Source organism: Streptomyces sp. NPDC107538 (genome assembly GCF_055657445.1).
In genome coordinates this window covers 344,749-401,569 of record NZ_JBVKAY010000003.1, presented here as the reverse complement: position 1 = coordinate 401,569, position 56,821 = coordinate 344,749, and the positions used below count along the sequence as shown (strand labels likewise).

At 72.0% G+C, this 56,821-nt stretch carries 50 protein-coding genes and 3 pseudogenes (2 of these 53 running past the window's edge); 27 read left to right on the top strand and 26 right to left on the bottom strand.

What is annotated here, in order from left to right:
- From ACZ7MG_RS12280 to ACZ7MG_RS12270, 3 genes are all read left to right on the top strand, one after another.
- On the top strand, nt 1-1,022 hold the 3' portion of the coding sequence (locus ACZ7MG_RS12280; protein WP_471382134.1) for a serine hydrolase domain-containing protein. Its footprint begins 169 nt before the window's first position; the window shows 1,022 of its 1,191 coding nt (coding positions 170-1,191); its start codon lies beyond the left edge, outside the window; the stop codon is at nt 1,020-1,022.
- Between the two features lie 58 nt (nt 1,023-1,080).
- Nucleotides 1,081-1,431 (top strand): hypothetical protein, encoded by a 351-nt coding sequence (locus ACZ7MG_RS12275; RefSeq protein WP_471382137.1) that lies wholly within the window; start codon nt 1,081-1,083, stop codon nt 1,429-1,431.
- A 170-nt stretch (nt 1,432-1,601) separates the two neighbouring features.
- The gene (locus tag ACZ7MG_RS12270; protein WP_471382140.1) at nt 1,602-4,106 is read left to right on the top strand and encodes an endonuclease/exonuclease/phosphatase family protein; all 2,505 of its coding nucleotides are present in this window, start codon (nt 1,602-1,604) and stop codon (nt 4,104-4,106) included.
- A 120-nt stretch (nt 4,107-4,226) separates the two neighbouring features.
- Here ACZ7MG_RS12270 and ACZ7MG_RS12265 read toward each other — a convergent pair whose 3' ends face one another.
- From ACZ7MG_RS12265 to ACZ7MG_RS12240, 6 genes and pseudogenes are all read right to left on the bottom strand, one after another.
- Complete coding sequence (locus ACZ7MG_RS12265; RefSeq protein ID WP_471382142.1) at nt 4,227-4,700, bottom strand: carboxymuconolactone decarboxylase family protein; 474 nt, start codon at nt 4,698-4,700, stop codon at nt 4,227-4,229.
- 161 nt (nt 4,701-4,861) lie between these two features.
- Complete coding sequence (locus ACZ7MG_RS12260; RefSeq protein ID WP_471382144.1) at nt 4,862-5,683, bottom strand: hypothetical protein; 822 nt, start codon at nt 5,681-5,683, stop codon at nt 4,862-4,864.
- Between the two features lie 25 nt (nt 5,684-5,708).
- Nucleotides 5,709-6,242, bottom strand: a complete 534-nt coding sequence (locus ACZ7MG_RS12255) for an RNA polymerase sigma factor (protein WP_471382147.1) — start codon at nt 6,240-6,242, stop codon at nt 5,709-5,711.
- 199 nt (nt 6,243-6,441) lie between these two features.
- Nucleotides 6,442-6,777 (bottom strand): annotated as a pseudogene (locus ACZ7MG_RS12250) (tetratricopeptide repeat protein); the annotation flags it as partial.
- 95 nt (nt 6,778-6,872) lie between these two features.
- Nucleotides 6,873-7,124, bottom strand: a complete 252-nt coding sequence (locus tag ACZ7MG_RS12245) for a hypothetical protein (RefSeq protein ID WP_471382149.1) — start codon at nt 7,122-7,124, stop codon at nt 6,873-6,875.
- Nucleotides 7,121-7,471, bottom strand: a complete 351-nt coding sequence (locus tag ACZ7MG_RS12240; protein WP_471382151.1) for a hypothetical protein — start codon at nt 7,469-7,471, stop codon at nt 7,121-7,123. Before ACZ7MG_RS12240 ends, ACZ7MG_RS12245 begins: the two co-directional genes overlap by 4 nt.
- Nucleotides 7,472-7,526: 55 nt before the next feature.
- Between ACZ7MG_RS12240 and ACZ7MG_RS12235 the strand changes: the two genes are divergently transcribed.
- Nucleotides 7,527-7,778: a hypothetical protein gene (locus tag ACZ7MG_RS12235; RefSeq protein WP_471382153.1), complete on the top strand. Its 252-nt coding sequence runs from the start codon at nt 7,527-7,529 to the stop codon at nt 7,776-7,778.
- On the opposite strand, the gene ACZ7MG_RS12230 is transcribed toward ACZ7MG_RS12235, so the two are convergent.
- On the bottom strand, nt 7,756-8,019 hold the full coding sequence (locus ACZ7MG_RS12230; RefSeq protein ID WP_471382155.1) for a hypothetical protein: 264 nt from the start codon (nt 8,017-8,019) through the stop codon (nt 7,756-7,758). The two genes, ACZ7MG_RS12235 and ACZ7MG_RS12230, sit on opposite strands and share 23 nt — an antisense overlap.
- Nucleotides 8,016-8,213, bottom strand: a complete 198-nt coding sequence (locus ACZ7MG_RS12225; RefSeq protein WP_471382157.1) for a hypothetical protein — start codon at nt 8,211-8,213, stop codon at nt 8,016-8,018. Before ACZ7MG_RS12225 ends, ACZ7MG_RS12230 begins: the two co-directional genes overlap by 4 nt.
- A 268-nt stretch (nt 8,214-8,481) precedes the next feature.
- Here ACZ7MG_RS12225 and ACZ7MG_RS12220 point away from each other — a divergent pair, with 268 nt between their 5' ends.
- A complete protein-coding gene (locus ACZ7MG_RS12220; RefSeq protein WP_471382158.1) occupies nt 8,482-8,745 on the top strand; it encodes a GntR family transcriptional regulator in 264 nt (87 codons plus the stop codon).
- 138 nt (nt 8,746-8,883) lie between these two features.
- Here ACZ7MG_RS12220 and ACZ7MG_RS12215 read toward each other — a convergent pair whose 3' ends face one another.
- From ACZ7MG_RS12215 to ACZ7MG_RS12200, 4 genes and pseudogenes are all read right to left on the bottom strand, one after another.
- Entirely contained in the window at nt 8,884-9,735 is an 852-nt protein-coding gene (locus tag ACZ7MG_RS12215) for a helix-turn-helix domain-containing protein (RefSeq protein ID WP_471382160.1), read from the bottom strand.
- Between the two features lie 16 nt (nt 9,736-9,751).
- Nucleotides 9,752-9,925, bottom strand: a pseudogene (locus ACZ7MG_RS12210) (DUF6879 family protein); the annotation flags it as partial.
- A gap of 4 nt (nt 9,926-9,929) precedes the next feature.
- Nucleotides 9,930-10,772: a helix-turn-helix domain-containing protein gene (locus ACZ7MG_RS12205; protein WP_471382163.1), complete on the bottom strand. Its 843-nt coding sequence runs from the start codon at nt 10,770-10,772 to the stop codon at nt 9,930-9,932.
- A 12-nt stretch (nt 10,773-10,784) separates the two neighbouring features.
- A complete protein-coding gene (locus ACZ7MG_RS12200) occupies nt 10,785-11,537 on the bottom strand; it encodes a DUF6879 family protein (protein WP_471382165.1) in 753 nt (250 codons plus the stop codon).
- Between the two features lie 266 nt (nt 11,538-11,803).
- Between ACZ7MG_RS12200 and ACZ7MG_RS12195 the strand changes: the two genes are divergently transcribed.
- Nucleotides 11,804-12,265 carry a glycine-rich domain-containing protein gene (locus ACZ7MG_RS12195; protein WP_471382166.1) on the top strand — a complete coding sequence of 154 codons (462 nt, stop codon included), beginning with the start codon at nt 11,804-11,806 and terminating at the stop codon, nt 12,263-12,265.
- An 85-nt stretch (nt 12,266-12,350) separates the two neighbouring features.
- On the top strand, nt 12,351-13,154 hold the full coding sequence (locus tag ACZ7MG_RS12190; protein ID WP_471382169.1) for a phosphotransferase: 804 nt from the start codon (nt 12,351-12,353) through the stop codon (nt 13,152-13,154).
- 105 nt (nt 13,155-13,259) lie between these two features.
- On the opposite strand, the gene ACZ7MG_RS12185 is transcribed toward ACZ7MG_RS12190, so the two are convergent.
- Complete coding sequence (locus ACZ7MG_RS12185) at nt 13,260-13,553, bottom strand: hypothetical protein (protein WP_471382172.1); 294 nt, start codon at nt 13,551-13,553, stop codon at nt 13,260-13,262.
- The gene (locus ACZ7MG_RS12180) at nt 13,550-13,867 is read right to left on the bottom strand and encodes a hypothetical protein (RefSeq protein ID WP_471382174.1); all 318 of its coding nucleotides are present in this window, start codon (nt 13,865-13,867) and stop codon (nt 13,550-13,552) included. The genes ACZ7MG_RS12185 and ACZ7MG_RS12180 overlap by 4 nt, the downstream gene beginning before the upstream one ends.
- Before the next feature lie 167 nt (nt 13,868-14,034).
- Between ACZ7MG_RS12180 and ACZ7MG_RS12175 the strand changes: the two genes are divergently transcribed.
- Nucleotides 14,035-14,307, top strand: coding sequence for a GntR family transcriptional regulator (locus ACZ7MG_RS12175; RefSeq protein ID WP_471382177.1), 273 nt, complete (start codon nt 14,035-14,037; stop codon nt 14,305-14,307).
- A gap of 262 nt (nt 14,308-14,569) precedes the next feature.
- On the opposite strand, the gene ACZ7MG_RS12170 is transcribed toward ACZ7MG_RS12175, so the two are convergent.
- Nucleotides 14,570-15,076 carry a signal peptide protein gene (locus tag ACZ7MG_RS12170; protein ID WP_471382180.1) on the bottom strand — a complete coding sequence of 169 codons (507 nt, stop codon included), beginning with the start codon at nt 15,074-15,076 and terminating at the stop codon, nt 14,570-14,572.
- A gap of 254 nt (nt 15,077-15,330) precedes the next feature.
- Here ACZ7MG_RS12170 and ACZ7MG_RS12165 point away from each other — a divergent pair, with 254 nt between their 5' ends.
- Together ACZ7MG_RS12165 and ACZ7MG_RS12160 are read left to right on the top strand one after the other, a co-directional pair.
- The gene (locus tag ACZ7MG_RS12165) at nt 15,331-16,995 is read left to right on the top strand and encodes an alpha/beta hydrolase (protein ID WP_471382184.1); all 1,665 of its coding nucleotides are present in this window, start codon (nt 15,331-15,333) and stop codon (nt 16,993-16,995) included.
- A gap of 174 nt (nt 16,996-17,169) precedes the next feature.
- On the top strand, nt 17,170-18,207 hold the full coding sequence (locus tag ACZ7MG_RS12160; RefSeq protein WP_471382187.1) for an ArsR/SmtB family transcription factor: 1,038 nt from the start codon (nt 17,170-17,172) through the stop codon (nt 18,205-18,207).
- Nucleotides 18,208-18,250: 43 nt separating this feature from the next.
- Here the strand turns inward: ACZ7MG_RS12160 and ACZ7MG_RS12155 are convergent, their stop codons facing one another.
- A complete protein-coding gene (locus tag ACZ7MG_RS12155) occupies nt 18,251-21,358 on the bottom strand; it encodes a SpoIIE family protein phosphatase (RefSeq protein ID WP_471382189.1) in 3,108 nt (1,035 codons plus the stop codon).
- Between the two features lie 256 nt (nt 21,359-21,614).
- Here ACZ7MG_RS12155 and ACZ7MG_RS12150 point away from each other — a divergent pair, with 256 nt between their 5' ends.
- The 7 genes and pseudogenes from ACZ7MG_RS12150 to ACZ7MG_RS12120 all read left to right on the top strand — a co-directional run bounded on the left by ACZ7MG_RS12150 (nt 21,615) and on the right by ACZ7MG_RS12120 (nt 38,812).
- The gene (locus ACZ7MG_RS12150) at nt 21,615-22,388 is read left to right on the top strand and encodes a hypothetical protein (protein ID WP_471382192.1); all 774 of its coding nucleotides are present in this window, start codon (nt 21,615-21,617) and stop codon (nt 22,386-22,388) included.
- Nucleotides 22,389-22,498: 110 nt separating this feature from the next.
- Nucleotides 22,499-23,068, top strand: coding sequence for an AMIN-like domain-containing (lipo)protein (locus tag ACZ7MG_RS12145; RefSeq protein ID WP_471382195.1), 570 nt, complete (start codon nt 22,499-22,501; stop codon nt 23,066-23,068).
- A gap of 277 nt (nt 23,069-23,345) precedes the next feature.
- Complete coding sequence (locus tag ACZ7MG_RS12140) at nt 23,346-36,641, top strand: amino acid adenylation domain-containing protein (protein WP_471382950.1); 13,296 nt, start codon at nt 23,346-23,348, stop codon at nt 36,639-36,641.
- Between the two features lie 38 nt (nt 36,642-36,679).
- Nucleotides 36,680-37,027, top strand: coding sequence for a hypothetical protein (locus tag ACZ7MG_RS12135; protein WP_471382198.1), 348 nt, complete (start codon nt 36,680-36,682; stop codon nt 37,025-37,027).
- A gap of 85 nt (nt 37,028-37,112) precedes the next feature.
- Nucleotides 37,113-37,370: pseudogene (locus tag ACZ7MG_RS12130) on the top strand (YdcF family protein); the annotation flags it as partial.
- 501 nt (nt 37,371-37,871) lie between these two features.
- Nucleotides 37,872-38,372: a DUF433 domain-containing protein gene (locus tag ACZ7MG_RS12125; protein WP_471382201.1), complete on the top strand. Its 501-nt coding sequence runs from the start codon at nt 37,872-37,874 to the stop codon at nt 38,370-38,372.
- Entirely contained in the window at nt 38,372-38,812 is a 441-nt protein-coding gene (locus ACZ7MG_RS12120) for a DUF5615 family PIN-like protein (RefSeq protein WP_471382202.1), read from the top strand. The genes ACZ7MG_RS12125 and ACZ7MG_RS12120 overlap by 1 nt, the downstream gene beginning before the upstream one ends.
- Nucleotides 38,813-38,957: 145 nt before the next feature.
- On the opposite strand, the gene ACZ7MG_RS12115 is transcribed toward ACZ7MG_RS12120, so the two are convergent.
- On the bottom strand, nt 38,958-39,746 hold the full coding sequence (locus ACZ7MG_RS12115) for a YqjF family protein (protein WP_471382205.1): 789 nt from the start codon (nt 39,744-39,746) through the stop codon (nt 38,958-38,960).
- A gap of 222 nt (nt 39,747-39,968) precedes the next feature.
- Between ACZ7MG_RS12115 and ACZ7MG_RS12110 the strand changes: the two genes are divergently transcribed.
- Entirely contained in the window at nt 39,969-40,517 is a 549-nt protein-coding gene (locus tag ACZ7MG_RS12110) for a GtrA family protein (protein ID WP_471382207.1), read from the top strand.
- A 385-nt stretch (nt 40,518-40,902) separates the two neighbouring features.
- Nucleotides 40,903-41,070, top strand: a complete 168-nt coding sequence (locus ACZ7MG_RS12105) for a hypothetical protein (RefSeq protein WP_471382210.1) — start codon at nt 40,903-40,905, stop codon at nt 41,068-41,070.
- Here ACZ7MG_RS12105 and ACZ7MG_RS12100 read toward each other — a convergent pair.
- Nucleotides 41,050-41,802: an AAA family ATPase gene (locus ACZ7MG_RS12100; RefSeq protein ID WP_471382214.1), complete on the bottom strand. Its 753-nt coding sequence runs from the start codon at nt 41,800-41,802 to the stop codon at nt 41,050-41,052. The two genes, ACZ7MG_RS12105 and ACZ7MG_RS12100, sit on opposite strands and share 21 nt — an antisense overlap.
- A gap of 115 nt (nt 41,803-41,917) precedes the next feature.
- Between ACZ7MG_RS12100 and ACZ7MG_RS12095 the strand changes: the two genes are divergently transcribed.
- Entirely contained in the window at nt 41,918-43,441 is a 1,524-nt protein-coding gene (locus tag ACZ7MG_RS12095; protein ID WP_471382217.1) for an MFS transporter, read from the top strand.
- Nucleotides 43,442-43,570: 129 nt separating this feature from the next.
- On the opposite strand, the gene ACZ7MG_RS12090 is transcribed toward ACZ7MG_RS12095, so the two are convergent.
- The gene (locus ACZ7MG_RS12090) at nt 43,571-45,379 is read right to left on the bottom strand and encodes a lysyl oxidase family protein (RefSeq protein WP_471382219.1); all 1,809 of its coding nucleotides are present in this window, start codon (nt 45,377-45,379) and stop codon (nt 43,571-43,573) included.
- A gap of 493 nt (nt 45,380-45,872) precedes the next feature.
- Between ACZ7MG_RS12090 and ACZ7MG_RS12085 the strand changes: the two genes are divergently transcribed.
- A complete protein-coding gene (locus ACZ7MG_RS12085) occupies nt 45,873-47,126 on the top strand; it encodes an SCO2400 family protein (protein WP_471382222.1) in 1,254 nt (417 codons plus the stop codon).
- 98 nt (nt 47,127-47,224) lie between these two features.
- Here ACZ7MG_RS12085 and ACZ7MG_RS12080 read toward each other — a convergent pair whose 3' ends face one another.
- Nucleotides 47,225-47,704, bottom strand: a complete 480-nt coding sequence (locus tag ACZ7MG_RS12080) for a MarR family winged helix-turn-helix transcriptional regulator (protein WP_471382225.1) — start codon at nt 47,702-47,704, stop codon at nt 47,225-47,227.
- A gap of 194 nt (nt 47,705-47,898) precedes the next feature.
- On the opposite strand from ACZ7MG_RS12080, the gene ACZ7MG_RS12075 reads away from it, so the two are divergent.
- Both ACZ7MG_RS12075 and ACZ7MG_RS12070 read left to right on the top strand, forming a co-directional pair.
- Nucleotides 47,899-49,203, top strand: coding sequence for a cytochrome P450 (locus ACZ7MG_RS12075; protein WP_471382228.1), 1,305 nt, complete (start codon nt 47,899-47,901; stop codon nt 49,201-49,203).
- 22 nt (nt 49,204-49,225) lie between these two features.
- Nucleotides 49,226-49,429: a ferredoxin gene (locus ACZ7MG_RS12070; RefSeq protein ID WP_471382231.1), complete on the top strand. Its 204-nt coding sequence runs from the start codon at nt 49,226-49,228 to the stop codon at nt 49,427-49,429.
- Nucleotides 49,430-49,516: 87 nt separating this feature from the next.
- Here the strand turns inward: ACZ7MG_RS12070 and ACZ7MG_RS12065 are convergent, their stop codons facing one another.
- The 3 genes from ACZ7MG_RS12065 to ACZ7MG_RS12055 are packed head-to-tail and all read right to left on the bottom strand — an operon-like array spanning nt 49,517 to nt 50,159.
- Nucleotides 49,517-49,681 (bottom strand): hypothetical protein, encoded by a 165-nt coding sequence (locus ACZ7MG_RS12065; protein WP_471382233.1) that lies wholly within the window; start codon nt 49,679-49,681, stop codon nt 49,517-49,519.
- 32 nt (nt 49,682-49,713) lie between these two features.
- Nucleotides 49,714-49,938 (bottom strand): hypothetical protein, encoded by a 225-nt coding sequence (locus ACZ7MG_RS12060; protein ID WP_471382236.1) that lies wholly within the window; start codon nt 49,936-49,938, stop codon nt 49,714-49,716.
- Nucleotides 49,939-49,940: 2 nt separating this feature from the next.
- Complete coding sequence (locus tag ACZ7MG_RS12055; protein WP_471382239.1) at nt 49,941-50,159, bottom strand: hypothetical protein; 219 nt, start codon at nt 50,157-50,159, stop codon at nt 49,941-49,943.
- A 91-nt stretch (nt 50,160-50,250) separates the two neighbouring features.
- On the opposite strand from ACZ7MG_RS12055, the gene ACZ7MG_RS12050 reads away from it, so the two are divergent.
- Both ACZ7MG_RS12050 and ACZ7MG_RS12045 read left to right on the top strand, forming a co-directional pair.
- Complete coding sequence (locus ACZ7MG_RS12050) at nt 50,251-51,516, top strand: Twin-arginine translocation pathway signal (RefSeq protein ID WP_471382241.1); 1,266 nt, start codon at nt 50,251-50,253, stop codon at nt 51,514-51,516.
- A 2-nt stretch (nt 51,517-51,518) separates the two neighbouring features.
- Complete coding sequence (locus tag ACZ7MG_RS12045) at nt 51,519-51,839, top strand: 4a-hydroxytetrahydrobiopterin dehydratase (RefSeq protein ID WP_471382243.1); 321 nt, start codon at nt 51,519-51,521, stop codon at nt 51,837-51,839.
- Between the two features lie 106 nt (nt 51,840-51,945).
- Here ACZ7MG_RS12045 and ACZ7MG_RS12040 read toward each other — a convergent pair whose 3' ends face one another.
- On the bottom strand, nt 51,946-52,641 hold the full coding sequence (locus tag ACZ7MG_RS12040; protein WP_471382246.1) for a TetR/AcrR family transcriptional regulator: 696 nt from the start codon (nt 52,639-52,641) through the stop codon (nt 51,946-51,948).
- Nucleotides 52,642-52,798: 157 nt separating this feature from the next.
- On the opposite strand from ACZ7MG_RS12040, the gene ACZ7MG_RS12035 reads away from it, so the two are divergent.
- Nucleotides 52,799-54,004, top strand: a complete 1,206-nt coding sequence (locus tag ACZ7MG_RS12035) for a cytochrome P450 family protein (protein WP_471382248.1) — start codon at nt 52,799-52,801, stop codon at nt 54,002-54,004.
- A 359-nt stretch (nt 54,005-54,363) separates the two neighbouring features.
- The gene (locus ACZ7MG_RS12030; protein WP_471382249.1) at nt 54,364-55,629 is read left to right on the top strand and encodes an alpha/beta hydrolase; all 1,266 of its coding nucleotides are present in this window, start codon (nt 54,364-54,366) and stop codon (nt 55,627-55,629) included.
- A gap of 1 nt (nt 55,630) precedes the next feature.
- Here ACZ7MG_RS12030 and ACZ7MG_RS12025 read toward each other — a convergent pair whose 3' ends face one another.
- Nucleotides 55,631-56,392 (bottom strand): dienelactone hydrolase family protein, encoded by a 762-nt coding sequence (locus ACZ7MG_RS12025; RefSeq protein WP_471382250.1) that lies wholly within the window; start codon nt 56,390-56,392, stop codon nt 55,631-55,633.
- A gap of 126 nt (nt 56,393-56,518) precedes the next feature.
- Nucleotides 56,519-56,821, bottom strand: partial view of an NADPH-dependent F420 reductase gene (locus tag ACZ7MG_RS12020; protein ID WP_471382253.1) — the 3' end only. It continues 459 nt past the right edge of the window; only the last 303 of its 762 coding nucleotides appear in the window; its start codon lies beyond the right edge, outside the window; it ends in the stop codon at nt 56,519-56,521.

Sequence of the window (56,821 nt, the reverse complement as noted above, 5' to 3'; positions counted from 1 at the left end):
GCCTGCCCTCCGCCGACACGACCGCCGCGCTCGTCCGGGTCGGCGGGAGCGAGGGGGTGTGGCGGGGCGGTTCGGGTGTGCACGACCTCACCAGCAACCGGGCGGCCGACCCGAAGGCCCGGTTCCGGGCCGGGTCCGTGACCAAGGTGTTCACGGCGGCCGTGGTGCTGCAGCTGGCCGCCGAGGGGAAGGTCGACCTGGACCGGAGCGCCCGTTCGTATCTGCCGGAGCTGATTCCGGCGTCGTACGACGGTGTCACCGTGCGGCAGTTGCTCAACCACACGCACGGCATCCCGGCGCCGGACTTCCCCTGGACGACCGTCGAGGGGGCGTACGCGAACCGTTTCGTGATCCATGACCCGGCCGCGATGGTGCGGTCGGCGACGGCGAAGAAGCCGGAGTTCGCGCCGGGCGAGCGGCAGCACTACCTGAACATCGGGTACACGGTCGCCGCGCTGATCGTCGAGCGGGTCACCGGGGACTCCTACGAGGGCCAGGTCACCCGGCGTGTGCTGAAGCCGCTCGGGCTGCGGGACACGTACCTGCCGGGGACGGACGCGCGGATCGTCGGCCCGCACAACCACGGCTATCAGCGGATGACGCTCGACGACGGGACGACCGGGCTGCGGGACGTCACCGTGTGGGGTGTGACGGACGGGTGGGCGGCCGGGGATCTCATCTCGACCACGGCCGATCTGGAGCGGTTCACGAAGGCACTGTTCCGGGGGCGGGTCGTGCCGCGCGGGCCGGTGCTGGACGAGATGTTCACCGTGCCCGAGGTGGACGACTTCACCAACGGCAAGCCGGCCGAGTACGCCGTCGGCCTCGCCCGGAAGGTGCTCGGCGGGCGGGAGGTGTGGGGGAAGACGGGCGGTCGCTGGGGCTACAACACCGCCATCGCCTCCACCCGCGACGGCGCCCGCACCCTCGTCTACAGCGTCAACTCCACCGACGCCAAGGGGAAGGACATGAACCCGGTGGCCATGAAGGTGATGGTGGCGGCCTACGGGATGCCGTCGTAGCGGGGCCACCACTGCGCTCACTCCGCTCACTCCGCTCTCGAAAGCCTAAGCTCCCCCCATGGAGCGATCCGAGATCATGCAGCGAGTCGTCGGCATTCTCACCGAGGCGGTCGAGGTGCGGCGGCAGGCTCGCGAGAACCCTGGTGTCGAGGTGGCGTTGACGGGCGCGGTCTCCGCGCTGCTCGTGGAGACCCTGCCCAAGATCGAACTGCCCGCCGACGCCTCCGCCCAGGAGACCACACACATCATCACGGAGGCCCTGGCGCCGGCGATCGTGACCTTGGCCCACTGCTTCTCCTACGCCTTCGCCCATCTCGCCGAAGTGCACGACGAGGGGCGGGCCGACACGACGACCGCCGACGTCCTGCGGGCCCTCTCCCTTCAGTTCGCGCAGCGGGACGGGGCGTAGGGCCCGCCCGGGGCCGGCCCCACCCCTTCGTTCCCGGGAATTAACCTGCCGCCTCTTGGCGACTCCCCCTCTACGCGCGTAACTTGAGCCGACTCCACCCCCCACGTTGAGTCCACCATCGCTTCGGCATACCCGATGCCCGATGTACGAGGAGACCCTCAACCGTGGCCATGTCCGACCAATCCGACCGCTCCGACCGCTCCGACAGATCTGACAGAACCGCAGAACGCGGCGCCCGTGCGCGCCGCGTCGCCTCTCCGCTGATATCCGTGGGCGCGGCCGGGGCGCTCGCGTTCGGTGTGCTGCCCGCCGCGTTCGCCGCGCCGTCGGCGAGCGCGGTGGTCGGGGAGGTGTACGGCGGCGGGGGGAACTCGGGGGCGACCCTGGTCCGGGACTTCGTCGAGCTGGAGAACGCCGGTTCGGCCGCGTACGACCTGTCGGGGTACAGCGTGCAGTACCTGCCCGGGTCGCCCTCGGCGTCCTCGCAGTGGCAGGTGACCGCGCTCAGCGGGGCGATCGCGCCCGGCGGCCGGTATCTGATAGCCGAGGCGGCGGGCACCGGCGGGACGACGGCCCTGCCGACCGCCGACGCCACCGGGTCGATCGCGATGAGCGCCACGAGTGGGACCATCGCTCTGGTCGCCGGGACCACCGCGCTGACCTGCAAGACCGCCGCCGACTGCGCGGCTGACACGAACGTCGTGGACCTCGTCGGGTACGGCAGCGCGGTCGTCCGGGAGGGTTCCGGCCCCGCGACCGGCGCCTCCAACACCTCCTCCGTCGCCCGCGCCGCCTCCCTCGCGGACACCGACGACAACGCGGCCGACCTCACCTCCGGTACGCCCTCCCCCGTCAACTCGGCCGGTGAGACGCCGGGTTCGGGTGACGGCGATGGGGACGGGGGCGGGGGCGGCGGTGGGTCCACCGAGCCCGGTTCGCTCCGCGTGCACGACATCCAGGGCACCACCCGGCTGTCGCCGCTCACCGGACAGACGGTCACCCGGGTCCCCGGCATCGTGACCGGCGTACGGAAGTCCGGCTCGAAGGGGTACTGGATCCAGGACCCGCAGGCCGACAGCGACCCGCGGACGAGCGAGGGTGTCTTCGTCTACACCGGGTCGGCGGACCCGGCCGTGGCGGTCGGGGACTCGGTGCTGGTGAGCGGCAAGGTCACCGAGTACTACCCGAGCAGCACCAGCCAGTCCGTCACCGAGATCACCGGGCCGACCGCGACCGTGCTGTCCGGCGGCAACGCGCTGCCGGCGGCCGTCACGCTGGACGCGGCGAGCGTGCCGGACGCGTACGTGCCCACGGCCGGCGGCGGCAGCATCGACGCGCTGCCGCTCGAACCGGCCGTGTACGCCCTCGACTTCTACGAGGCGCTGGAGGGCACCCGGGTGCAGGCCTCCGACACCCGGGTGGTCGGCGCGACCACGGAGTACGACGAGGTGTGGGTGACGGTGAAGCCCAAGGAGAGCCCGACCCCGCGCGGCGGCACGCTCTACTCCTCCTACGACCAGCCGGGCACCGGCCGGATGAAGGTGATGTCGCTCGACACCGCCACGGCCTTCCCGCAGGCGAACGTCGGCGACGAGCTGTCCGGCACGACCGCCGGGCCGCTCGACTACTCCTCCTTCGGCGGCTACAACCTCCAGGCCACCCAGCTCGGCACGCTCGTCGACAACGGGCTGAAGGCCGAGAGGACCCGGCGGCAGAAGGGCGACGAGCTGGCGGTCGCCACGTACAACGTGGAGAACCTGGACGCGCTCGACGGGCAGGAGAAGTTCGACCGGCTCGCCGAGGGCGTCGCGGTCAGCCTCGCCTCGCCCGACATCGTCGCCCTGGAGGAGATCCAGGACGACAACGGCGCGACGAACGACGGGACGGTGACCTCCGAGGCCACGCTGACCCGGTTCACCGACGCCGTCCGCGCGGCCGGCGGCCCCCGCTACCAGTGGCGTTACGTCGCCCCCGAGAACAACCAGGACGGCGGCGAGCCCGGCGGCAACATCCGCCAGGTGTTCCTGTTCAACCCCAAGCGGGTCTCCTTCACCGACCGGACCGGCGGCGCCTCCACGCCCGCCACGGCCACCACGGCCACCAGCGTGGTGAAGACCCGCAAGGGTGTCCGGCTCAGCCACAGCCCCGGCCGGATCGATCCCACCAGCGACGCGTGGGACAGCAGCCGCAAGCCGCTGGTCGGCGAGTTCGTCTTCCATGGCGAGCAGGTCTTCGTCATCGCCAACCACTTCGGCTCCAAGGGCGGCGACCAGCCCCTGCACGGCCGTTACCAGGAGCCGAGCCGCAGCTCCGAGACCAAGCGCCACGAGCAGGCCGCCGAGGTCAACACCTTCGTCAAGGACCTGCTCAAGGCCGACCGGAACGCCAAGGCCGTCGTCCTCGGCGACCTCAACGACTTCGAGTTCTCCGAGACGATGACCGCGCTCACCGCCGGCAGGGTCCTGAACCCGCTGATCAAGACGCTCCCGGCCGCCCAGCGCTACACCTACGTCTACGAGGGCAACTCGCAGACCCTGGACCACATCCTGACCAGCCCGGCCGTCACCCACTTCGACTACGACGTGGTGCACATCAACGCCGAGTTCGCGGACCAGGCGAGCGACCACGACCCGCAGATCGTGCGGATCGATGTCGGCAGGTGCCGCCGCGGCTGACAGGCGCCGACCGACAGGCGCCGACTGACAGGCGCCGACTGACAGGCGCCGACTGACAGGCGCCGACGACGTACCCCCGGGCCGCCGTCGCGGTCCGGGGGTACGTCGTTCGCGGGCCTGTCAGCCGAGCATGCCCACCTTGTAGTCGCCCGCCGGCTGCTGCACCATCACGTTCAGCCGGTTGAAGGTGTTGATGAGGGCGATGAGGGCCACCAGGGCGAGGAGCTGGTTCTCGTCGTAGTGCTTGGCCGCGTTCTCCCAGACCGCGTCCGGGACGCCGCCGGCCGCGTCGGCGATCCGGGTGCCCTGCTCGGCCAGCTCCAGGGCGGCGCGCTCGGCCTCGGTGAAGACCTTGGCCTCACGCCAGGTGGCGACCAGGTGCAGCCGCTGGGCGGTCTCGCCCGCGTGCTCGGCCTCCTTGGTGTGCATGTCGAGGCAGTATCCGCAGCCGTTGATCTGGCTGGCCCGGATCCGCACCAACTCCTGGGTGCTGAGCGGCAGTCCGGCCTCGTCGACCACCTTGCTCGCGCCGACGAGGTGCTTGACGAGCTTGCCGGTGAGCGGGTTGCCGAGCAGGTTCAGACGGGCTTCCATGACGGGCTCCTTGTGTCGTCGTACGAGGTCGTCGTACGCGGTCCTCGTACGCGGTCCTCGTATGCGGTCGTCGTATGCGGTGACAACACAAGGACGGACGCCGCCTGTTCGGATGTGACACGAGCCGGGCGTGACCCCCGTCACTCTCTCTGAGGGTCCGGTTACGGCAGTTCCGGGCTCTTGATCGTGCGGGTCGTGCCGTCGGTGAGAGTGAGGGTGACCGTGCCGGTGAGCAGGCCGTAGCGGTCGCCCCGGGGCCACCAGGCGGTCCAGCGGCCGTTCTCGACCGTCGCGTGGACGGTGTGGCCGCTGTCGCGGACGGTGACCTTCTCGACGTCCGAACCGACCGACCCCAGCGCGTAGTTGAGCAGGGCGTCGTCCTCGCCTCGGGCACCGTAGGTGTCGAGTTCGATGCCGTCGGCGGGGAGGTCGAGCACCGGGGAGACGGCCATCGTGATCCCGCCGCCGTCCGCGCCGGCCAGGCAGTACACCGCGTCGCCGCCCCGGCTGACGATCATCGAGGCCACGCTGCCCCGGATGTCCGCGTTGCTGATGTCGGCGGGCCCCGAGCCGTAGTCCTCCGTCGCGTCCAGGCACTCCTTCTCGGCGGCCGAGCCCTCGGCGCCGGACGGGTCCAGGCTGCGGGGCGTACCGGTCCAGCTGGCCAACTCGGCGGAGGACAGGGGGCCTTGGTCGCCGAGGCCCGGGATGCCGGACAGGCCGCCGGTGGCGGTCAGCACGGCGAGGCCCGCCGCGAGGGCACCCGCCAGGGTGAAGGTGACCCGGCGGACGAGGGGGGCGCGGCCGACGGGGCGGGCCGAGGCGCGGGCGGGCCCGGTGTCGGCGAGGACCGTCCGCAGCAGGGTCTCCTCACGGTCGATCTCGGCGGCGGTCTGCTCGGTGAGGGGCGCGGCGTCGAGGGGGGCGAGGCGGAACAGCAGGGTGTCCTGCGGGGCGGGGGTGCCGTGCGTGTTCTTGTTCATGGCTCGGGGCTCCTGTCCGGAAGGGTCAGAACGTCGTGGCGAGGGCGGGCGCACCGGCGGCGGCCGTGCCGAGGCGGGCGGCGAGGCGGCGCTTGGCGCGGGTCAGGCGCATGGCGTACGCGGCGCGGGTGCAGCCGAGGACCTTGGCGGCGTCCTTGGCGGAGAGCCGCTCCCACACCTGGAGGGCCAGGACCTCCTGGTCGGCCGGGGCGAGCGCACCCCAGGCGGCGGCGAGGTCCATCCGGCCGTCCACCAGCGTGGCCGGGTCGGCGGCCCGGGTGCGGCCGCCGGTCTCGGCGGCCTGCTGGACGCGGACGGCGAGCGCGGTGTGCCGGCGCATGCCCCGGCTGTCGTTGAGCATCACCTTGCGGGCGGTGCCGAACAGCCAGGGCCGGGGGTCGTCGGGGAGTTCACGGCGCCTGCGCCAGGCCGCGAGGAACGTCTCCCCGACGATGTCGTCGACGTTCATGGGATGGGCGCGACGGCGTACGAACCTCAGCACGTCCGCGTAGTGCGCCCGGTACACGTCCGTGAACTGGGCCTCGGTGTCGATGGGCATGGCTTCCTTCCGTAGCTTCTGCCCCTACGTGTCCATGAGGGCCACAGGTGCAACAGGCGAGTTTCCAGAGGATGTTGTGCCTCGGTCGTCGGACGGTCACCCCGGAGACGCACACGAAGAGCCGGGCCCCGCTGCGGAGTGGAATGGGGATACTTGCCGGGGGTGCCCCGGTCTGACAGCAGGATCTACCTGAAGCGGGTCAGGAAGCCGAACCGTCGAGGTCGAGGCGGATCACGGCGAGCGCCTCGGCGATCTCGACGGTCATCTCGTCCTCCGGGCCGAACACCATACACATGTCCTGGTGGAGCGGTTCGAGGATGTGCCGGGCTTCGGCGGCCCGGCCCTGGGCGAGCAGCAGCATCCCGATGTTGTGCCGCAGCTCCACGGCTTCCTCGCTCACGTCGCTGTCGACGGCCCGCACGACGTTCAGCACACCCTGGAGCGCGGCGAGCGCGTCGGTGACCTGGCCGAGTTCGGCGCGGCACCGGGCCGCCTGGGCGCGGCAGGTGCGGGACTGCTCGCCGGTGGGTCCGGCCCAGTCGCGCGGGCGGCTGGGCCCTCACGTCTTGCACGGTCAGCCGAGACAGCAAAACGCCCCCGCTCCGAAGAGCCGGGGGCCACCTGCTGGGGTCAGATCCAGGTGACCTGGAGGACGTAGCCGCACTCAAACCGGGGGACGATCAGGAAGACGAACATGCCTCCGGGGACATCCACGGTTTCGCTCTTCGGCCCCATGCCTTCGTACCTCGTGCCGTCGAGGTAGAGAGCTTCAGCGGCGCGGATCAACTCGTCGGCTTTCTTCTCGACCTCGGCGATGAAGGCCGGCGGAGCTCCGCCGGTCACGTACTCCTCGCTAGGGTCGTACTCCCATCTCCAGGTCACTCGGACACCGCCTTGTACGCGGCGCGGATGATGTCGCCGGAGATCCTTACGTAGCGGCGGCTTTCTTCAAGAGTCTCGGCGGCGTTGGCCATGTACTCGGCGCGGCGCAGCTCACGCGCCGCCTCGGGAAACCGCTCGATTTCGATGTTGGCGGCCCACGCGATCATGAAGAGCTGGAGGGGCTTGATGCTGCTCTGCTCGATGGCGGCGGCGACGGCCTTGCGCTGATCGGCGTCCATTTCCGGCAGCCGCTCCGGCGCGATGGCTGCAAGGGCGGCCCGGAGGGCCTCGGGGGTCCGCGCGGGGCGCGGGATCAGCTCTGTGTCGTGGTCGCGCTGTGTGCTCACGATGTCCTCCAAGGGATGCCCCGGCCAGCATATCCAGCCGGGGCACACGCATCAGATGTCGTCGTCCAGCCCCTCCTCGCGGCGGATCATCCGCCAGGCCGCCGTAGGGGACGATCTGCGCGAGGAAGCCGTACTTCCTGACGTAGTCGTCGAGGTCGGCGCGGAAGCCCTCCGCCGTCTCCTGGTCGTCCTCGTCCTCGCTGTCGAGCAGCGCGGTGGAGCGGGCGACGGCGGGGGAGAGCAGAAGGCACCACCGGCCCTGCGGCCGACTTGCCGCTACGCCGTCACTCCTTGTCGGTCGCCATGATGCCGACGCATTCTTCGAGCGCGGCATGCAACGGCGTTACGAAGGCAGCGAGTTCGGCGTCCGACGCCTTCCCCATCTCCAGTACGGCGCCGACCACCGTCACCAGGACAGCGGCGGCCTTCAGCGCGTGCATGTCGGCCAGCTCCTCAAGACGGCCGCCGGGGCGCGTGACCGCCAGGGCCTCCTTGCCGGTGGCAGGGTCAAGACCGAGACTGCGCAGACGCGGCGTACTCGTGCTCATACGGCGACCTCCCACGGAACCGGAACGTAGTCCTGCCCCAGCGTCGCCAGGACCGCCGCCCGGCGCCGCTCGCGCTGAAGGCGACGCCGGTGATCCTGTTCGTCCCGCTCGCGTTCCCATTCGACGACATACGGACGGACCAGGGGCATGGCGTCGACGGTGATGACGTCCGCCGGGGACAGGCGTGTGATCACGGGCGGGGGTTCCGGAGCGGGCGGACAGGAGGTCAGGGGCAGTGGCGGCGGCGCTGCGCCGCGATGGGCACCCCGGGCGGGCAGGAACAGGGCCAGAATCGCGGCCAGTAGGCTGCGCATAGGTCGACTTCCAATCAGTCGGCTGAGGCCCCGGTAGGGAAGTAGCCGCTTCCCGTCGGGGCCGCTTTGCGTTGCGTACCCAAGATAGCGTGGATAACCGCAGATAACCACGGATGCGCGGAATGCTGTGGTCACCCACGCTGACGTCATGGAGCTTGACCGCACACGCCCGCTGTGGCGGCAGATCGCAGCGGAGATCATCCGGCGCATCAAGAACGGCACGTATCCGCCGGGAAGCCGCGTGCCCTCCACCCTGGAAATCGCCCAGGAGTTCGGCGTGGTGAACGCGACGGCGGCGAAGGCGATGCGGCATGTGCGGGAGCAGGGATGGACACGGGGCGAGGTCGGGCTGGGGACTTTCGTCGCCGATCCTCTGCCGCCCTCCCCCGAAACCCCCGAGCCCTCGGCCTAGCTCAATCCGCAGCCACCCTCGATTGCCCGGCGGGCCGTTCGTCTCCCGCCGGGTCGGAGGGCTCACCCGCGACGGGGAGCCCCCACGAACACCTCGACAAGGCCCGGCAGGCGCACGAGCGTTCGCTGGACATCGGCTTCAACGTGAGCGCAACGTCCGTCGCACTGCACTGATGAGGTGATGCGCGTCGGCGCCGTACACGGCGGATTCGCGGAGCGTCTTCCAGGTGCGCAGATACGTGTCCACGCTGGCTTCGTCGTCGATCCACAACTCGGCGTGCCAGTTCTCCACGATCACCTGGCGGTCGTCGTAGACCCAGAAGGCGGTGGCCGAGGGGATCTTGAGAGAGGCGGACAGCGGGATGATCCCCAGCTCCACCGTGTCGAGGCCGACGGCTCCTGCGAGTCGGTCGAGCTGGGCTGCGAGTACCGAAGGCGGACAGACCAAGGCGTGAAGGGCGGCCTCCCACAGGAGGAGGTGGAAACGCTTCGAGGAGTCGTACAGAGCCTCTTGACGCTTCATGCGGGATCGAACTGCCTCCTCCGTGTCGCGCGGCGATCGCTGTAGCTCCGCGTACCTCGTGAAGATCGACCGGGCATAGTCCGGCGTCTGGAGAATCCCGAAGATCATGGAGGACTCCCAACCACGGAACACGGAGGCGTCGACATGAGCGCTCAGGTGCGTGTCCTGGACTGCCTTGTGTCCCGAGGCAAGCTGCCGCCGCCATGACCGGATGTGCGACTCGAAGCCCCGGAGGCGGGCCAGCAACTCGTCGTACGCCTCGGGCTGACCGGTCGCCTCGGCCCACTTGCGCAGGTCGTCGGGTGTTGGAGTCTGCCTGCCGTTCTCCAGCCTGCTGACTTTGGACTTGTTCCACCCGTGCTGCTCGGCGAGTTTCGTACCGGTGAGCGCGCATCCAGGGGCGGAGAGCCGGAGTTCACGCAGTCGTATCCCGAGAGCTTCTCGTGCCTGCTGATAGTCAGTGCTCACCGGTACGCACCTGCTTTCAGTCCTCCTTCGCGGTCAGTCGTGCCGCGAACTTCTCGTACGGGATGGCGTGGTGCATCGCCGCGTCACGCGTCATGGCGTACCGCAGGACCGCCACGGGCTCTGTGACCAGTTCGACGTCGACCAGGTTGTCCGCGTCGTCGAAATTGAGCAGTGCGACCAGCCGGGAGTCGCCGTCACAATGCCTGGCGTGCCTTGGTAATTACCTGCTGGGCGTCGGCACCGTACACGGCGGACTCTCGGAGCGTGTTCCAGACCCGCATGTAGAGGGCGATGTTGTCCGCGTCGTCCAGCCATATTTCTGCGTGCCAGTCCTCCGCGACGACGAGGCGGTCGTCGAGGACCCAGAAACCGTTGGCGGGCACGATCTTGACCGTGGCCGCAAAAGGCACGATCCCCAACTCGACCGTGTCCATCCCGATCAGGCCCCCCAGCCGGTCCAGCTGCGCGGCATGTGCGGAAGGAGGGCAGATCAGTGAACGGAGCGCGGCTTCCCACATCAGGACGTGCAGCTTGCGGCCGGGCTCATACAGCCATTCCTGACGCTTCATTCTGGCCAGGACGGCTTCCTCGATATCGCTGGCCGGGGCCAGCAGCTCTGAGTACCGCTTGATGACGTGGCGTGCGTAATCGGGTGTCTGCACCATTCCGGGGATCAACGACTCTTCCCATATCCACAGTTCCCTGGTGCGTTCGATCTCCCTGCTCAGGCTTTCGTGGACGGGCTTGAATCCGTTTGCCAGGGCTCGACGCCACGACCTGATGTGGGACTCGAATCCCGCGAGGCGGGAGGCGAGTTCGGAATAGACATCGGGCCGGCCGACGGCCTCGGCCCATGCCCGCAGGTCCTCAGGAGTGGCCGTCTGCCTACCGTTCTCCAACTTGCTGACCTTGGATCCCGGCCAGCCGAGCCGCTGTGCCAACTGCTGGCCGGTGAGCCGACCATCAGGGCATGCGAAGCGCAGTTCGCGAAGACGCGCGCCCAGGGCTTCCCGTGCTTGCTGATAGTCAGTGCTCACCGGACTCGGACGCTACTCGGCCGTGGCTGCCTGTGTGGCGAACTGCTGGTACGGGACGGCGTGGTGCATGGCCGCGTCACGCATCGCGGAGTACCGCACGATTCGGGCGGGCTCAGTGATCAGTTCGATGCCGAGCAGGGTATCGGCATCGTCGAAGTGGAGCAGGGCGACGATTCGCGAGTCGAAGATCCAGAAGTCCTCTGCGGGCAGGCCGGACCGTTCGGCGTCCTTCCGCCAGAGATAGCGCATGTCCTCGCCGACGGACGCGTTGTGCCTGGCGTAGTCGAGCAGGAACAACTGCTCCTGCGTGGGCGGGTCGTCGGCAACGCGGACCCTGCCGATCCTCTTGCCGGCGGCCGTCTGGTGGCGGACGTTCACGAACCACGGTTCGCTGAAGTCGCACGGCGCACTGCCTGTCTCCAGAAAGGCCCGGTAGTCGGGGTCCTCCCGGTCGGACGCGTATCCACGCCGGGTCTCCAGCCGCCAAGCGGTGTGCTCGAAGGTCTCGAAGAGGCGACGGAAGGTATCCCGGTCGACCAGCTCCGGTTCCCGTTCCATCTCCTTCGGCCCCCAGTTCACCAGCAGTTCGCGCGGTACGACGACAGCGGCCTCCCCCGCACCGAAGTGCCGCAACTGGGCGAGGTCATCGGGGTCGGTGAGCGGCGTGCCCTGCACGACCACTTCGCCGCTCTCGATGTCGGTATGCAGGGCGGGGCAACCGTCGACCTTGCTGTCCGTGCCGGTGAAGCGTAGCTGACGAGCCATGGCGGTCTCCTTCTCCCAGGGGCAATCCCTCTGATCAGCATGGCCCGGCCGTCTGCCACCGAACTACACCGCGCCGCCACCTTCGTGAGAAAACGCCAGCAAGGTACTCGACAACGCGAGAAAAACCGAGAAAACGTCGTGGCGCATCCAAAGCTACTTCCTTAGCGTCCTGTGCACTCCCCTCCCACTCGGATGACCGGACAGCCCAGGTGGGCGGGGTGCACCACGCACGTCCCACGCAACGCCGAACCAAGGAGGCGAAGACCGTGACCGTAGTACAGGAACGATCCGCGACCGACGCACGGACGCTGATCGGCGATGACCTCAGGAAAACCCTCGCGGCCAACATTCGGACCAAGTTTCCCGACATGACCGAGGACCAGGCGCAACGGGGCATCGGGCAAATGCTCGCCTTCCTCGTCGCCGGCGCCCGCAGCGACGCGCCGCTCAGCCCTTCGCCCCTGGTCGATGACTTCTGGCATGCGTTCCTGCTGCACACCAAGGCGTACCAGGAGTTCTGCGCCGGGACGCTCGGGAAGTTCGTCCACCATCAGCCAGGCTTCCTCGACAAGGAGGAACACGGCGGCGGCAGGGCCCTGCGCGTCCGTACCGTCGACGCCATCGCTGCGGCCGGGTACCTCGTCGACATGGAGTTCTGGCCCGAGCTGGACGTCGCCGACTGCTCGCAGTGCCACGCCAACTGCCACAACAGCCCCAGGCACGCCTGACACACCCCTGCGGCCGGTCCCTGTCCTGTGCCACCCTGTGGCCGAGCCGGGGACCGGTCGCCGTGGCGTACGAGGAGGGGCGCGGGTGGATCGCACCACATGGCAGGAACTCCCTTCCGCAGCCCGGGAGGCCGTGGAGAAACACACCGGCCCCGTAGGCCGCGCGGAGACCGCCGATGCCGGTGTGATGTCCCGTCTCGCCTGCACGCTGCACACCGCGTCTGGGCGCGTATTCGTCAAGGGCACCCGTCTCGACGATGACGCGGCATGGATGTACGACTACGAGGCGCGGGTCACACGGTACGCGCCGTGTGCGCCCGGCGTGCTCTGGGAGGTGGAGGCGGGCGGGTGGCTGCTCATCGGGTACGAGTTCATCGTCGGCCACCACCCCGGCCTGGCCCCCGGCTCGACCGATCTCGCTCCACTGGTCGACACACTCACCGCCATATCGGCCACCCCGTGGCCCGAGGTGGTCCGCAAGAAGCCACTCCACGTGCGGTGGAGTGGCTTCTTCCCCGCCGACCGTACGTCCGACCTCGAAGGTACGGCGCTCGTCCACACGGACGTGTCCCCGCTGAACATGCTCGTGACCGCCGACGGCATCCGTCTGTTGGACTGGGCCCTGGCCTGCCCCGGCCCGGACTGGGCCGACACCGCGTTCGCGGTCGTGCGACTCGTCCACGCCGGCCACACCCCCGCGCAGGCGGAAGAGATCACCAGGACGGCCCCGGCCTACCGCGCCGCTCCCACGACAGCCGTCACGACATTCGCCGACGCCCTCTGCGCGGTCTGGGAGAACCGGCAGCAGACGGACCCACTTCCGCACCGTGCGCCCTTGATCGCCGCCGCTCGGTCGTGGGCCGCACATCGCGCTCTCATCCGGGACTGAGGCGCGCGACGGACCTGGCGTAGCGGTGGAGCTGGGTCAGTGGCGCCCAGGGAGAACCTCGGCACCACTGCCCCACCGGCCTAACAGCCGAACGCCTCTACGCCGTCACTCCCTGTCCCTGTCCCTGTCCCTGTCCCTGTCCCTGTCGGCTGCCATGATGCCGACGCATTCTTCGAGCGCGGCATGCAACGGTGTCACGAAGGCGGCGAGTTCGGCGTCCGATGCCTTCCCCACTTCCAGTACGGCGCCGACTACCGTCACCAGGACGGTGGCGGCCTTCAGGGCGTGCGCGTCGGCCAGCTCCTCAAGAAGGCCGCCGGGGCGCGTGACCGCCAGGGCCTCCTTGCCGGTGGCAGGGTCGAGGCCGAGACTGCGCAGACGCGGCGCACTCGTGCTCATACGGCGACCTCCCACGGAACCGGAACGTAGTCCTGCCCCAGCGTCGCCAGGACCGCCGCCCGGCGCCGCTCGCGCTGAAGCCGGCGCCGGTCATGTTCGTCCCGCTCGCGTTCCCATGCGACGACGTACGGACGGACCAGGGGCATGGCGTCGACGGTGATGACGTCCGCCGGGTGCGGACACGTGATCACGGGCGAGGGCACCGGAGCGGGGGGACAGGAGGTGAGGGGCAGTGGTGGTGGGGGTGCTGCGGCGCGGTGGGTACCGCGGGCGGGCAGGAACAGGGCCAGAATCGCGGCCAGTAGGCTGCGCATAGGTCGACTCCTACATAGTCGGCTCAGCCCCGGCGTGGAAGCTCTCACCCTTCCTGCCGGGGCGTCTTTGTCCCTCCGAACCCTACTCTCATGTCAGTAGTGGTGGGTAGTGGTTGGTGGTAGTGCTAGGTAATGCGTAGTGGAGAGTGGCGTTCTACGGTCAAAACGTGGACACGATCAGCCCTGACTCGCCGCAGTACGTGTATGAGCAGCTGGCCGCGATCATTGAGCGGAAGATCCGCTCCGGTGAGTACGCGCCCGGCACCCGGCTGCCGGGAGAACTGACGATGACGCACGACTACAAAGTCGGTCCAGGTACCGTCCGCCGTGCTCTGGACATCCTTCGGGACCGGGGGCTGGTGGTGACCGTGCGCGCCCGGGGTTCGTTCGTGGCCGACCCGCTGCCGCCCTTCCCTGAAACCCCCGCGCCCTCCGCATAGCCGAAGCCACGCTCCCTTTACAGGCTGCCGCCGTGGCGTACGCGGACGAGTACCTCGGCCGCCTGGCCGGAGGGCTCATCCGCGACAGGACGCCCCCACGAACTGAGTCGGCGGGGGCGGATCCGCTTCAGTAGATCAACTCTCCGTTCGCTCACGCAAACGGCCCCGGACGAGGAGTCCGAGGCCGATCAGAAGCTCTACCTGAGGAAGAAACCCCAAGTCACAGGACCCAGCCCTTATCGATGGGCGGTACGGCCCGCGGTCAGTAGAGGGCGATCCTCGGGTGGAGCGTGCCCTCGGTCGCCGGGTCGGTGGTGGTGACGCGGTAGACCTCGGTGAGGGTGGCGCCCGCCGGCAGGGTGCGTTGGGCGGTGGTCAGGTCGGTGAAGAGGGTGCCGGTCTGGCTGCCGAGGCCGACGGGCTCCCAGCAGCCGCCCGCGGTACGGCGCTCGACCCGGACGTCCGCCGGGTCGAGGAACGGGCCGGCGTCCGGGGACTCCACGAGGAGCTGCGGGGCGACGGTCCGGTCGGCGCCGGAGTCGTTGCGGTAGGTGACGGTGACCTTCTGGCTCTCGCCGTCCGCGGTGAGCGGGGTGGTGGCGAGGTCGACGAAGTCGACGGGTATGGACGACGGCTGTGTGGCCGTGGACACGGTGGTGGTGGCCTGCGGTGCGGCAGCGGCGGCGGGTCCCGCGAGGGCGAGACCGGCGGCGGCCACGGCCACGGCGAGGACGGCGACCCGGAGACGACGGCTGTTCTTGGAAGACACGTGCGCGGATCCTTCGTTGATGGTGGGGGGGTTCCGGCCGGACCCCAACACTGGAAACCGGCCAGGGACGTTCCAAGATTACGAAGGGACGGCCGCCAGCGGTAACTACCGCCGGGTAGTGGAGAGATTGCGTGGAATACCGGCCACAGTGGCACCGCTCTGGCCTTTTTCCCCTCTCTTCAGTTAGACATTTCTTGACCCCACCTTGACCAGTGGGTTCTAGGGGATTCGACCGCCCAGGGGGGAACACACCCATGATCACGCATCAGGACACACCGAGACGTATCCCGCGTCTCAGACTCGTCGGTGCCGCGGTGACCGCGCTCGTGCTCGCGGCGACGGGGACCGCGACCGCGACCCAGGCGATGGCCGCGCAGAGCGGCACGCAGAAGCCGCAGTCCGCGAAGACCCCGCCGCCGCCCGTGCCGACGCTCGCCTGGGCCGACTGCCAGGGCGGCTACGAGTGCGCGAACGCCGAGGTGCCGCTGGACTACCGCAAGCCGCAGGGCACCAAGATCACGCTCGCGGTGGTCCGCAAGAAGGCCGCCGACCCTGCCAAGCGCAAGGGCACGCTGTTCATGCAGCCCGGCGGCCCGGGCAACTCCGGCGTGGACTTCGTCCGCAACAACTACGACGACCTCCCGGCCGCCCTGCGCGACTCGTTCGACGTCTTCGGCTACGACGTCCGTGGCGTGGGCCGGAGTTCGGCGCTCACCTGCTTCGACGACGCCCGCTACACCAAGGCCGTCACCGACGCCAAGGGCGTCCCCGGCCCGGACGCCTTCGGCCCGGCGCTGAGCGAGGCCGCCGAGTTCAACCAGGCCTGCCTCGACAACTCGGGCGGTCTGCTGCCGTACGTCGGCACGGAGTACGTCGCCCGGGACATCGACCTGCTGCGCCAGGCGCTCGGCGAGGAGCAACTGACGTACTACGGGCGGTCGTTCGGCTCGTACATCGGCACCGTCTACGCGGCGATGTTCCCGAAGCGGGTGCGTGCGCTGACGCTCGACGGGGCGTACGACCCGTACAAGTACGCCTACCGGCCCTACGAGTACGACCGGGCCCAGTACCTGGCGCTGGACGGTTCGATGGGCCGCTTCCTCGACTGGTGCGCCTCCGACCCGGCGATCTGCGGCTTCGGCGACGGCGACCCGCGCGGGGCGTTCGAGCAGCTGAAGAAGGACCTCGACGCCAACCCGGTGACGACCGCGAACGGCGGGAAGGCCAACGGCTACACCCTCGTCTACCGGCTGATGTTCAACATCAACGAGGGCAAGGTGATCTGGCCCTCGCTCGGCGCGGCGCTGAAGAAGGCGCAGGCGCGGGACAACACCTCGTTCCTGCTGCGTCCGCCGTCCCCGGCGAGCTTCGACTTCCTCGGCCCGAACGTGGTCGTCGAGTGCGTCGACAAGGAGTACCCGAAGAGCCTGCGCAAGCTGGAGCGGAACGTCACGGCCAACGCGAAGGACGCGCCGCTGCTCGGCCCGGCCATGGCGTTCGGCCCGCCGACCTACGACCACCAGCACGCCACCGCGTGCGTCCAGTGGCCCGCCGAGAAGACCAGCCGCTACGACGGCTCCTTCCGGGCCAGGGGATCGGATCCGATCCTGGTCCTCGGCACCACCGGTGACCCGGACACCCCGTACCAGGACGCGGTCGCGCTCTCCCGGCAGCTGGACAACGCCTCGCTGGTGACGTTCGACGCCGAGGGCCACACCGCGTTCGGTCGCAGCGCCTGCGCGACGGACGCGGTCGTGAACTACCTCGTCGACCTCAAGGTCCCGGCCTCCGGCACCACCTGCGCGGACGAGACCCAGCCGCCGTCCTCGGCCCCGAAGACGGCCCCGCCCGGCACGACCCTGGGCGAGCTGCGCAACGGCGTCAACGAGCGCGTCGAGCGCATCGGCGACGTGAGCTGACCACGCTGTGAGCCGACAGCTCTGTGAACTGACGGCTCTGTGAGCTGATCGGTCGATCCGTTCGCCGCACCGGCCGATGGGCCGACCGACCGACATGAACCCCGGGGCGCCCGCCCCTCACGGCGCGCGCTCCGGGGTTCCGCACGTCCGGGGAAAGCTGGGGGGAGCGGACCGGTGGGACTGCGTATCCATTTCACGTACGAGGACCTGGCCCGGGTGGTGCTGGCGGAGGAACCCGACCCGTTGTGGGAGGGGCTGCTCAGCCTGCATCTGCTGCAGAACCGGGACGGCAGGCTGGTGTTCGGCCGCTGGCGGAGGGCGTCGCGCGGCCTGTTCGACCCGGAGCTACCGAGGCTGCGGCATCTCGCGCCGCCGCGCGGCTACTCGGCGGACTTCCTGACCCCGGCCGGCGCGGCCGGCGGCTTCGACGCGGGCGTGGACGCGGTGCTCGCCACGCCCCGGGCCCGGCTGCGGACCGATCTGACGGAGCTGTCCCTGGCCCGCCCGCTGCCCTGCTGGGCGCGCCCGCTCGCCGACGGCGACCCGCAGGCGCTGCGCGGGCTGGCCGGTCTGGTCCGGCGGCATCACGAGCGGTTCGTCGCCCCGTACTGGGCCCATGTCCGGGCCCGTTTCGACGAGACCCGGTCGGTCGCGGCCAGGGCGCTGCTGCGGTCCGGGTTCTCCGGGCTGGCGGAGGGGCTGCATCCCAGCGTGCGCTGGTCGGCGCCGGTGCTGCACATCGCCGGCCCGCATCTGCGGGGCGATCTGCGTCTGGGCGGCCGGGGGCTGCGGATCGTCCCCTCCTTCTTCTGCTGGCCGGGCCCGATCGTGCTCAAGGACGGCTCGCTGCCGCCGGTGCTGGTGCACCCGGTGACCCACGACCCGCGCTGGCTGGCACCGCCGCCGCCCGCCGCGCCCGGTACCCACCAGGCGCTCGCCGCGCTGCTCGGCCGGGCCCGTGCGGCCGTCCTGGAGGAGGTCGCCGGGGGCCGCACCACGAGCGAACTGGCGGCCCGGGTCGGGCTCAGCCCGGCCACCGTCAGCCACCACGTGGCGGTGCTCCGGGAGTCGGGCCTCCTCACCAGCCGCCGTATCGGCGGAGCCGTCCTCCACACCCTCACCGCCCTCGGCACCGACCTCCTCGAAGGCGGCCCGGCCTGCGGCATCCTCCCGCCCACGAAGGCCGGGGCGCGGGGCGGACGGGGGCGCTGAGCCAGGGCAACATGTTCTACAACCCCGGCTGGTTCACGTGCCGTTACGACTTCGGCCGGTCCGTGCCGGGCTCCGGGTCGCCGAAGGGCAACGTGTCCTGGTCCCCGAAGGGCGACGCGTCCTGGTCCCCGAAGGGCGACGCGTCCTGGTCCCCGAAGGGCGACGCGTCCTGGTCCCCGAAGGGCGGCGTGTCCTGGTCCCCGGAGGGCGACGCGTCTTGGTCCCCGGAGGGCAACGTCTCCTGGTCCCCGAAGGGCAACGTGTCCAGGTCGCCGTCGAAGTCGTCGGGAATCAGGAGCGAGGGGAGCGGCGAGGTGGTGGGTGGGGGCCGGTGTGGGTCGGGGGCGGTGAGGGGCTGTTCGGTCCAGATGCACTTGCCGGTGGCGGTGTAGCGGCTGCCCCAGCGCTGGGAGAGGGCGGTGATGAGCTGGAGGCCCCGGCCGCCCTCGTCGGTGTCCCCGGCGCGGCGGATCCGGGGCATGGTGAGGCTGCCGTCGAAGACCTCGCAGACCAGCGCGGCGCCGTGCAGCAGCCGTAGCCGGACGGGGCCCTTGGCGTGCCGTACGACGTTGCCGACGAGTTCGCTGGCGAGGAGTTCGGTGGTGGGGGCCAGGTCGGCGAGGCCCCAGACGGCGAGCTGCTCGCGGACATGGCGGCGGGCCTGTCCGGCGGCCTTCGGGTCGTCGGGCAGGGACCAGGAGGCCATCCGGTCGTTGGTGAGGGCGTGCAGGCGGGCGACGAGGAAGGCCGCGTCGTCCGCCGCCGCGTGCTCGGGCGGCAGCAGCCCATGGGTGAGCGTGTCGCAGAGGCGTTCCAGGTCGGCGGCGGTGCCGTCCTCGTGGGCGGTGCGCAGTAACCGCGCCAGATCGGCCAGGCCCTCGTCCATGCCGCGTTTCGCCGACTCCACGAGGCCGTCGGTGTAGAGCACGAGCAGACTGCCCTCGTCCACGCTCAGCTCGACCGTCTCGAACGGCGGCTCGGCCGCGCCCAGCGGCGGATCGGCGGTCCACTCCGGGAAGGTCACCGTCCCGTCGGGGCGGACCAGGGCCGGTGGCGGATGCCCGGCGCGGGCGATCGAGCAGACCCGGGTGGTGGAGTCGTAGAGGGCGTACAGGCAGGTGACGTAACTGTCCTCGCCCAGGGAGCCGACGATGTCGTTGAGGTGGCTCATGATCTCGTCGGGCGGCAGTTCGAGGTCGGCGAGGGTGTGCACGGCGGTGCGCAGCCGGCCCATGGTGGCGGCCTCGGACAGACCGTGGCCCATGACGTCACCGACGACCAGGGCGACCTGGCCGCTGGAGAGCGGGATGACGTCGTACCAGTCGCCGCCGACGTCCATGCCCTGCCCGGCCGGGAGATAGCGGGCGGCGGACTCGCAGGCGGCGAGGACGGGCAGGTCCTGCGGGAGCAGGGCGCGCTGGAGTTCGCGGGACCGGGTGTGTTCGAGGTCGTAGAGCCGGGCGCGTTCCAGGGACTGGGCGAGGAGCGCGCTGATCGCGGTGAGGAGGGTGCGTTCCTCGTCGGTGAGGCGGCGCGGCCGGTCGAAGGAGACGACGCACACGCCGAAGGTGTGGTCGGACGCGGTCAGCGGCAGGAACGCCCAGGACTGTTTGCCGGCCCGGGCGGGCAGGTCGGCGTGCTGGGGGACGTAGGCGGCGTACTCCTGCGGCGAGGAGATGAAGATCGGCGAGCCGGTGTTGATGGCGTCCCAGGCGGGGCCGTACGGCGTGCGGGGGCGGTGGTTGACGAGGTCGATGAAGTCGGGCGCGTAGCCGACGGCGCCGACGTTGTGCAGCCGGCCGTGCTCGACGGCCTGGACGAGGAGGCCGCTCGCGCCGAACGGCGGCAGCACCCGCAGCGCGACCGCGTCGACGACGTCCTCGGAGGTGGTCGCCTTGGCGAGCGCGGCCGTCAGCGCGGCGATGCGGTGGGCCCGTTCGGAGGCGGCGCGCTCGGCCTCGCGGCGCTCCTCCTCGTGCCGTCGTCGCTCGGTGACGTCGGTGAAGTAGATGGTGCGGCCGTCGGGGCCGGGGACCAGCCGCAGGTGGTAGATCCGGTCGTGGTCCGGCGCGTGGACGTCGAACCCGGCGGGCTTCTCCTCGGCGGCGGCCTCCCGGCAGCGGCTCTCCAGGCAGGACGTGTCGCGTATGGACGGCAGGTCCCACAACTGCCGCCCGTACAGCTCCTCCTCGGAGAGGCCGAGGGTACGTTCCGCCTCCAGGTTGGCGAAGGTGATGCGCCAGTCGTCGTCGACGGCGAGGAAGCCGTCGCTCATGTGCCGCAGGGCCCGGCTGAGCGCGTCCCGCGCGGACCGCGACTCGTTGCTCTCCCAGCCGACGCCGACCATCCGCTGCGGGTCGCCGTGCTCGTCGTAGGTGGCCCGGCCGCGGGCCCGGGTCCAGCCCCAGCTGCCGTCGAGACACCGGACGCGGTACTCCGCCTCGTACACCGTGCGGTCGCGGATGGCGCGTTCGGCGGCGGCCAGGGTGGGCGGGAGGTCGTCGGGGTGGACGACCCGCATCCAGTTCTCGATCTTGCCGGTGAACTCGGCCGGTACGGTGCCGTACAGCTCCAGAGCGGCCTCGTCCCAGATCAGGTCGCCGGTGCGGATGTCCCAGTCCCAGGAGCCGACGCTGACCTCCTTCAGCGCCTGCCGCAGCCGCCGCTCCCCGCCCGGCTCGGTCTGCGCGGGGCCGGACGGCGGGGGTGCCTGTGCCATACGGTCCTCGGTCCAGTCGACGACGGACCGCAGGAAGTCCCACTGCAGGCCGGTGGGTTCGCCCCGGTCGCCGGTGAGGACGGTGAGCGCGCCCACCGGCCGGTCACGGCCGGACACCGGCAGGGCGGCGAGACCGGTGCCGGGCCAGGAGAGGGCCATGGAGCCCAGCGGCGACCACACCCCGCTGCCCTGGTGCAGGGCGCGGGCCGGGGGCAGTGGGCCCTCCTGGTCGATGATCTCCCAGGGGCGGGTGAGGGCGGGCGGCAGACCGGTGACCGACACCAGACGCAGGGCCGACATGGGGCCCCGCAGATGGATCATCCCGCCGAGAGCGCCGAGTTCGCCGACCGCGTGCTGGAGCGCCAGCCGGAAGACCTCGCTCTCCGCGACACCCGGATCCACCGTGCTGAGCAGGGCCAGCCGTGCGTTCATACGGCAGACCCTAGTGCTCTACTCACACGTAAGGCAGTCCGCCACAGGAATTCCACAGTGGCTCCCCCGTGCCGTCCCCGGGAACTCCCTCGGCGTCAACAGCGCTTTGTCCTCGCTTAGTTGACGTCCCTTCAGAAAAGTTCGGTGGCCCGGTCCGCCTGTCCGGAAGATGCCGGTGCGCGTGACCAATATCTGATGAACGTCGTTGGGCCGCTGCAACCCCAGGATGTCCGGCCCAACCCCAGCAGGCGCCCCCATGTTCAAGTCGTTGTTGTCGTTGTTCAGGACGTTCGTCGAGCAGTACACGAGGAACCAGCAGCTCAAACGGGAGTTGAGGGCGCAGCGAGGTGAGCAGGAGCGGCGCTGGCGGGAGGAGGACCGCGCGATCCTGCAGGCCGCCCTCGCCGCCAACCGGGTCGCCCTCGAAGCGCACAACGGAACGCTCCGGCGCGCGGCCGGCGTCTCGTACCTCACCCTGCGCTGCCACGAGGACACCTGGACCTTCCTGGCCCGGACGGCGTTCGGGGTGTGGGAGCCCGGCTGGACCCAGAGCACCCGCGACCCGTACGACCGGGTCGGCCCCACCGCGACCAGGGCGGCCCACTTCACCGCGAACCCCAATCTGCCGCCGGGCCGTATCACCAAGGCGGACGGCGGTATGCAGGACGTCCAGCTCTCCGGCCACAACCTGGTGCACCTCCTGGACGCCCTCCGCGAGGCCACGGGTGCGGAGCTGACCGCCACCGGGGCGCGGGCCCGGACCCTCTACGACCGGCTGGCGTCGTTCACCGCCAAGCTCGACGCGGCGGCGCCCACGGGCCGCACCACGGGCATCCTCTGGCGGATCGACGACAGTCTGCACAGCCAGTACGTGAGCCGCCCGCCGGGCGGTTCCGGCCCCGGCTCCGGCTCCGGCTCCGGACGGGCCGCCGCCGCGCCCCTGCTGCACAAGGTCCCCTCGCCCACGCCGACGGCCCGCCGCCGCCACCCGGAGCGGGGCGGCTCACCGACGCCCGTGGCCCAGAAGTAGGCGGCGGGCGGCAGGTGGCTTCTGTGTTCCGGAGTACAACCTTCCGCCATATCCGGTCGTCTCCTCTGATACCAGCGCCACATCGGCATGGTGTGACCAAGGGGGACGACATGCGACGAATCGGAGCGACGGTTCTGGCGCTCGCGCTCGCGGGGACGGCGATCGGGACGGGGGCGGCCGCCGCGAGCGCCGCGCCCGGGGGTGCGACGCGGGCGGCGGCCTGCCCGACGGGCTGGGGCAGCGGCGTCAAGGGCCGCCCCGACAGCGGCGCGGTACCGCTGGCGGACATCAGGACCGGCCGGCACGACTGCTTCGACCGCATCGTGTTCGACGTCCCCGCCGGCGGCGGCGGCCTCGGCCACTGGGTCCAGTACGTCGACCGGCTCCACCAGTCCGGGTCCGGCGACCTCATCCCGGTGACCGGCGGGGCCATCCTGGAGATCCGGATCGCCGCGCCCAGCTACGACCCCGAGACCGGGGGCGTCGCGTACCCCGGCAAGGTGGCCAAGCCCCTGCCCGGCGTGAACATCTCCGGCTACCGCACCTTCCGCGACACCCGCTTCGCCGGCAGCTTCGAGGGCGAGACCCAGATCGGCGTCGGCGTCCGCGCCCGTCTGCCGTTCCGGGTGCTCCAGCTGCCGGACCGCCTGGTGGTGGACGTGGCCCACAGCTGGACGTAGCGGGGGTCGGGGCTTCCGGGGACGTGGGGTCGGGGGCGGTGGTCGGCCGGGCACGTGGGATCGGGGGGCGGGGGTCGGCCGGGCACGTGGGGTCGGGGGGCGGGGGTCGGGCGGACGCGCGGGGGCGGGTCGGCGGCGGTCCTCCGCGTGGGCCGACTTGTAGGGTCCCGACGTGGAGAGATCGTATGAAGGTGTGACCGGCAGTGCGCTCGACGGGGTGCGCGACGGTGTGCGCGACCGCGCGGGCGACCGTGCGCGCAACGGTGTGGGCGACCGTGTGGGCGGTGAAGCCGCGTCGACGCTGCTGGACGTGCTGCTCGGGGCGGCGGACCAGGCGCCCGGCCGGACCGTCGTGCACGTCCGGGGGGACGGCGGCGAGCACACGGTCACCTTCGCCGAACTCCGCGACGACGCCCTGCGCGTGGCGGGCGGTCTGCTCGCCGCCGGCGTGACACCGGGCACCCCGCTGCCCCTGGTCGCCGACCGGGGCGACACCTTCCAGCCCCTGTTCTGGGGCGCGCTCGCGGCGGGGGCGATACCCGTCCCCCTCGCCCCCGAGCCGCGCCGGATCGCCCCGGTGTGGGAACTCCTCGACCGCCCGCCCGTGCTGGTGGGCGAGGAGACGACAGCCGCACTCGTTGGCACCCAACTCCCGCCGGACATCAGGCTGTTGCGGCTGGCCGACCTCCGCCGCGGCGGCCGACCGCCACGGCGACTCCCCCGCCCCTCCCCCCACGACATCGCCTTCCTCCAGTTCTCCTCCGGCAGCACCGGCGCCCCCAAGGGCGTGGAGCTGACCCACGCCGGTGTCCTCGCCAACCTCCGGCAGATCCGTACCGCGATGGCGATCACCGAGGACGATGTGATCGCGACCTGGATGCCGTACTTCCACGACATGGGGCTCATCGGCACGCATCTGGTCCCGATGGCCGCGCGGGTGAAGCAGATACGGATCGAGCCGCTGTCCTTCGCGAAGCGGCCCGCGCTGTGGTTCGAGGCCGTCGCCCGGCACCGCGCGACCCTCCTCTCGGCCGCGAACTTCGCCCTCGCCCTCACGGTCCGCCGCGTCCCCGCCACCGCGCTCGCCGGGCTGGACCTCGGCTGCGTACGGCTGCTGCTCGTCGGCGCCGAGCCCATCGCACCGCGCGTCTGGCGGGAGTTCACCGCCCGTACGGCACCGGCGGGGCTGGACCCGCGCGCCCCGCTGCCGGTGTACGGGCTGGCCGAGGCGACCCTCGCGGTGACCGTACCGCCGCTGGGCGAGACGGCGACCCCGCTGGTGCTCGACCGGGCCGCGTTGAGCCGGGGGCGGGTGGTGGAGACCGAACCGGGGCCGCACGCCGTGGAGTTGATGGACCTCGGGATGCCGGTGGAGGGGTGCGAGGTCCGGATCATCGGTGGCGCCGGGGCCGTGGTCGGCGAGCTGCGGGTCGGGCAGGTGGAGGTGCGGGGGCCTCAGGTGGGGCGCGGGTACCACCGGGCGCCGGGCGCGAGCGCGGAGGCGTTCGGGGACGACGGCTGGCTGCGGACCGGGGACCTCGGGTTCCTGCGGGACGGGCGGCTGTGTGTCACCGGGCGCCACAAGGACGTGGTGTTCGTCAACGGCCGTACGTTCCACGCGTCCGACCTGGAGGAGACGGTCGCCGCGACGCCGGGGCTGCCGCCGGGGGCCGCCGTGGCGGTCGTGGGGTCCACCGATCCGGACGGCGGGGGTGAGCGGGTCGTCGCCTTCGTGCAGTGGGCCCGGCCCGTGCGCGCGGTCGCCGCGCCGGTGCTCCGCGCCGCCGCCGGGCGGCTACGGGAGGTGCTCGGGCACGACGACGTACGGGTGCTGCCGCTGCCGCCGGGCGCGTTCGCGCGGACGACCAGTGGGAAAGTGCGGCGGGGGGTGTTGCGGGGGCGGTTCGAGGCCGGGGGGTACGCGGCGGTCGAGGGGCGTTGGGGTGGCGCTCCCCGTACGGCGGCGGCCGAGGGGGGAGGAGAGGGTGCGCCTCGTTCGTTGCGGGACGTTCAGGAGGGCGTACGGGGGGTGTGGGCGCGGGTGTTGGAGGTGCCCGTGGCCGACGTGGGGCTGCGGGAGCGGTTCTTCGACCTCGGGGGGTCGTCGCTCGAGGCGATGGCTGTGCTGGGTGGGGTGGAGGAGGTGTTCGGGGTGACCGTGGAGCCGGGGGTTCTGCGGGATCACGACACGGTGGTGGGGTTGGCCGAGTATGTGTGGGGGGTCTTGGGGGAGGGGCGCCTGCCGGATCGGGGGGAGCTGTCTGGGGGCGACCGCGGGTCCGTCGTGGCTGATCGCGCCCACGCGGCGGAGCCGCAGATGTCACAGCCCCGCGCCCCTGAGGGGCTTGCGGCCCATCAGGTAGGCGCGGGTGCCGATGGCGGTTCTGCCGAGGCCCTCGCCGTGCTCTCCGTCGCCTGTCGTTTTCCGGGGGTCGAATCTCCTGACACGTTCTGGGAGTTGCTCGTCTCCGGCGGTGGGACCGCCGGGCGGATGCCCGATCCGGCCGCCTTCGACGCCGGCTTCTTCGGGATGGACGAGGCCGAGGCGCGGGCCACCGATCCGCAGGCGCGGGTCTTTCTGGAGCTGGCGCATGAGGCGCTGGAGCGGGCCGGGTACGCGGGGCCGCGGCGGGCCGGGCGGCGGGTCGGGGTGTTCGCGGTGGCCGGGGAGAGCGGGTACCGCGAGATCCTGGCCGAGGCCGCCGACGGGGACCTCGCCCGTCACCCGGCCGCCCTCACCGGCAACCTGCCCAACCTGATCGCCGCCCGTGTCTCCCAGATCCTGGACCTGAACGGCCCCGCCCTCGCCGTCGACACGGCCTGCTCCTCCGCGCTCGTCGCCCTGCACCTGGCCCGCCACAGCCTGCTGTCCGGCGAGTGCGACCTCGCGGTCGTCGGCGGCGTCAACCTGGGCCTGACCCCGACCGGCCACCGCCTCCTCGAAGCGACGGGCGCGCTGTCGCCGAGCGGGCGGTGCCGCGCGTTCGCCGCCGACGCGGACGGCTTCGTCCCCGGAGAGGGCGGCGCCGCGCTCGTCCTCTCCCGCCTCGACGACGCCCGCACCGCCGCCGACCCGGTCCTCGCCCTCGTACGCGGCACGGCCGTGAACAACGACGGCCGCTCCCTCGGCCTGCTCGCGCCCACCCCGCGCGGCCAGCGGGAGGTGATCGGCCGGGCGTACGCGGAGTGCGGGGTCGATCCGGACGACGTGTCGTACGTCGAGGCGCACGGCACGGGTACGCCGATCGGGGACCCGGTGGAGGCGCGGTCGCTCGGGCAGGCGTTCCCGCCCCGCGCCGACGGGGTCCCGCGCGGGCTCGGCTCGGTCAAGGCGAACCTCGGGCACCTCCTGAACGCGGCCGGCCTGCCCGCCCTCGTCAAGGTCACCCTCGCCCTCACCCACCGCCGCCTCCCACCCTCACTCCACGCCACCGCCCCCGCCCCCTTCCTCGCCACCACCGCCCCCGGCTTCCGCCTGCTCACCACCCCCGAGCCCTGGACCGGCCCGTCCGACCGCCCCCTCCTCGCCGGCATCAACTCCTTCGGCTTCGGCGGCACCAACGCCCACGCGGTGCTGGAGGAGGCGCCGGGGGGTTGGGGCGGGGAGTGGAGGGGTGGGGAGCCAGGGGGTGGGGTGCGGGCGGGGTCCGCCGGCTCGCCCGGGGCAACGTCCGTCGACTCGCTCGGGGTGGGGGGTGTGGGGGAGGCGCCTGCCGTCACCTCCACGGCCGTTCCGGCGTCTGTCGACGCGGGCGCCGCCGCGAGCTGTCCGGCGGCCTCCGGGTCCATGCCCATGTCTCCGGCCACGGCCACGGCTCCCGTCACGGCCCCCGCCACGTTCACGCCCACACCCACGCCCACGCCCGCATCCGCGTCCGCGTCCGCGTCCGCCGGGGCGATCGTCGTCGGGTCGGTCGACACGGCGGCCCGGGCCACCGACGGCCCGCATCTCCTGACCCTCTCCGCCCGTACCCCCGGCGCGCTGCGCGTCGCCGCCGCCGAGCTGGCCGCGCACGTGCGGGCCCACCCCGAGCTGGACGAGGGCGATGTGTGCGCGACCGTCAACACGGCCCGGGACGAGGGGCCGTACCGGATCGCCGTGGTGACGGAGGGCCGGGGCGACCTCGCGGAACGTCTCGGGGAGCGGCTCGCGGAGGTCGGGAAGCCGGGCGACGCGAGTTTCGCGACGACGGGTCCCGTACGGCCGCCCCGCCCCCGCACGGTGTTCGTCCTGCCCGGGCAGGGGGCCCAACGGCCGGGTCTCGGACGGGAGTTGTACGACTCCGCCCCCGTGTTCCGGGACGTCCTGGACGAGGCCTCCTCCCTCACCGGGCCGGTACTCGGCCGCACCCTGGCCGCCTGGTGTCTGGACGAGGACGCCGACCCCGCCGTCCTGGCCCGGACCGAGGTGGCGCAACCGCTGCTGGTGGCGTTCGGGGTGGCGTTGGCCGGGCAGTTGGCCGCGTGGGGGGTGACACCGGACGCGGTCGTGGGGCACAGCGTCGGCGAGATCACCGCCGCGTGCGTCGCGGGCGCCCTGCCACCGGCCGAGGCGGTCGGTTTCGCCGCCGAACGCGGACGTCTGATGGGCGGCCTCGTCGCGCCGGGTGCCATGGCCGCCGTCCGGGGCGACGAGGACACCGTCGCCGCCGTGGTCGCCGAGTCCGCCGGCACGCTCACCGTGGCCGCCGTCAACTCGCCCACGCAGGTGGTGCTGTCGGGCGACACGGACGCCGTCGACCGCGCGGTCGCCACGCTCACCGCCCGAGGCGTGGCGGCCCGCCGCCTCCACGTCTCCCACGCCTTCCATTCCCCGATGCTGAACCCCGTCCTGGCTCCCCTCCACAACGCGGCCAAGTCCCTCACCGTCCACCCGCCCACCCTCCCGATGCTGAGCACGGTCACGGGCGACTGGGCACCCGACCTGGCGCAGGATCACGACTCCGTTTCCGGTACCGGTTCCGGTTCCGGCCATTGGCGCGACCACGCGATCCGCCCCGTCCGCTTCGGTCCGGCCATCTCCCGGCTCCTGGACGAGGGGTACGACACGTTCGTCGAGCTGGGCCCCGGCGCCACCCTCACCGCCCCGATCCTCGCGACGGCCGCCGCGCATCCGACGATCACCCCCTCGGAGATCACGGTCCTGCCCGCGCTGACGACCGGCCCCGCCAAAACCGCACCCCGAGCCGTACCCCTAGCCGGGTCACGGGCCGACACGGGAGCGAAGCCGCAGGCCGACACGGGAGCAGACGGGAAAGCGGAGGCGGCGGTCTGCCCGGGAGCGGACGCCGAGCCCGAACCCGAGGCCGCAGCGGCAGCGGAGGCGGGGGCGGCAGCCGCCCCCACGGCCGAACCAGCACCCGGGGCCGAGCCGGTACCCGGAGCCACAGCGACGACCCAACCCACCCCCGGCGCAACCGCGTTGCTCGAAACCGTCGGTCTGCTCTGGACCCGCGGAACCCCGCTGTCCCCCGACTCCCCGGCCCGGAGTACGGCGCGGCGGCGGGTCCCCGTCCCCACGTACCCGTTCCAGCGCGACCACTACTGGCCGGAGCGCCTAGACACGGCCCCCGCCCCCGACACGGCCCCCTCACTCCCCGCCACGCCCTCGCCGCGCGCAACCCCGCTCCCCCCTCCCGAGGGCACCCCCACCCCGCAGCCCCTCCTCTGGCAGGACGCCCCGCTGATCGCCGCCCCCAGCCCCCGAGTCGTACGGCTGACCGGCGCCGACACCCCCCTCCGCCGCTCCCTCACCGACCGGCTCACCGCTCGCGGAGTGACCGTGCTGGGCCCGGCGACGCCGCCCCCGACCCACCCCGACGACACGGCCGACGCCACCCCGGAGGCCGTGCTGTGGTTCGCCGGTGACACCACGGACGCGAAGTCGGACACCACCGCCGTCACCACCGCCGCCATCACCGCCCTGCGCGAGGTGCTGCCCACACTCAGCCCCCTCCCCACCCGCCTCCTGCTCATCACAGAGGACGCCTACAGCACAGGCACAGGCACACGCACCGACACCCCCCTCCACCCCCGCCCCGCCCAGGCCCTCCTCCACGGCTTCGCCCTGGCCCTCCCCGAGGAACACCCGGGCCTGTCCTCCCTCAGCATCGACCTGTGCGCCCAGGACACCACGGAGATCCAACTCGACGCCGTAGAGCGGGAGTTGAGGACGACACCGCCCACCACCCCGGGCGCGGGCGGCACCGTAGCCTGGCGATCAGGCCACCGCCTCACCCGCACCCCCACACCCACACCCACACCCACACCCACACCCACAGCCTCCACGCCCACAACCCCCACCTCCCCAACCGCCCTCCCCCCGAACGGCACCTACCTGATCACCGGCGGCGCAGGCGGCCTCGGCTCCGCGCTCGCCCGTGACCTCGCGGAACGCGGCACCCCCACCCTCGTCCTCACCGGCCGCACGCCCACCCCGCCCCGCGCGTTGCTCGCCGACCTGCGTGCCCTGGGCGCCCACGCCCGCTACCAGGCCGCCGACATCTCCGACGAGACCGCCGTCGACGACCTCATCGCCGGACTGCCGCCGCTGGACGCGGTGTTCCACGCGGCGGGCACGGCCCGCCCCGGCAGCCTGCGCGCGAAGCCGGACGAGGAGATCGAGGCCGTACTCGCGGCGAAGGTACGCGGCACGACCCTCCTGGCCTCGGCACTCCGCCGCCACGGCCACGAGAACGCCCGCTGCGTCGCCTTCTCCTCCGTCTCCGCCGTCCTACCCGGCCTCGCCGGCGCCCTCGGCGACTACGCCGCCGCCAACTCCTTCCTGGACGCCTTCACCACCGCCGAACGCACCGCCAGCCGCCCCTGGCAGACCATCGCCTTCGGCCCGATCACCAACACAGGCCTGGCCAACGCGACACCCCCACACGCCCCCACCCCCATGACCGTCGAGGCCGCCCTCACCGGCCTCCACACGGCGCTGAGCCTGAACACGCCCCACGTATTGCTGACGGGTACCACCCCCGACAAGGACCGCAGCCCCTCGGAGGGCCGAAGGTCCTCCAGGGGCGCGGGGAACTGCGCGACCAGCCCCAACGCACCCGCACCCGCCAACGAACACCCCCTCCCACCCCCTCACGCGCCCACCCACACCACCACCCCCCACACCGAAACCACCCCCCACACCCCCCTCATCCGCCACCTCCTCGCAGAGGCCTTGCACCGCTCCCCCCAAGACATCGACGACGACGCCCCGTTCCTCACCCTCGGCCTCGACTCCCTCACCGCCGTAGACCTCGCCCGCCGCCTGGAACGCGAACTGGGCCACCCCCTCCCCGCCACCCTCCTCTTCGAACACCGCACCATCACCGAACTGGCCACCCACCTGACCACGACCACCCCGGCCCCCCAGGCACCCCAGGCACCCCAGCCACCACCGACGCCCCCAACTCCCCCAACGCCGTCAACGGCCCCCACCGCACCCCACCACCACCCCCTCACCCCCCTCCAACTCGCCTTCCACACCACCGAAACCCTCCACAACGGCGTCACCGCCTACGGCTACCTACGCCAGTCCATCCGAGGCCCCCTCGACCCCACCCTCCTCGGCCAGGCACTCACCCACCTCACCGCCCGCCACCCCATGCTGCGGATGCGGATCACCGCCGACGACATGGCCCGCCCCCACCGGTACACCGCCCCCACCGACCCCCTGGACACGCCCCCCGGCTGGTACGAGGTCCGCACGGAACCCCACACCGCCCACCAGCTGAACGAACTCGAACAAGCCCTGTGCAACCGCCCGTTCGACCTCACAACGGACGCCCCCATCCGAGCCGTCCTCATCCCCGACCCCGACCCTGACGACGCCGACCTGGCCCATCTCCTCCTGGCCGTCCACCACACCGCCGCCGACGGCTTCAGCCTCAAACTCCTCGCCGAGGACCTCTGGTCGCTGTACACCACCCTGGAACGCGGCGACGAAATCCCCCAACCACCCCTCCCCCAGCCCGATTTCACGGACTACGCAGCCGCCCTGACCGCCGAACGTGACTCCCCGGCACACACCCGTGACCAGGCCTACTGGCGCGCCCTCCTCACCACGCACACCCTCCCGGCCACCCCCTCCTCCTCCCCCTCCCTCCCGTACGACGGCGACCCCGAGGCACCCCCCACCCCACCCCTCACCCACCACCGCACCGGCATCGACGAGGAACTGACCGCCGCACTCCGCGAGACCGCAGCCCAGCACGGGATCTCGTTGTTCCACCTGCTGCTGGCGGCGTACAGCCGCTGCCTGGCACGGTGGAGCGGCCGGACGACCGTCGCGGTCAACGTGGCGCGGGCGCGACGGGAGTTGCCGCTCCCCGGCATCGACCGTCTGGTGGGCCCGCTGGCCGACACCCTGCCGGTGTTCGTGGACATCGACCCCGCCGAACCGGTCACCGCGCTGGCCGACCGCCTGCGCCGGATCTGGCAGGACGCGGAGGCCCACGCGACCCTGAGCAGCCCGGACTTCGCCCGCCTGCTGTCCGAGGTACGCCCCGTCACCGGCCCGGCCCCCCGGACGGTCGCCGAGGCGGGCTTCAGCTTCGCCCGCTTCCCGGTGGTGCACGGCCCGGACTGGCCGGTCACCGTCACCCCGACAGCAGCCGCCACCGCCTCCGCCGCCACCCGCCTCGGCCTCCTCTGCTGGGAGTCCGACTCCGCCCTACGCCTCTCCTGGAACTACCCGTCCCACCTCTTCCACCCCGAGACCGTAGGCCGCCTGGCCGACGACTACACCAAGGAACTACACGCCACGGCCGCCCCCACTCGCCAGGGGCCGCAGCCCCATGGAGGGCCGAAGGCCCTTCAGGGGCGCGGGGAACTGCGCGACCAGCCCCAACCCACCCGCACCCGCCCCACCACAACACCCCCACCCCCTGAGGCGCCCTCCACCACCCGCACCACCGCCCATACCGACATCGTGACCCGCCTGATCACCCAGTTCCGCACCACCCCCCACGCCCTAGCCGTCGACACCGGCGCCCCCAACACCCACCCCACCCACCCCACCCACCTCACCTACGCCACCCTCGACACCACCACCTCCACCCTCGCCACCCACCTCCACACCCACGGCATCCGCCCCGGCGACCTGGTAGGCCTCCTCACCGACCCGGCCGGCACAGACACCGTCACCGGAGTGGTCGGCATCCTCCGAGCCGGCGCCGGCTGGGTCCCCCTGGACCCCACCCACCCCACCGCCCGCCACCAAGACCAGCTGTCCCGCACAGGAGTCCGCGTACTGGTCTGCGACCGAACAACCCTCAAGGCAGCCACCGCCCTGACCGGCATCACCCCGATCCAGGTGCCCGACCCACCCACGACCACCCCCACCACCCCCACCACCTCTACCCCCACCCCACGGAACCCCGTTCTCGACCCCACTCCCGACCCCGAAGCCACCGCCTACGTCATCTTCACCTCGGGCTCAACCGGCCGCCCCAAGGCCGTCCCCATCACCCACCGTTCAATGACGAACTACCTCGACTGGTCCCTGGCCACCTTCGGCTACGCCCCCGGCGACCGACTCGCCCAGACCGCCTCGGTCTGCTTCGACGCGTCCGTACGGCAGTTGCTGGCCCCGCTCCTGGTCGGCGCCACCGTCCACACCCTCTCCCGTGACCTGCTGCGCGACCCCGACGCCCTGCTCGATCGTGTCGTGGCGGACCGGATCACGGTGTGGAGCTCGGTCCCCACCCTGTGGGAACGCCTGCTGACCGCCGCCGAGGAACACACCCGCAGACACGGCACACCCCCCGACCTCTCCGCCCTGCGCTGGGTCCACGTAGGCGGCGAGGCGCTGCCCGCAGCCCACGTACGCCGCTGGTTCGACCTCCTCGGCACCCCCACCGCCGACGGCCCACGCCCCGCCCACCCCCACCGGATCGCCAACCTCTACGGCCCCACCGAGGCCACCATCAACGCCACCTGCCACATCATCGACACCCGCCCGGCCGACGACGTACGCCACCTCCCCATCGGCCGCCCGATCACCGGCACCGAAGTCACCGTGATCGGCGAGGACGGACGCGAACTCGCCCCCGGCGCACACGGCGAACCCGGTGAACCCGGTGAACCCGGCGAACTCCTCATCGCCGGCACCGGCCTGACCCCCGGCTACCTCGGCGACCCCGACCTCACCGCCGCCGCCTTCACCGAACGGGACGGCCGCCGCTGGTACCGCAGCGGCGACCGCGTCCGCCGTACGGCCGACGGGGTGCTGGAGTTCCTGGGCCGCCTCGACGACCAGGTCAAGGTCCGCGGCCACCGGGTGGAACTCGGCGAGATCGAGGCCGCCCTCCTCACCCACCCCCACGTCTCCCGCGCGGCCGTACTCCTACGCGACGGCCGCCTGGAGGCCTACCTCCAGCCCCGCCCCACCACCCACGCCCTCGACCCTCGCGAGGTGCGCACCTTCCTCTCCCGCACCCTCCCCCCGTACATGTTCCCCGCCCGCGTCCACACCCTCCCGACCCTCCCCCTCACCGGCACAGGGAAAATCGACCGCAACCACCTCACCACCACCGCCACCACCACCGTCGCCACAGCCGGTGCCACCACCACAGCCGACGCCACCACCACCTCCGCCCCCGCCCAAGGCGAGGCCGTGCCCACCACCCCCACCGAACACCTGCTGGCGCGCACCTGGTCGGCCCTGCTGGACGTACCGGAGTCCGAGATCGGCCGCGACGACGACTTCTTCGTCCTCGGCGGCGACTCCCTCACCCTGCTGGAGATGTTCTCCCGCCTACGTCACGAACGCCCCGCCCTGCCCCGCCCGACCACCGTCTACACCCACCGCACCCTGACGACCCTGGCGGCGGCCATCGACAACACGCCCCCCGCCCAGGCGACGGCCCACACCCCCACCGACCCCACCGCCCCCTCCCTCACGCCGTACCCCCTCACCCCCTCCCAACAGGGCTTCCTCCTCGCCGACGCCCTCACCTCCCACGCATCCGGCACAACAGGCGCATCCGGCGCATCCGGCGCACACCGCACACCCCGAACCCCCGGCCCCAACCCCGCCTGGCTGGCCCGTTTCCGGATCCAAGGCCCCCTCGACCCGGCCCTGTTCCAACGAGCCGTGGACGTCCTCATGGCCCGGCACCCCATGCTCCGCACGATCTTCCCGGCGGGCGCCCGCCCACCCGTGCAGCAGGAACTCCCGGCCTCGCTACGACTCCCCGTCGAGACCGAGACCCTCACGCACCCCGGGCTGCTGGAGGAGCGGGTCGCGGAGGAGTCGGCCCGCCGCTTCGACCCCTGGGCCTGGCCCCTGCTCCGCCTGCGCCTCCTCACGATCGCGCCGGACGACCACGTCCTCCTCGTCCACGCCCACCACCTCATCGGCGACGGCTACAGCGCGGCCCTCCTCACCCGCGAACTCCTCACCGTGTACGGCCGTTTCGAACGCGGTCTCCCCCACGGCCTGGAGCCCCCGCGCTCCACCTTCCGCGACCACGTACTCCACCGCACCGCACCCCACCGGCCCACGCCCCCGGAGGCCGAGGCGTACCGCGCCCGCCACCTCACCCCGTACACCCCGCCCGTCCTGCGCGCCCCTCACCCCCGCGGCTCCGCCCAGGCCCCGACATCCACCTTCCACACCACCACCCTCACCCTGGACGCCGACCGCACCCACGCCCTGCGCCGCCTCGCCCGGACCGCCGGCACGACACTCCACGCCCCGGTCCTCACCGCGTACTACCGCGCCCTCACCACCCTCACCGGCTGCCGCGACCTGGTCCTGGGCATGGCCGTCACCGGCCGGGACGAGACCGCACGGGACACCCACGACGTCTTCGGCCCCTTCGCCGAGGCGGTGGCCCTGCGCCCGGCACCCCCGTCCGAGGAGCCCCGCTCCCTCCCCACTCCCGGCTTCGACGAGGACCTCCGCCGCATCGCCACGGAGTCGGTCACGGCCCGCACCACCGGCCCCCTGGACCTCCGTACGCCCCAAGGCCTCCCGCGCACCGCCCAGTTCTTTTTCACGTTCCTCGACTTCACCGCGCTGGGCGTGCCCCCCGACACCACCCCGGCCCTGACCCTCCGGGCCGACGACACCGAACTCGCCCCGCCACCCCTGGGCACCGACATCTTCCTGGCCGCCCGCCCCACCCCGAACGACGAAGGCCTCACCATCACGGCCCGCGCGTCGGCAACGTCCCTGACGCTCACTCAACTCACCACATTCATGCGGGAATTGACCATCCAGCTGAAGGAGAACCCACAACGAACCGAAACCCCCACCCCTCCCACGCCTCCCACGCCTCCCACCCCTCCCCCTCCTCCCTCTCCTCCCCTCGACGCCGCCCTCATCGGCTACCTCCCCGCCCCGCACGACCTTGCCGCCTTCGCCGGACTCCCCCCGGAGACGGCACCGGGCCGTGAGACGATCCGCGCCCTGCTCTTCCCGGACGGCCGGCCCAGGCTCCTGGAGAGCATCACCACGCCCCTCGGCAGATCCGGCTTCGTCGCACTCCCCCTCTTCGCCGACGAACTGACCGCCCCTCCGACGCCCCACCCGACCGACGCTCCGACCACCCTGGCCGCCCTCACCGCGCACGCCGTGGACCACGCCGCGACCCTGGGCGCCCGCTGTGTCTCCCTGGCCGGCATGATCCCGTCCCTCACCGGCTACGGCTACGACGTCCTGCGCGAAGCCCCCACCACGGAAGCCCCCACCACGGCCGGAGCCCGCCCCACCCTCACCACCGGCCACGCGGCCACGACCGTCGCCGTGGTCGGAACGGTCCGCAGCGCCCTCGACGCGACGGACCGGGACCTCGCCGAACTCGCCCTCGCCGTCGTCGGTTGCGGTTCCATCGGCACGTCCTCGCTCCGCCTGCTCCTGGCCCGCAGCCCCCACCCCCCGGCCAGGCTCCTGCTCTGCGACGTGCCCGGCAGCACCCCACGCCTGACACGCCTGGCCGCCGAACTGTCGGCCGAACACCCGACGATGTCCGTACGGATCGCCGAGGCGACCGACCCCCACACCCTCCCCACCGAGGTCTACGCCACCGCCGATCTCCTCATCACGGCGGTCGGCGGCGGTACGGCGACCCTGCTGGACGTCGACCGCCTACGCCCCGGCACGATCGTCGTGGACGACTCCTTCCCCCACTGTTTCGACACCGCGCGGGCCCTGGACCGTATGCGACGCGAGGGGGACGTACTGATCGTGGGCGGCGGCCTACTGGCCCTGCACACCACGGAAACCCACCTCGCACCGGACCTCCCGACCCCGGCCCTCACCGCGGCCCTCACCGGCCACGCCCCCGCCCTCCCCCGGCAACACCTGGCACCCCACCTCCCCGGCACCCTCGCCTCCTGCCGCCTGGAATCCCTCCTCCACGCCCACACCAGCACCCATTCCCCGGACCCGGAACTCCCCCTGATCCACGGCCTGGTCGACCTCCCCCGCGCCCTCGCCCACTGGCACGCCGCCGAATCCGCCGACGTCCACCCGGCCCCCCTCCACCTCCTGGACCACACCGTCCCCCCGGAGTCCCTGACAGCACTGCCCCCACCGCCGTCCCGGTCCGCGGGCGGGTCAGGCTAGTTCTGTGGCAAGTACTCGAAGCGCGGGAAGAGATCGGGGTGTGCGATGTTCAGCCCTCAGAGTGCGGGCAGCAGCGCCAGGACGGTCGACTGGACGAGTTGCGCGGCGGCGAGGACGCCGGGGATGCCGCCGCAGCGTTCGACGAGGCTTTCGAGCATGAAGCGAAGGGCGCGTGGGTCGCGTTCCGGTTCGTCGAGGCGAGGGCTGATCTCATCGAGGGTGCGCAGGGCACCGTCGATGCCAGGGTGCTGACCGCGCAGCCGCTCCAGGTTCTCACGCAGTTCCTGGATGCTGTCACGAGCCTCTTCGACGGCGCCCGGTGGATGTTGTTGGTCTGGGTGACGTTCTGGGAGAACGCGGCGGCCTGCACAGGACCAGTCATGTGACCGGTGTTGATGACGCCGTAGTTGGCGCTTGTGGGTGTGGGGTCGGGCTGGCGGCGGCTGTTCATAGTTCCATGACGCGACGCCGATCTGTGACTACCACCAGAGGTGACCTCAGGTGCGCCCATGCTCGGCGGCGATCAGCCTGGACAGCCTCGCCCTCGGGGTCGCGACTGGCGTAGGCCCACCTCTACCGTGCCGGTCTCTTCCCCGTCGCGGTGTTCAGCGGCGGCAACAGCCCCACCCGCGCCCGCTTCCCGCGCGGCGAGGCCGTCCACTACCGCGAGCACGCCCTGAGGCTTGGCGTCCTGACGAGGCGATCCTCGTCGAGCCGAAGGCGGGTGATCGAGTGCCCCAAGCGGGGATTCACCGTCGAGCAGGGTGTAACGGAAGATGTGCAGACGCCTACGAATGCCTCCCGGGCGCCGGCTTCGACAGCCGCCGCATCGGCAGCTGACACAGGACGTGGCGGGGCGACCGGCGGAGTGTGCGCCGTTCACCAGCCGAACCCTTCGCCCGGAAATCCACGAACCTCTGTTCCGCATGACTCATGGATTTTCAGCAGGTCACCTCAGGTGAGGGCCTCACCCTTACCTGGCCCTCCCCGACTTCCGGTAGCGTCCTCATGCACAGTGCTGTGACATGGACGGGTGGCGCTGTGACACTCGCGGGTAGAACAAGGCACGAGGACCGGAGGGGGTGGACCATGGCGTACTCGACTCGTATGGCTGCGGCTCTCTCTGGGGCTACGACCGGCCAGCTGCGGTCTTGGCGGCAGGATCGTGGGAACGGCCCTGTCCTCTGCCCTGAGCTGGCCGCCAAGCCGGCCCTGTACTCCTTCCGGGACGTGCTGGCGCTACGCGCCTTCGCCATCCTGCGCCAGGACGTGTCGCTGCAGAAGATCCGCAGGGCTCTCGCCACTCTGAAGCGGTTCGGTGAGTTCGAGCACCTGTCCAGCTACTCCCTGGTGGCTGAGGGCGACTCCATCGTCCTGGTGGGTGACAGGAATGACGATCACGCGACTGACCTGGTCAAGCATCCGGGCCAGCGGGTGATCGCCACCATGGCCGACATCCTTCAGGAGTTCGCGCCACGCCCCGGCGTTGTTGTTCCGCACCTTCTACGGCCCAAGCAGCACGTCAGCGTTGATCCTGAGACCCAGGGCGGGCAACCGGTCATCACCGGCACCCGTGTTCCCTTCGACTCCGTGGCCGAGCTTGTGGAAGACGGCGTCCCTCCCGAGAAGATCGCTGACTACTACCCCGGCGTGACAGCAGAGGCCGCCCGTGACGCGGTGTCCTTCGCCCTCTACGTGGACAGCTACAGCCCGGGACCACGCGCTGCCTGATGCGAATCCTCATCGACGAGAACGTTCCGGTGCAGATGCTGGAGATGCTCAGGCGGCTGTTGCCTGGGCACGAGGTACGCCATGTCAGCGAGCTGAAGTGGTCCGGCAAGAAGGATCTCGCTCTCCTGCCTGACGCCGCGAAGCGAGGCTTCGACGCCTTTCTGACGAAGGACGGGCGCCAACTGGATGACCCTTCGGAGACGGCCGCCATCAAGAAGTCGGGCATGCACCACATCCGGTTCAGCCACGGCCACAAGGGCATGTCGGGTCTGGGGCTCGCCATGGGGGCAGTGATCGCCTCAATGCCGCTTCTCATCCCTGAACTTGAGGCAGCCGAGGGTCAGCAGCTCGTTCACATCAAAGGGCTGAACCCCGGTAGCAAACAGCGGTTCGATCTGGTCGACCCTGCCAAAGCACCGCCCCGTTACTGGCCGCGATAGCCCACTGCCCGTCTGTCGGCGAGCCCTCATCCTGCGCTCCTCCCCGGTCGGTACGCAGGTTCTCCACCGCTGTCTCGACCAAGCCCTCGCTGCCGTTGCCAGGGGCGCCCCGCCCTCCCCGCCCCGGTTCCCGTCCGCCGGCGGGTCAGGGCGTCGGAATGCCCGCCGGGCGGGACGGGCGGCCGAAGCGGGCGGGGACGCCGGGTGAGTAGAGGACGCTGACGGGCTGCTCGACGGGGGCCGGTAGCCCGGCGGCGGCTACCAGGTCCTCCTCGCATTTCACCAGGTCGGCGCGGTGCAGCGGCCAGCGCGGGTGGGCGTTGGGGAGGAACATCGAGCGCCCGAAGAACGCCCCGTGCATGCCCCACCGCGCGGTCAGGAAGTGCTCCAGCCCGGTCGGCTCGTCGATCGGCTCGCCCACCCGCACGACGATCCGGCTGCGCGCCCCCCGCGGTCCGGGCCACCGCCGGGAGCTGGTGTAGGTGACCAGGTCACCCGCGGCACCGCTGCCACCGCCACCGATCTCGATGTCCATCCGGGACCACAGGTACGGCATCCGGAAGCCGAGCCGCCCGACCACCACCGGCAGCAGCCGCGACGCGTCGAGCGAAAGGAAGACGACGCCGCGCCGCCCGTGCCCGTCCACCGAGTAGAGCCGCACGTTGGTCTCGGGAAAACTGCCCAGATAGGGCACGCCCGGCAGCCGCAGCCACCCCACCTTGTGCATCCGGAACGCGACCAGCCCGACGTACGTCACCCCGTCCAGCGTGTCGGGCACGGTCCCCGGCGGCAGCAGCCCGGCGACGGCCTCCGGCTCGACGGCCCAGTGCACGAAGGTCAGATCGAGCCAGGACTGGGTGAGCAGCGGACGCGCTATCGCCCCGGGCGCGTCCGCGCTGATGGGGTCCGGGGGCCGTTGTGATGGCTGCAGCATCCGGTCAGTACTACTACGGCCGTACGCCGCGGCACAGGGGGACCGGGGACCTACTCCGATTGCAGTACTTGCCTAAGTCAAGCAATCTCCATAAGCTTGAGTAAGTCAAGCAACACATCCCCGGCCGACCGCGCGGGGCGATCGGCAACCCGTCATCACCCGAGCCGCAGCACCCCACCGCACCCCAACCCACCCCACCCCACCGGACGGAGCGAGCCCGCCATGGACCGAGCACCCCTCCCGCCCCAGGCGGCGCCCTCCACCCCCGGCCCCCTCGCCTCCTTCGCCCGCTTCGTCCTCCTCGGCGGCGGAATCGGCCTCCTTTCCAGCTACGCGGTCGCCTTCCTCGCCGACTCGATGCCCTGGGCCCTGGCCAACGCGATCATCACCATCGCCTCCACCCTCCTCTGCACCGAACTGCACGCCCGCTTCACCTTCACCGCCGCCCACCGCCCCGGTTGGCGCGAACACTGGCAGTCCGCCGGCTCGGCCGCGGCGGCCTACGCGGCCACCACCGCCGCGATCCTCACCCTCCACCTGTTCCAGCCCTCCCCCGGCGCCCTCACCGAACAGATCGCCTACCTCACCACCTCCGCCCTGGCCGGCGCCGGCCGCTTCCTGATCCTGCGCCTGGTCGTCTTCGCGACGACGACCCGCGACCGGACTTCGACCCCCACCCCCACTCACACCCCCACCCCCGCCTCCACTCCCGCCTTCACCCGGACCTCCACCCCGGCCCCGCAGTTCTCCATCAAAGCTTGCTTGACTTAAGTAAGTCGATTGTGATTGCGTAAGTCAAGCAATCAAGAAGCCCCCGGGCCTCTCGATGGCTCGACCGCTCGGCCCCGCCGAGCGCATGGACCGGGGTCGCCCGAAGCGGAGAGCGGCCCCAGCGCGCCGGACCCGTGGGGACGGGGCTCGGCGCCACCGGCGGCCCGGCGACCGGAACACTCCCCCCGTTCCACCGCCGGGCCCGCCGGTACCACCACCGCTTCCCTCCCGGCCCCGATCCCGGCGCGGCCACCCCCGTCGCCCCCGGACCCACCTCGCCTCCACCTCGCGGCGACTCCGGCTCACCGTCTCCAACGACAGCAGCGCCCCCGGCCACGACGGCGACCCCGCTCACTCCCCCGGCGGCGGATACGGCCTCCTCGGCATGCGGGAACGCGCCCACTCAGCCGGGGGGATCCTGCGGGTCGGGCCCCGGCCCGGCGGCGGCTTCGAGGTGGTCGCCGAGCTGCCGTTGCTGTTGCCGCTGCCGCTGCCGTCGCCGTCACCGTCACCGTCGCTGTCGCTGTCGCCGTCAGTCGAGGACGTGGCGTAGGTACGCGCCCGGGTCGGCGAGATAGCGGCGCCAGTGGTCGACCAGGGCCAACTCGTCCCAGGGGACGCGGCGCATGCCGTGGTCGCCGACCTCGATGATGTCCGCGCCGGGCAGCGCGGTCAGCAGCGGGGAGTGCGTGGCGCAGACGACCTGGCCGCCGCGTTCCACCAACCGGTCGATGTGGCCGAGGAGTTCGAGGCAGGAGGTGAAGGACAGCGCCGCCTCCGGCTCGTCCATGACGTACAGACCGGGCTGGAGGAACTTCCCCCGGAACGCCGCGAGGAAGCCCTCGCCATGGCTGACCGAGTCCGGGGCGAATCCCTCCCGGTCCAGTGCGTCGAGGGCCGTCTCCGCGCGCAGGAAGAAGCCCTTGCGGGCGGACCAGCTGCCCAGCATGCGGCGTCCGCGCGGGGCCGCGTCGAAGCGGATCCGTTCGCCCAGGACCGACTTGGGGCGGTGGCTGGCGTACCGCCAGTCGTGCGAGCCGCCCCAGGAGTCCAGGCCGAAGCCCTCGGCGAGCGCCTCGACGAGGGTCGACTTGCCCGAGCCGTTCTCCCCGACCAGGAAGGTCACCGGCGCGGTGAAGCGCAGGCCGTCGGTGACGAGCGCGCGGACGGAGGGGACGGACCAGGGCCAGCCGTCCACGTCCCCGTCCACGTCCCCGTCGAACCCCTGCGCATCCACCTCGACCCCGTCCGCATCGACGCTTACGTACGCACGTTCGATAATCACGCCCCGAGTCTCCCACGGGGCGATCCGGATCCCCCCGCAAGGACTAGCTTGCGTAAGTCAAGCAATCTAATTATGGTTGAGTAAGTCAAGCAAGCGATCATCGACGGAGGCCGCCATGTCCCACGCCCTTGCCCGACCCGCCGACGCGGGGGCCGGCACCCCCGCGCGGCCGAACGCCGTGGTGGCGGTGCTGGCGTTGGCCGGGATCGTCGTCGCGCTGATGCAGACGCTGGTCATCCCGATCGTGCCGGAGCTGCCGAAGCTGCTGGACGCGCCGGCGTCCGACACCGCGTGGGCGGTGACCGCCACCCTGCTCGCGGCGGCCGTGGCGACGCCGGTCGTGGGGCGGCTCGGCGACATGTTCGGCAAGCGGCGGATGCTGCTGCTCAGCATCGTGCTGCTGGTGTCCGGCTCGGTGGTCTGCGCCCTGGCCGACTCGCTCGTCCCGATGATCATCGGCCGGGCTCTGCAGGGACTGGCCGCCGCCGTCATCCCGCTCGGCATCAGCATCATGCGGGACGTCCTGCCCGCCGAGCGCCTCGCCGGGTCCACCGCGCTGATGAGCGCCTCCCTCGGCGTCGGCGGCGCCCTCGGCCTCCCGGCCGCCGCGTTCATCGCCGACAACTGGGACTGGCACCTGCTCTTCTGGACCTCCGCCGCCCTGGGCGCCCTCTCCTTCCTGCTGGTCCTGGCCTTCGTACCGGAGTCGAAGGTCCGCACCGGCGGCCGTTTCGACCTGGTCGGCTCGCTCGGGCTGTCCGCCGGACTGGTCTCGCTGCTGCTGGCCGTCTCCAAGGGCGCCGACTGGGGCTGGACCAGCGCGACGACGCTCGGCCTGTTCGCGGCCGCCGTGGCGATCCTCGCCGTCTGGGGCTTCTACGAGCTGCGGGCGAGGCAGCCGCTGGTCGATCTGCGGACCACTGCCCGCCCCCAGGTGCTCTTCACCAACCTGGCCTCGGTGGCGCTCGGCTTCTCGATGTTCGCGATGTCGCTGGTCCTGCCGCAGTTGCTCCAGCTGCCCGAGCAGACCGGCTACGGCCTCGGCAGGTCCATGATGACCGTCGGTCTGGTGCTGGCCCCGCAGGGCCTGGTCATGATGGTCATGTCCGCCGTGTCCGCGGGGCTCACCAAGGCCAAGGGGCCGAAGGTGACGCTGATGGTCGGCGCGCTGATCGTCGCCGCCGGATACGGGCTCAACATCGTCCTGATGAGCGAGGTCTGGCACCTCGTCCTGGTCTCCTGCGTCATCGGCGGCGGTATCGGCTTCACCTACGGCGCGATGCCCGCCCTCATCATGGGCGCGGTGCCGGAGTCCGAGACGGCCGCCGCCAACAGCCTCAACGCGCTGATGCGTTCGCTCGGCACGTCGTTCGCCAGCGCCCTCGCCGGCGTCATCCTCGCCCAGATGACCACCGACTTCGGCGGTTACGCCCTGCCCTCCGAGAACGGCTTCAAGGTCGTCATGGCCATCGGCGCCGGCGCGGCCCTCCTCGCCTTCGTCCTCGCCTCCTTCATCCCCAGGCGCCGGGCGGCCGTCCCGGCACCGGACGCCGGAGGCCCCGCGGAGCGGGCGGGGGCGGCCGAGGTGACCGAGGTGACCGAGGTGACCGAGGTGACCGGGGCGGCGGTCAAGGCGTAACACCGCGCGCGGCTCGCTCCTCGTACGACGAAACCCCCAGGCCCGGGCGGGTCTGGGGGTTCGTGCCGTAGGAGGCTGAGCCGCCGCCGCTATTCGGCGTGGGCCGCCGCTACTCGGCGTGGACCGGGGCTACTTGGCGTCGATCAGGTCGTGGGGCGGGACCTGGACCGTGCGCGCGCCCTCCGTGCCGCCGAGGATCACCTTGCGCAGCGCGACGTTGTTCTTGTGGTCGGCCTCCTGGAGACGGTTCTCCGGGTTGGCGATGACCTGGATGTAGTACGTGCCGTTCGGCAGGCCGGTGATGTCGAAGGACTGGCCGGGACGGTACTGGGTGTACGTGTCGCCGGAGCCGACGTCGAGGACCTCACGGACGTTGATGGCGTCCTCGGAACCGCACGCGGTGGACAGGTCGGTGTTCTCCGGGTGCCAGTTGGCGTTCTTCACCGTGTAGTCGATGGCGTCGGTGTTGGCCAGGCAGAACGCCTCCTTGCCGGAGCGCACCTCCTTGGTCTGGTCCGCGCTGAGCAGGCGGTAGCTGGCGAAGTCCGTGAAGTGCCAGTGCTCGTGGCCCTCGCGCGGGTCCCACTCCATGGTGCCGGCGGGCGCGTAGCCGACCTGCTTGCCCTTGGCGTCATAGAAGTACTGGTACGAGTCCATCAGGTCCGCGCCCGGCTTGCGGAAGCCGTCGACGACGAGGGGCGCGGGGCCCGCGTTCCAGACGTTGGCGCTGAAGGCGAGGTAGTCCTTGCCGGGTACGTCGCCGTCCTCGCCGTCGGTGATGGAGATGTCCCAGGCGGGCAGCGACCGCAGGTCGGGCTTGGGGACGTTCGCCGGGGCGCCCGCCTTACCGGTGGGACGCTTGGGCGCGGCCTTCAGCGCGGGTGCGATCCGGGAGCCGTCGGTGTGGCCGGCGCCGTCGCCCAGGTGCTTGGCGCGGCCCCGGTCGACGAGGGCGAAGGGAAGCTCGGGCGGGGTCGGGGCGTCGGCGCCGCGCGGGCCGTAGTGGTGGGTGTCCGGGGCCGGCCGCTGCCCGTCCGGGACGGCCTGCGCGGTCTTGCCGCTGCCGTGGCCGCCGTCGTGGCCGCCGCCGTGGCCGCCGCCGTGGTGGGACGAGGTGGACGACGAGGACTTCGACGGGGCCAGGCCCTCGCCGCCCTCGGTGTCCTCGCGCACCGTCACCTTGATGGTGGGCCGGTCGTCGGGGATGCCGAACAGGTCGCGGTACTTCTTCGCCACCCCGACCTGGGCGGTGTACTCGCCGACCGGCAGGTCCACCGGATTGTCGTAGTCCCAGCTGGTGGTGTTGGTCGCCCAGCCCTTCTCGACACCCCACACCGAGCCGAGCGTCCACGGGTTGGTGGGGCAGCTCTGCGGATAGTGGTTGGTGTCCGGGGCGTCCGGGCGGATCCGGCCCGAGGCGTTGTTCGGGCAGAAGTTGCCCGCGCTCTGCACGACCTCCTTGCCGGCCGCGTCCTTGACGGAGATCTCCAGGAAGCCCTTCAGCCCGGAGAAGTCGTCGACGGTCCCCTTCGGCAGGGTCTTCGTCTTGACGGTCTTGCCGTCGCGCAGGATCTGCTTGGCGACGACCGGGTCCTTGTACGACTTACGCGTCACCTGGAACTCCAGGGGCGCGTTGTCGACCGAGACGTACGTCCCGAGCTGGAGGCTGACGCCGTTGGACCACTCGTAGCGGGTGAGCGTCACGGAGTTCGACGCGGCGATCAGCTTGATCTGCGGTTTCCCGGGGGTCGCGGCGGGGGCCGCACCGGCGCCGGGGGCGGCACCGGCGAGGGCCGCCACCACGGTGAGCGACGCCAGGGCGGCGAGCCCCGGGCGGGTCAGGCGCCGACTGCGGTCCTGGCCACCGGTCGCGCCGGGCTCACCGGTCGGGCTGGGCTCACCGGTCGGGCTGGTGGAGCTGGTCATCTGGCTGGTCATCGGTTCCTCGTCTGCGAGTGCCCTGGTCAGGGGCATCGGACTGGACTGCCCACCGGCGAGGACCGACGGTTCCGGCCGGCCGTACAGATGCGCCCCAACGCACCCCGGAGCCGACCGGCCGGAACCGGCCCGTTCACCCTGTGAGCAACTTGAGAGATTGGTAAATGGCGGGTGTGGGTTGCCTGTTGATGCGGAATTCGACAAAAGGTGTGGCGGACGGCGGCGGGTCGGGGGGCGGACTGCGGCGGATCCCGGGGCCGACCGCGGCGGATCGCGGGGCGGACCACGGCGGATCGCGGGGCGGGCACGGCTCAAACACAAGCCCGCGCATCCCTGCGGAACGGGCTCCAAGTCCCCGGCGAATCCCCGCAGGAGCGTCACACAGCCTGCACACAGCTCTGAGAATGGCTCGTTAGCGTTGCTGACCGCTCGATCCGCTCGATCCCACGTGCGAACGTGACGCGACCGGGCCGCGGCCCGGCGGGTCGACGGCATGCCCACACAGGAAGACCCCCACATCTCCATGGACTACTGCACCTCGTGTCGCCGACATCTCAACGGCGCCCTCGTGTGCCCCGGCTGCGGCGCCTACGCGCCCGACATAGCCCCGGCCACGATCGACAGCCGTGTCGCCCCTCCGGAGCCGAGCGGGACCACGGCCACCGGGCCGTCGATGATCCCGATGCCGCCGACGACACCGTCGGCACCGATGGTGCCGACGCTGCCGACGGCGGCCTGGGGGTACGGGGCGGGGGACGGCGGCGGCTGGCCTGAGGGCCGGGTGACGGACGGGTTGGCCTCCGGCGGATTCGCGGCGCACGGGCCGACGTCCGGCGGGTTCGCGACGCACGGGCCGGCCTCCGGCGGACTCGCGGCGCACGGGCCGACGTCCGGTGGGTTCGCGGCGCACGGGCCGGGCTCCGGCGGGTTCGCGGCGCACCGGCCGGCCTCCGGCGGCAAGGGCATCGGCGCCGACGTGGACGCGGATGTGGATGTGGACGCCGACACGGACGCGGACATGGCTTTCGCGGGTGACGTGGACGTGGACGGTGTCCCCATGGCGCCGCAGGGGCGGGCCGCGCGGCGGCGTCAGCTGGCGCGGTGGAAGAAGAACCAGCGCCGGGCCGTGGTCGCGACCGCCGTCGCGCTGGTCGGCGGCGGACTGACCGTCATGGGCATGGACCGGCAGTCCACCGACCGCACCCAGGCGGCCACGGCCCCGGACGCCGAGAGCCTGGGCTCCGTCGAGGAACAGGGCTCGCAGGGCGGCCGTACCTCGTCCGCGACGGAGACCGACGACGCCCGGCGCACCCCGGACGCCCCCACCACCTGGACCCCGTCCGGCGACACCTCCCGCGACCGCTCCACCGCGAACCGGTCGGGTTCCCGCGCGCACCCCAACGCCCCCCGTACGGACTCGGCCACGCCGTCCGCCCAGGAGGCGCGGACCGGCTCCGCCGGCACCGGCCGTACGGCCACGGACGACGCCTCGGCCACCCCGACGGACGGCACGACCACGCCCCCGGCCGCCGACGACGCCGGTTCCTCGGCGGACACGGGGACGGGGACGAGCACGGGTTCGGACGACACCGAAACCGGCACGGGTACGGACACGGGCAGCGACACCAGCACCGGCTCGGGCTCGGGCTCCGGCTCGGACACGGGGACGTCGGACGGTTCGAGCTCCGACACGGCGACGACATCACCCTCGGGGCTGTGCCTGCTCGGACTCATCTGCGTGAGCTGACGTACGACGGGCTGTCGGTCCGACAGCGCGAGGGAGAGCTGACCGCCCGCCGGCGGTCAGCCCCTACGCGTACCCACCCGCCCTCGTCCCCCCATCCCTCAGTGCTCGTCGGCGGCCACCGGGCGTGGCCAGGAACGTCCGCTGACGCGTTCGATGTCGGTGTTGAACTGCTCCAGGTCGGCGACGAAGCGGCGGAGGCGTTCGGCGGGCCAGTCGGCGATGACGCCGGTGAGGCCGTCGACGAACTCCGCGCGCTGCGCCGCGAGACGCGCCGACCCCTCGTCGGTGATGCGGAACTTGCGGGCCACTCCCCCGTCGGGGTCGAGGGTCCGCTCCACCAGGCGCTCCCGCAGGAGCGCCGAGGTCTGCCGGGTGAACGTGGACGCGTTGAACCCGAACGCCTCCACGAAGTCCGGGATGGACATGGGCCCTTGGGCCTCCAGCCGGGTGAGCAGCACATAGGCGCTGCGGTCCAGGGCACCGCCGTCGCGGACGCCCCGGGGCGTCGACGTCTCGCGGTTCCGCGTCAGGATCAGCAGCTCCCGCTCGATGCGCTCCCCCGCCTCTCGGGCATCCACCGTCTTCTCCCGCCTGTCCGGCCTCCATGGGCCTCTCACTGAGCCCCTCACTGGGCTCCCCCCTGGGCCCCTCACCCTACGTCGAAATTGCGCCATGCATGGAGAGTGCATGATGCACCATTGATGCACGATGCACTACCTGTGTAGCGTGCATTCCCGTCTCCCTCCCCTTCCCCCCACCAGGAGATGACGAGATGCCCCAGGTCGAAACGAGCGGAACCACGACGAGCGGAACCACGACGAGCGGAACCGGGCCGAGCGGAACGGGCGCGGAGGACGAGGCGGTGGTGCGGCTGCCGATGGCCGGCGACGGCCCCCTGGACCCGCCCGCCGCATGGGAACGCCTGCGCGCGCGGTGCCCGGTGGCAACGGTCGAACTGCCGAGCGGCGACCGGGCGAAGTTCGTGAGCCGGTACGCCGATGTCCGCGCCCTCCTCTCCGACCCGCGCTTCGCCCGCCCGCGCGCGGGGGAGGACACCGCGCGGCTCTCCGCCGACGGCTCGGGCGGTGTCGCGGCCGACGCGTCCTCCGACTACGAGCTGGCGATCCCGGAGACGGGCGAACCACATCTGCGCTGGCGGCGCCAGGTCGGCCGGTACTTCACCGCGAAACGCATGGCGGCGCTGCGCCCGGGGATGGCGAGGATCGCCGAGTCCCTGCTCGACGAGATGATCGAGCGTGGCGCGCCCGGCGACCTGAAGGCGGCCCTCGGCTTCCCGCTCCCGGTGTATGTCATCTGCGATCTGCTGGGCGCGCCGGCCGAGGACCGCGACCGTTTCTCGCACTGGTCCGACGCGTTCCTGAACGTCAGCCGGTTCTCGAAGGAGGAGACGGGGGCGGCGTTCAAGGAGTTCGCGGGGTACATGGCCGCCCTGGTCGAGGAGAAGCGCGCCGAGCCGGGCGAGGACCTGCTCAGCATGCTGATCGTGGAGGGCGCCGCGCTGCCGGAGTCCGAACGGCTCACCGACGCCGAACTCCTCGCCACCGGCATGGGGTTGCTGGTGGCCGGGCACGAGACGACCGCGAACATGATCGGCAAGATGGCGGCACTGCTGCTGGCCGACCGCACCCGCTGGGAGCAGTTGCTCGCGGACCCGTCCCTCGTGCGTACGGCGGTGGAGGAGGTGCTGCGCTTCGACGCCAACCTCGGTGGCTTCGGGATGCGGCGCTATCTGAGCGAGGACGTGGACCTGGACGGGGAACTGCTGCCGGGCGGGACGACCGTGTTCTGCGGCATGTCCTCCGCCAACCGCGACGACCGTGTCTTCGCCGCCCCCGCCGAGATGGACTTGACCCGCAGCCCCAACCCCCACCTCACCTTCGGCGCCGGCCCCCACTCCTGCCTCGGCCAGGCCCTCGCCCGCACCGAACTCCAGGTCGTCCTGGAGGTCCTCCTCCATAAACTCCCCACCCTCGAACTCGCCGTCCCCGTCGAAGAGTTGCGCAAGGTCGAGGGCCTCCTCGTAGGCGGCCTGCGCGAGGTCCCGGTCCGCTGGTGACGACGAAGGGCCCGAACTCCCCATGAAACTGCACATCGACGAAACCAAATGCTGCGGCGCCGGCCAATGCGTCCTCATCGCCCCCGAAATCTTCGACCAACGAGACGAGGACGGCACCGCCTTCCTCCTCACCCCCACCCCACCCCCCTCCCACCACCACTCCGCCCACGAGGCGGCAGCGGTGTGCCCGGCGGGGGCGATCGGGATGGACAACGGGGAGGAGTGAACTCCTGAGGGCCGGCAGCCTCGTAGAGAAGCGGGCTGCCGGCCCTCAGGGGCGGAGGGAGGGACCGGATCGGGCCGCGCGCCTTTCCTAGCGGGCGTCGCGCTGCGCCTGGCGGTATTCCTCGGCCAGGACGTCGAGTTCCGGGCACTGGCCGGTGGCCTTCCCGTCCTCGTCTCGGAACTCCCGGCAGGCCGGGCAACTGGTGCCATGCGTGATCAGCGTGTCGTACGCGGCGTGGACCGTAGGCGTCATGGGCGTCATGGGCGGCATAGGCCTCACGGACCTCATGGGCGCTCACCCCGTGACCGGGCGTTGGCCGCCGCCACGCCCGCGCTCAGTGCCTCGCCGAGGGCCAGGGGCCGCAGGTCGCCCGGTTCGGCCTCCCACTCCCGGCCGCCACCGATCGGCCGGAGCTGTACGGCCGGGCCGACGAAGTCCATGACCTTGCCGACTCGTCTGCGGCTGGTGTCCTCGACGGTGTCGCCGACCGTCGGCTCGTAGCGGACCATGGTCACCGCCTCCGCTTCCGGCGCGCCGGTCGGGAGTGATGGGCGCGGATGAGGACGTTGCAGTCGGAAACCCTCGACCAGTCGTCCGCGACCCTTGCCGCCGCCCGCTGCTCGGCCGGCAGCGCGCACGGCTGACAGTGGGCCGGCGGTACCGGCTCCTCGTTCGGGAGCCCGAGGAAGGGCGGCGGATCCATCGTGTTCGGTACACGTCCCGTACTCATGCCGCGATGATGGGCTGACACGGTGTAACTGAACCAGGTCGTGCCGTGGCCATCCGTGGCCACGTGGCGGCCATGGCCGGGGGACGGCGCGATGACATCTCTGACCGGACGGGTGGGCCGCAACGACGCGCTGAGGGCCGCCCGGCTCCGAGCGGGCTGGCGGACCGTCGAGCAGGCCGCGGCCCAGCTCACCGAGCACGGGCAACGACATCTCGACGACCCGCACTTCACGGTGTCCGCGCGCACGTGGCGACGGTGGGAAGGCGACCGCCCCGGCTGGCCACCGGAGGAGACGGCCCTCGTCATTCATGACGCGCTCGGCCGCTGGCCCGAGGACCTCGGATTCACCACCCCGCCCGGGTGGATCCGACCCGAACACCACGAAGAGGAGCACGTGCGGCGACGAACCTTCGTGTCCGTCACCGCCGCCGCCCTGGTCGCCGGGCCCCTCGCCCCGCAGCATGTCGACCCTGCCCTGATCGACTACTTCCAGACCCAGTTGGAAGGGCACTACCGGGCGGACATGTTCCTCGGCCCGCACGACCTGATCAGTACCGTGTCCGCTCAGTACCAGCTCATCGACAAGCTCGTACGCTCCGCGAAGGGCGAGACCCGCCGCGGACTCCTCAGGGTCGGCGCCGCCTACGCCGCGCTGGTGGGCTGGCTGTACCAGGACGCCGGCGACATGGAGGCCGCCGCGTTCTGGCGGGGCGTCACCCAGGAGATCGCGATGCGGTCGAGAGACACCCACCTGATCGGCTACTCCCTGGTCAACCAGGCGCAGGTACGCACCGACCTCGGGGACGGGCACGCGGTCATCGATCTGTGCGAGGCCGCACTGGAGGACTCCCCCCATCTGGTGCCGAAGGTCCGCATCATGGCCATGCAGCAGCAGGCCCATGGCGCGAGCCTCACCCACGACCGGACGGCGGTGGACCAGCTGCTCGACGAGGCGGACGGACTCCTCGGCCGGGTCGACGACGACCTGCCGTGGGGCAACGCGTGCCGCCGTACGCCCGGCTACCTGGAGGTGCAGCGGGCCACCTGTTACGGGCGTCTCGGTCTCGGCGCGGAAGCGGTGACGCTGTGGTCGCAGGTGCTCGAGATCGTCCCCGAGACGGCGCGCCGGGATCGCGGGGTGTACCTCGCCCGGCACGCGACCGCGGCGGCCGGCGCGGGTGAGCCTGATCAGGCGTTGGAGATCGCCCGGACGGTGGCGGACATCGCGGTCGAGACTCGATCGGCGCGGATGCGCAGGGAGTTGGTCGCCCTTCAGCGCTCGATGCGGCCGTGGCAGGATGCGCCGGTCGGCCGGGATCTCGCGGAGGTTCTGGCGCCCGTGACCGAGGGGAGCTGAGCGTGGCGGAGGCACCGGTGCCACTGACCGAGGACGAGATCGCTACCGCCCTGGCCTCGGTGCCGGGCTGGCGCCGCGAGAGGGACGAGATCACCCGCTCGTACGCGATCCGGTATCACGGCGGGGTGGCGATGATCGTGCACGTCGCGGACGTAGAGCGGCTGATCGGCCACCACGCCGACATCGACCTGCGGTGGGGCAGGGTGCGGTTCGGGATCACCACGCACGACGCGGGGCACAAGCTGACCGAGGCGGACTTCGACCTCGCCCGGCGGATCGACGCCATCGCCCAGGCGCACATGGCCGAGCCGCTCGACGACTGACCCCGCGTACGGCCAAACGCCCCGCTCCCGCCTTCGAGGCAGGCCGAGTGGTGCGTACGCGAAAGACGAACGTGAACCGTCGCCCTTACGCCCTCCCCTACACCCCCTACCCCCGCGCCGCCCGATGCGGCCCCAACTCCGCCAAGACCTCCTCCAGTTGGCCAGGGGTGAGGGCGGGGCCGGGGAGGGGTGGGGGCGGGGGTGTCGTAGGGGTCGGGGGGCGGAGGCTGTCGAGGAGGAGGGTGAGGGGGCGGCGCCAGGCGTCCGGGGTGGTGGCGGAGGTGAGCGCGGGGACGGCGCGACCGAGGGCGGCGAGGGCGAAGAGGACGTCCTCGGTGGTGACGTCCGCCCGGACCGTGCCCTCGTCGCGGCCGCGCCCCAGCAGGTGGTCCACCGTGCGCCGGTTGTGCTCGTGCACGTCCTCCAGGACGTCGACCCCCCGCACACGCGTGGTCATGAGGTCGTTCGTGCCCCGGTCGGCCGCCAGCGTGTCGAAGACCGCCCCGAGGTATTCGTTCAGCCCGGTCCAGGCGTCCGGCGCGTTGCGGACCCGGTCCCCCACGGCCATCGTGCCCGCGAGTTGGTCGTGGAAGACGGCGTCGATGAGAGTGGCCCGGCTCGGGAAGTGCCGGTAGAGCGTCGCGTTCCCCACCCCCGCCCGGCGGGCGATCACATCCAGCGGCGCTTCGAGCCCCTGCTCGGTGAACACCTCGTGCGCCGCCGCCATCAGCAGCTCCCGGTTCCGCCGCGCGTCACGCCGCCGCCGTGGCGACGGTGTCGCGGGGTCCGCACCGACGGTCATCCTGTTCCTCCGCTTGAAACGGGGACTGCACCCCGTCGCCGATGCCCCCGACAGCCCCGATGCTATCGTCGAGGTATTAAACGGGGAGTACTCCCCATATAGGACAGAGGTCACTCAGGGCCCACCCACCCGCGAACCGGAAGGCGACGACCCGACCATGCGAGCACCCACGCTGGACGAACTGGCCCCCGACGGCCACGACTTCGCGGCCGACCCGCACCCCGTCTACGCCGCGCTGCGCGCCCGGGGCCCCGTGCACCGGGTGCACATCCCGCAGACGGGCGACTGCTGGCTGGTGGTGGGCCGGGACGCCGCGCGGGCCGCGCTGACGGACCCCCGGCTGAGCAACGACCTCCGCCACTCCGCCTGGGACACGGACGGCGGCCACGCGATCGGCGTGAACATGCTGCAGAGCGACCCGCCGCAGCACACCCGGCTGCGCCGCTCGGTCGCCGCGCGCTTCACCCCCGCCCGGACGGCCGCCTTACGCCCCCGGATCGAGGAGATCACGACCGCCCTGCTGGCCGGCCTGCCCGCCGAGGGTACGACGGACCTGGTGAGCCGGTACGCGCTGCCGCTCCCCGTGGCGGTGATCTGCGAGATCCTGGGCGTCCCCGACCCGGACCGGGACGTCTTCCACGCCTGGTCGACGGAGCTGGTGCTGCCGACGTCCCCGGAGGCGGCGGCGGGCGCGGCCGCGGCGCTCACGGACTACCTCACCGACCTGATCGCCCGGAAACGCGCCACCCCCGACGACACCCTGCTCAGCGAACTCGCGGCGGAGGGCGACACCGAGGCCCTCTCCTCCGAAGGTCCCTCCTCCGAGCCCCTCTCCTCCGAGGAACTCCTCGGCATGGCCTTCCTGATCCTGGTCGCCGGCCACGAGACGACGGTCAACCTCATCTCGGCGACCGTCCACAGCCTGCTCACCCACCCGGACCAACTCGCCGCCCTCCGCGCCGACTTCACCCTGACCGACGCGGCGGTCGAGGAATCCCTCCGCTACAACTCCCCGGTCCACGGCACCGCGTTGCGCTTCGCCGCCGAACCACTCATCCTCGCGAACACCCCGGTCTCCCCCGGCGACGCCGTCCAGATCTCCCTGGCCGCCGCCGCCCGGGACCCGGCCCACTTCCCGGACCCCGACCGCTTCGACCTCACCCGCCGTCCCCACTCCCACCTCGCCTTCGGCCACGGCCTCCACCACTGCCTGGGCGCCCCCCTGGCCCGCACCGAAGCCACCGTCGCCCTACGCCTCCTCCTCCGCCGCCACCCCCACCTCACCCTCGCCCCGACCCCCCTCACCTGGCGAACCGGCACCCTCCTGAGAGGCCTGCCGGAACTACCGGTCCACCTGGGGTGACCCGACCCGCGCGCCACCCGTCAGCCGACGGCGACGGCCCGCTTGGCGCGGCGGACCGGGAGCACCTTGTGGACGGGGACCCCGGCCGCGCGCCCAGGCCACCGACCGGCCTGGGCCCCGGTGACCGCCCCCCAGGAACGTCCGGGCAAGCTGGGGCCGGTGTCGTTACCCCCCAACTTCCAAGGAGACGACCGGAGATGACGATGTGGCCGGCGCGGAGAGCGGTGTTGTGCGGTGGGCTGGGCGGTGGGCTCGCTCTGGCCGGGATCGGGGGCGGGGGTGGGAGTGCGTGGGGCGCGCCCGCCGGGCGGGGGCCTGCCCGGGGAGCCGGCGGATCCGGGGAAGTCGGCGAGGTGTACGTGCCGATCGCGGTCGGGGCCGGGGGTGGGCCCGTCGGGAGTGACCGGGTGCATGTGCTGAAGGTGGGGCCGCGGGACGCGGGGACCGTGGTGGTGCTGGTGCCGGGGATGTTCGGCGCGGCCAACGACTTCCGGCTGATGGCCCGGGATCTGGTCGCCTCCGTGCCCGGCATCCAGGTGTGGGCCGTCGACCGACGCGAGGAGAACCTCGCCGACCGCAGCGGATTCGGGGGCGGCGGGGCCGACCCCGTCGGGTACTACCTCGACGGGCGCTATCGGACCCTGGAGCCCACCTCCGCCGGGTACTTCGGGCGGTGGGGGCTGGAGCGGACCCTCGACGACCTGCGGTGTGTCGTGCTCGCGGCCCGCGCGGGCGGTCGGCGGCGGGTCGTGCTGGGCGGGCATTCGTGGGGGTCGACCACGGCGTTGGCGTACGCGGCCTGGGACTTCGGCGGCCGGGCCGGGTACCGGGACCTCGTGGGGCTCGCGGTCCTCGACGGGGGCGTGCGCGGCGCGTTCGAGGGCACCGGGGCGCCTGTGCAGGACTCGCCGGAGGAGGTGCGGGAGCGGCTCGCGGCGATCGCCGGCGGCCGGGTCTTCGACCTGACGCTCAGCGGGGTCGGGTTCGGCAGCCGGGCCGAGAGCACCCAGATCTGGTACCAGCTCGCCGGGTGGTACGCCCACCACGACCCCGAGGGCCGGTCCGTCCTCCAGGACCGGGTGCCCGAGGCGCTGCGGGCGCCGTTCCCGGTGACCAACGCCGCGCTCCTCGGCGGCTTCGTCGACGCCGGCTTCGGCTGGCCCAACGACATCAGCGTCCACTCCGGACACCTCGCCGAGAAGGCGGACGACCGTGGCGTACGCGGGTGGGTCGACGACGGGATCACCCCGATCGCGCGGGTCGCGGAGGCGTACGCCGGTCCCGTGCCCGGCGTGTGGGAGTGGTACTGGCCGGCCCGGCTCTCCGTCGACCTCGACGTGAGCGACGTCTACGCCGACACCGACCTCGCCCGCTCCCTCGGACTGCGCCTGCGGCACGCCCCCGGCCTCGACATACCGCTCTACGCCTTCGGGACCAGCTACTCCAAGGGCACCGTCGTGGAGAGCGCCCGCCGCGTCATCGCGGAGTCCCGCGTCCCGTACGCCGTCTACGAGTCCGACGAGGCCATGAACCACCTCGACCCGCTCTTCGCCGCCACGGAACACAACACGGCCACCCGCACGCTCGCGGAGTTCGTGCGGAGGGTGGGCACCGCGGCCGGGTGACTCAGAGGGCGCGGGCCAGCAGGTCCAGCAGCGCGGCCCAGTGGCGTTCCGTCGCCTCGGGGCTGTGCATGGCCGTGTCGGCCTGGGTGAAGCCGTGGTGGGCGCCCGCGTAGACCTCGCCCCGGTGGCGTACGCCGGCGGTGGTGAGGGCCTTGTCGAGGCGGTCGATCTGCTCGGCGGGGTTGGTGGAGTCGTCGTCCGCGTGCCCGAAGTACAGCTCGGCGGTGATCCGGTCGGCGAGGAGATGGGGGCTGTCCGGCGCGTCGGTCGCGAGGTACGCCCCGTGGAACCCGGCCGCCGCGGCCACCCGCTCCGGGTACGTGCCCGCCGTACGCAGCGCCAGCCCCGCGCCCATGCAGTAGCCGGTGATGCCGACCGGGCCGCCGTTCGTCAGCGGCGAGGCGGCCAGCCAGTCCAGGTACACCCCGGCGTCCCGCATCGCCGCCTCCGGCGTCAGCCCCCGCATCGCCGGACGGATCAGCTCGATGATCTCCGGCCGCTCCGCCGGGTTGATGAACTCCGGCAGCTCCACGAGGGGCGCCCGCCCGCTGCGGTACATCACGTTCGGCAGCAGCACGGCGTACCCCGCCCCCGCCAGCCGCTCCGCCATCGCCCGCAGATGCGGGCGCACCCCGAACGCGTCCATGTAGAGGAGAACGGCGGGGTGCGGCCCACCGTCGGCCGGGTGGAGGACGTACGCGTCGACGGTCCCGTCGGGGGTGGGGATGTCGACCGGGGAGGTGTGTACGGAGACGGAGGTCATCGCTCTCTTCTTTCTGCGGGGGGGGGGGTGAACGGGGGGGGTGAACAGGGGCGGGAACGGAACCGGGAACGCGAGCCGCGAACACGAGCGGCGAACGCGAGCCGTGGCTGGAGCGCCCGGCCCGGCTCAGTCGCCCGCGAGGGCCATGCGGGAGCCGCCCGGCTCGCCCCGGACGGCCGAGTCGGCCAGTTCCCGCACCCGGGCGGCCGGGACCGGCACCCCCGGCGTCTCGAAGAACCAGCGCCCCGTCTCCTCCTGGCTCAGCCCGGTCGGCCGCTGCGCCAGGTACGGCGTGACGTACACCGGCGTCCCCGGCTCACCGCGCCAGCTGTCGGCGAGGGTGCCTAGGTCGACCGCGTCGTAGCCGAGGGCGTCGAGCAGGTCGGCCACCTCCGCCTTGGCCGCCGGGTGGTCGCCCGCGATCGGCAG

Bases quoted from the DNA above. Each gene is read 5' to 3' on its own strand.
- ACZ7MG_RS12105 (WP_471382210.1), top strand. From the start codon at position 40,903: ATGCGGGAACGCGCCCACTCAGCCGGGGGGATCCTGCGGGTCGGGCCC.
- ACZ7MG_RS12075 (WP_471382228.1), top strand. From the start codon at position 47,899: ATGCCCCAGGTCGAAACGAGCGGAACCACGACGAGCGGAACCACGACG.
- ACZ7MG_RS12275 (WP_471382137.1), top strand. From the start codon at position 1,081: ATGGAGCGATCCGAGATCATGCAGCGAGTCGTCGGCATTCTCACCGAG.
- ACZ7MG_RS12270 (WP_471382140.1), top strand. From the start codon at position 1,602: ATGTCCGACCAATCCGACCGCTCCGACCGCTCCGACAGATCTGACAGA.
- ACZ7MG_RS12255 (WP_471382147.1), bottom strand. From the start codon at position 6,242: ATGCCCATCGACACCGAGGCCCAGTTCACGGACGTGTACCGGGCGCAC.
- ACZ7MG_RS12035 (WP_471382248.1), top strand. From the start codon at position 52,799: ATGCGAGCACCCACGCTGGACGAACTGGCCCCCGACGGCCACGACTTC.
- ACZ7MG_RS12085 (WP_471382222.1), top strand. From the start codon at position 45,873: ATGCCCACACAGGAAGACCCCCACATCTCCATGGACTACTGCACCTCG.
- ACZ7MG_RS12260 (WP_471382144.1), bottom strand. From the start codon at position 5,683: ATGAACAAGAACACGCACGGCACCCCCGCCCCGCAGGACACCCTGCTG.
- ACZ7MG_RS12150 (WP_471382192.1), top strand. From the start codon at position 21,615: ATGTTCAAGTCGTTGTTGTCGTTGTTCAGGACGTTCGTCGAGCAGTAC.
- ACZ7MG_RS12070 (WP_471382231.1), top strand. From the start codon at position 49,226: ATGAAACTGCACATCGACGAAACCAAATGCTGCGGCGCCGGCCAATGC.
- ACZ7MG_RS12090 (WP_471382219.1), bottom strand. From the start codon at position 45,379: ATGACCAGCCAGATGACCAGCTCCACCAGCCCGACCGGTGAGCCCAGC.
- ACZ7MG_RS12040 (WP_471382246.1), bottom strand. From the start codon at position 52,641: ATGACCGTCGGTGCGGACCCCGCGACACCGTCGCCACGGCGGCGGCGT.
- ACZ7MG_RS12115 (WP_471382205.1), bottom strand. From the start codon at position 39,746: ATGCTGCAGCCATCACAACGGCCCCCGGACCCCATCAGCGCGGACGCG.
- ACZ7MG_RS12055 (WP_471382239.1), bottom strand. From the start codon at position 50,159: ATGAGTACGGGACGTGTACCGAACACGATGGATCCGCCGCCCTTCCTC.
- ACZ7MG_RS12025 (WP_471382250.1), bottom strand. From the start codon at position 56,392: ATGACCTCCGTCTCCGTACACACCTCCCCGGTCGACATCCCCACCCCC.
- ACZ7MG_RS12060 (WP_471382236.1), bottom strand. From the start codon at position 49,938: ATGGTCCGCTACGAGCCGACGGTCGGCGACACCGTCGAGGACACCAGC.
- ACZ7MG_RS12235 (WP_471382153.1), top strand. From the start codon at position 7,527: ATGTCGTCGTCCAGCCCCTCCTCGCGGCGGATCATCCGCCAGGCCGCC.
- ACZ7MG_RS12120 (WP_471382202.1), top strand. From the start codon at position 38,372: ATGCGAATCCTCATCGACGAGAACGTTCCGGTGCAGATGCTGGAGATG.
- ACZ7MG_RS12145 (WP_471382195.1), top strand. From the start codon at position 22,499: ATGCGACGAATCGGAGCGACGGTTCTGGCGCTCGCGCTCGCGGGGACG.
- ACZ7MG_RS12265 (WP_471382142.1), bottom strand. From the start codon at position 4,700: ATGGAAGCCCGTCTGAACCTGCTCGGCAACCCGCTCACCGGCAAGCTC.
- ACZ7MG_RS12050 (WP_471382241.1), top strand. From the start codon at position 50,251: ATGACATCTCTGACCGGACGGGTGGGCCGCAACGACGCGCTGAGGGCC.
- ACZ7MG_RS12180 (WP_471382174.1), bottom strand. From the start codon at position 13,867: ATGCGCAGCCTACTGGCCGCGATTCTGGCCCTGTTCCTGCCCGCCCGC.
- ACZ7MG_RS12155 (WP_471382189.1), bottom strand. From the start codon at position 21,358: ATGAACGCACGGCTGGCCCTGCTCAGCACGGTGGATCCGGGTGTCGCG.
- ACZ7MG_RS12065 (WP_471382233.1), bottom strand. From the start codon at position 49,681: ATGACGCCTACGGTCCACGCCGCGTACGACACGCTGATCACGCATGGC.
- ACZ7MG_RS12200 (WP_471382165.1), bottom strand. From the start codon at position 11,537: ATGGCTCGTCAGCTACGCTTCACCGGCACGGACAGCAAGGTCGACGGT.
- ACZ7MG_RS12095 (WP_471382217.1), top strand. From the start codon at position 41,918: ATGTCCCACGCCCTTGCCCGACCCGCCGACGCGGGGGCCGGCACCCCC.
- ACZ7MG_RS12230 (WP_471382155.1), bottom strand. From the start codon at position 8,019: ATGAGCACGAGTACGCCGCGTCTGCGCAGTCTCGGTCTTGACCCTGCC.
- ACZ7MG_RS12185 (WP_471382172.1), bottom strand. From the start codon at position 13,553: ATGAGCACGAGTGCGCCGCGTCTGCGCAGTCTCGGCCTCGACCCTGCC.
- ACZ7MG_RS12165 (WP_471382184.1), top strand. From the start codon at position 15,331: ATGATCACGCATCAGGACACACCGAGACGTATCCCGCGTCTCAGACTC.
- ACZ7MG_RS12110 (WP_471382207.1), top strand. From the start codon at position 39,969: ATGGACCGAGCACCCCTCCCGCCCCAGGCGGCGCCCTCCACCCCCGGC.
- ACZ7MG_RS12220 (WP_471382158.1), top strand. From the start codon at position 8,482: ATGGAGCTTGACCGCACACGCCCGCTGTGGCGGCAGATCGCAGCGGAG.